Annotated in this window: 54 protein-coding genes and 2 pseudogenes (1 of these 56 cut by a window edge); 26 read left to right on the top strand and 30 right to left on the bottom strand. The window is 45.0% G+C overall.

Annotated elements, in window-relative coordinates:
• The 4 genes from B3V56_RS10085 to B3V56_RS10070 all read right to left on the bottom strand — a co-directional run.
• A protein-coding gene (locus tag B3V56_RS10085) for an NAD(P)-binding domain-containing protein (protein WP_289284231.1) crosses the window boundary here: on the bottom strand, window positions 1–614 show its 5' portion. Its footprint begins 757 nt before the window's first position; 614 of the gene's 1371 nt are visible here — the first part of the coding sequence; it begins with the start codon at window positions 612–614; its stop codon lies off the left edge, out of view.
• 166 nt (window positions 615–780) lie between these two features.
• Window positions 781–1563, bottom strand: coding sequence for a PAS domain-containing protein (locus B3V56_RS10080; protein ID WP_289284230.1), 783 nt, complete (start codon window positions 1561–1563; stop codon window positions 781–783).
• A gap of 2 nt (window positions 1564–1565) precedes the next feature.
• Complete coding sequence (locus B3V56_RS10075) at window positions 1566–2246, bottom strand: response regulator (protein ID WP_289281691.1); 681 nt, start codon at window positions 2244–2246, stop codon at window positions 1566–1568.
• Window positions 2243–3412: a sensor histidine kinase gene (locus B3V56_RS10070; protein ID WP_289281690.1), complete on the bottom strand. Its 1170-nt coding sequence runs from the start codon at window positions 3410–3412 to the stop codon at window positions 2243–2245. The genes B3V56_RS10075 and B3V56_RS10070 overlap by 4 nt, the downstream gene beginning before the upstream one ends.
• Window positions 3413–3715: 303 nt before the next feature.
• On the opposite strand from B3V56_RS10070, the gene B3V56_RS10065 reads away from it, so the two are divergent.
• The 5 genes and pseudogenes from B3V56_RS10065 (at window position 3716) to dsbG (ending at window position 8545) form a co-directional block, all read left to right on the top strand.
• The gene (locus B3V56_RS10065; protein ID WP_289284229.1) at window positions 3716–6040 is read left to right on the top strand and encodes a DUF1989 domain-containing protein; all 2325 of its coding nucleotides are present in this window, start codon (window positions 3716–3718) and stop codon (window positions 6038–6040) included.
• Window positions 6041–6078: 38 nt separating this feature from the next.
• Window positions 6079–6825, top strand: a pseudogene (locus B3V56_RS14700) (PAS domain-containing protein); the annotation flags it as partial.
• Window positions 6802–7068 (top strand): annotated as a pseudogene (locus B3V56_RS10055) (methyl-accepting chemotaxis protein); the annotation flags it as partial. The pseudogenes B3V56_RS14700 and B3V56_RS10055, both read left to right, overlap by 24 nt.
• Window positions 7069–7196: 128 nt before the next feature.
• Entirely contained in the window at window positions 7197–7613 is a 417-nt protein-coding gene (locus B3V56_RS10050) for a plastocyanin/azurin family copper-binding protein (protein WP_289281688.1), read from the top strand.
• A gap of 155 nt (window positions 7614–7768) precedes the next feature.
• Complete coding sequence (gene dsbG / locus B3V56_RS10045; protein ID WP_289284228.1) at window positions 7769–8545, top strand: thiol:disulfide interchange protein DsbG; 777 nt, start codon at window positions 7769–7771, stop codon at window positions 8543–8545.
• Window positions 8546–8590: 45 nt separating this feature from the next.
• Here the strand turns inward: dsbG and B3V56_RS10040 are convergent, their stop codons facing one another.
• A complete protein-coding gene (locus B3V56_RS10040) occupies window positions 8591–9559 on the bottom strand; it encodes a helix-turn-helix domain-containing protein (protein ID WP_289284227.1) in 969 nt (322 codons plus the stop codon).
• A gap of 179 nt (window positions 9560–9738) precedes the next feature.
• On the opposite strand from B3V56_RS10040, the gene B3V56_RS10035 reads away from it, so the two are divergent.
• The 7 genes from B3V56_RS10035 (at window position 9739) to B3V56_RS10005 (ending at window position 16422) form a co-directional block, all read left to right on the top strand.
• Complete coding sequence (locus B3V56_RS10035; RefSeq protein ID WP_289284226.1) at window positions 9739–11151, top strand: ethanolamine ammonia-lyase subunit EutB; 1413 nt, start codon at window positions 9739–9741, stop codon at window positions 11149–11151.
• The gene (eutC, locus tag B3V56_RS10030) at window positions 11141–12010 is read left to right on the top strand and encodes an ethanolamine ammonia-lyase subunit EutC (RefSeq protein ID WP_289284225.1); all 870 of its coding nucleotides are present in this window, start codon (window positions 11141–11143) and stop codon (window positions 12008–12010) included. The genes B3V56_RS10035 and eutC overlap by 11 nt, the downstream gene beginning before the upstream one ends.
• 53 nt (window positions 12011–12063) lie before the next feature.
• The gene (locus tag B3V56_RS10025; RefSeq protein WP_286303417.1) at window positions 12064–13431 is read left to right on the top strand and encodes an ammonium transporter; all 1368 of its coding nucleotides are present in this window, start codon (window positions 12064–12066) and stop codon (window positions 13429–13431) included.
• Window positions 13432–13433: 2 nt separating this feature from the next.
• The gene (locus tag B3V56_RS10020; protein ID WP_286303418.1) at window positions 13434–13601 is read left to right on the top strand and encodes a hypothetical protein; all 168 of its coding nucleotides are present in this window, start codon (window positions 13434–13436) and stop codon (window positions 13599–13601) included.
• A gap of 570 nt (window positions 13602–14171) precedes the next feature.
• Window positions 14172–14453: a DUF3649 domain-containing protein gene (locus B3V56_RS10015; protein ID WP_286303419.1), complete on the top strand. Its 282-nt coding sequence runs from the start codon at window positions 14172–14174 to the stop codon at window positions 14451–14453.
• Window positions 14450–16090, top strand: a complete 1641-nt coding sequence (locus B3V56_RS10010) for a PepSY-associated TM helix domain-containing protein (RefSeq protein ID WP_289281683.1) — start codon at window positions 14450–14452, stop codon at window positions 16088–16090. The genes B3V56_RS10015 and B3V56_RS10010 overlap by 4 nt, the downstream gene beginning before the upstream one ends.
• Complete coding sequence (locus B3V56_RS10005; protein ID WP_286303422.1) at window positions 16087–16422, top strand: DUF3325 domain-containing protein; 336 nt, start codon at window positions 16087–16089, stop codon at window positions 16420–16422. The genes B3V56_RS10010 and B3V56_RS10005 overlap by 4 nt, the downstream gene beginning before the upstream one ends.
• A gap of 38 nt (window positions 16423–16460) precedes the next feature.
• On the opposite strand, the gene argH is transcribed toward B3V56_RS10005, so the two are convergent.
• Entirely contained in the window at window positions 16461–17843 is a 1383-nt protein-coding gene (argH, locus tag B3V56_RS10000) for an argininosuccinate lyase (protein WP_289281682.1), read from the bottom strand.
• A gap of 122 nt (window positions 17844–17965) precedes the next feature.
• Between argH and hemC the strand changes: the two genes are divergently transcribed.
• The 5 genes from hemC to B3V56_RS09975 are packed head-to-tail and all read left to right on the top strand — an operon-like array spanning window position 17966 to window position 23621.
• Window positions 17966–18895, top strand: coding sequence for a hydroxymethylbilane synthase (gene hemC, locus B3V56_RS09995; protein ID WP_289284224.1), 930 nt, complete (start codon window positions 17966–17968; stop codon window positions 18893–18895).
• The gene (locus B3V56_RS09990; RefSeq protein ID WP_289281680.1) at window positions 18879–19637 is read left to right on the top strand and encodes a uroporphyrinogen-III synthase; all 759 of its coding nucleotides are present in this window, start codon (window positions 18879–18881) and stop codon (window positions 19635–19637) included. The genes hemC and B3V56_RS09990 overlap by 17 nt, the downstream gene beginning before the upstream one ends.
• A 1-nt stretch (window position 19638) precedes the next feature.
• Window positions 19639–20667 carry a uroporphyrinogen-III C-methyltransferase gene (locus B3V56_RS09985; protein ID WP_289281679.1) on the top strand — a complete coding sequence of 343 codons (1029 nt, stop codon included), beginning with the start codon at window positions 19639–19641 and terminating at the stop codon, window positions 20665–20667.
• Entirely contained in the window at window positions 20664–21860 is a 1197-nt protein-coding gene (locus B3V56_RS09980; protein ID WP_286303427.1) for a heme biosynthesis HemY N-terminal domain-containing protein, read from the top strand. The genes B3V56_RS09985 and B3V56_RS09980 overlap by 4 nt, the downstream gene beginning before the upstream one ends.
• A gap of 18 nt (window positions 21861–21878) precedes the next feature.
• Window positions 21879–23621: a monovalent cation:proton antiporter-2 (CPA2) family protein gene (locus B3V56_RS09975; RefSeq protein ID WP_289281678.1), complete on the top strand. Its 1743-nt coding sequence runs from the start codon at window positions 21879–21881 to the stop codon at window positions 23619–23621.
• A gap of 49 nt (window positions 23622–23670) precedes the next feature.
• Here the strand turns inward: B3V56_RS09975 and B3V56_RS09970 are convergent, their stop codons facing one another.
• From B3V56_RS09970 to dnaA, 11 genes are all read right to left on the bottom strand, one after another.
• Window positions 23671–24657: a GGDEF domain-containing protein gene (locus B3V56_RS09970; RefSeq protein WP_289281677.1), complete on the bottom strand. Its 987-nt coding sequence runs from the start codon at window positions 24655–24657 to the stop codon at window positions 23671–23673.
• A 129-nt stretch (window positions 24658–24786) separates the two neighbouring features.
• Complete coding sequence (locus B3V56_RS09965; protein WP_289281676.1) at window positions 24787–25206, bottom strand: DUF4174 domain-containing protein; 420 nt, start codon at window positions 25204–25206, stop codon at window positions 24787–24789.
• Between the two features lie 82 nt (window positions 25207–25288).
• Complete coding sequence (locus B3V56_RS09960) at window positions 25289–26692, bottom strand: DUF3482 domain-containing protein (RefSeq protein WP_289281675.1); 1404 nt, start codon at window positions 26690–26692, stop codon at window positions 25289–25291.
• The gene (locus B3V56_RS09955; protein ID WP_289281674.1) at window positions 26685–27980 is read right to left on the bottom strand and encodes a DUF2868 domain-containing protein; all 1296 of its coding nucleotides are present in this window, start codon (window positions 27978–27980) and stop codon (window positions 26685–26687) included. Before B3V56_RS09955 ends, B3V56_RS09960 begins: the two co-directional genes overlap by 8 nt.
• A gap of 156 nt (window positions 27981–28136) precedes the next feature.
• Window positions 28137–28802, bottom strand: a complete 666-nt coding sequence (locus tag B3V56_RS09950) for an adenosylcobinamide amidohydrolase (RefSeq protein ID WP_289281673.1) — start codon at window positions 28800–28802, stop codon at window positions 28137–28139.
• Window positions 28803–28806: 4 nt separating this feature from the next.
• Window positions 28807–29517: a VC0807 family protein gene (locus B3V56_RS09945; protein ID WP_286303435.1), complete on the bottom strand. Its 711-nt coding sequence runs from the start codon at window positions 29515–29517 to the stop codon at window positions 28807–28809.
• Window positions 29518–29618: 101 nt separating this feature from the next.
• Window positions 29619–30104 (bottom strand): DUF6653 family protein, encoded by a 486-nt coding sequence (locus B3V56_RS09940; protein WP_286303436.1) that lies wholly within the window; start codon window positions 30102–30104, stop codon window positions 29619–29621.
• Between the two features lie 40 nt (window positions 30105–30144).
• A complete protein-coding gene (locus B3V56_RS09935; RefSeq protein WP_289281672.1) occupies window positions 30145–30582 on the bottom strand; it encodes a hypothetical protein in 438 nt (145 codons plus the stop codon).
• 16 nt (window positions 30583–30598) lie between these two features.
• Window positions 30599–31135 (bottom strand): hypothetical protein, encoded by a 537-nt coding sequence (locus B3V56_RS09930; RefSeq protein WP_289281671.1) that lies wholly within the window; start codon window positions 31133–31135, stop codon window positions 30599–30601.
• A 432-nt stretch (window positions 31136–31567) separates the two neighbouring features.
• Window positions 31568–32671, bottom strand: coding sequence for a DNA polymerase III subunit beta (gene dnaN, locus B3V56_RS09925; RefSeq protein WP_289281670.1), 1104 nt, complete (start codon window positions 32669–32671; stop codon window positions 31568–31570).
• A gap of 15 nt (window positions 32672–32686) precedes the next feature.
• Window positions 32687–34054: a chromosomal replication initiator protein DnaA gene (gene dnaA, locus B3V56_RS09920; RefSeq protein ID WP_286303441.1), complete on the bottom strand. Its 1368-nt coding sequence runs from the start codon at window positions 34052–34054 to the stop codon at window positions 32687–32689.
• Between the two features lie 270 nt (window positions 34055–34324).
• On the opposite strand from dnaA, the gene rpmH reads away from it, so the two are divergent.
• Genes rpmH through mnmE form a run of 5 tightly spaced genes read left to right on the top strand, consistent with a single transcriptional unit; the run spans window position 34325 to window position 38055 of the window.
• Complete coding sequence (rpmH, locus tag B3V56_RS09915; RefSeq protein WP_286303442.1) at window positions 34325–34459, top strand: 50S ribosomal protein L34; 135 nt, start codon at window positions 34325–34327, stop codon at window positions 34457–34459.
• Between the two features lie 32 nt (window positions 34460–34491).
• A complete protein-coding gene (gene rnpA, locus B3V56_RS09910) occupies window positions 34492–34845 on the top strand; it encodes a ribonuclease P protein component (RefSeq protein WP_286303443.1) in 354 nt (117 codons plus the stop codon).
• Window positions 34830–35066 carry a membrane protein insertion efficiency factor YidD gene (gene yidD / locus B3V56_RS09905; protein ID WP_286303444.1) on the top strand — a complete coding sequence of 79 codons (237 nt, stop codon included), beginning with the start codon at window positions 34830–34832 and terminating at the stop codon, window positions 35064–35066. Before rnpA ends, yidD begins: the two co-directional genes overlap by 16 nt.
• Entirely contained in the window at window positions 35059–36702 is a 1644-nt protein-coding gene (gene yidC, locus B3V56_RS09900; RefSeq protein ID WP_289281669.1) for a membrane protein insertase YidC, read from the top strand. Before yidD ends, yidC begins: the two co-directional genes overlap by 8 nt.
• A 9-nt stretch (window positions 36703–36711) precedes the next feature.
• Complete coding sequence (gene mnmE / locus B3V56_RS09895; protein ID WP_289281668.1) at window positions 36712–38055, top strand: tRNA uridine-5-carboxymethylaminomethyl(34) synthesis GTPase MnmE; 1344 nt, start codon at window positions 36712–36714, stop codon at window positions 38053–38055.
• A gap of 5 nt (window positions 38056–38060) precedes the next feature.
• Here the strand turns inward: mnmE and B3V56_RS09890 are convergent, their stop codons facing one another.
• Complete coding sequence (locus B3V56_RS09890) at window positions 38061–38963, bottom strand: LysR family transcriptional regulator (protein WP_289281667.1); 903 nt, start codon at window positions 38961–38963, stop codon at window positions 38061–38063.
• 94 nt (window positions 38964–39057) lie between these two features.
• On the opposite strand from B3V56_RS09890, the gene B3V56_RS09885 reads away from it, so the two are divergent.
• From B3V56_RS09885 to gloA, 4 genes are all read left to right on the top strand, one after another.
• Window positions 39058–39855, top strand: a complete 798-nt coding sequence (locus tag B3V56_RS09885) for an SDR family NAD(P)-dependent oxidoreductase (protein ID WP_320165416.1) — start codon at window positions 39058–39060, stop codon at window positions 39853–39855.
• Between the two features lie 14 nt (window positions 39856–39869).
• Window positions 39870–41297, top strand: a complete 1428-nt coding sequence (locus tag B3V56_RS09880; RefSeq protein ID WP_289284223.1) for an MFS transporter — start codon at window positions 39870–39872, stop codon at window positions 41295–41297.
• A gap of 104 nt (window positions 41298–41401) precedes the next feature.
• Window positions 41402–42727, top strand: a complete 1326-nt coding sequence (locus tag B3V56_RS09875) for an alanine/glycine:cation symporter family protein (protein WP_286303449.1) — start codon at window positions 41402–41404, stop codon at window positions 42725–42727.
• A gap of 55 nt (window positions 42728–42782) precedes the next feature.
• Window positions 42783–43337: a lactoylglutathione lyase gene (gloA, locus tag B3V56_RS09870; RefSeq protein WP_286303450.1), complete on the top strand. Its 555-nt coding sequence runs from the start codon at window positions 42783–42785 to the stop codon at window positions 43335–43337.
• A 55-nt stretch (window positions 43338–43392) separates the two neighbouring features.
• Here the strand turns inward: gloA and B3V56_RS09865 are convergent, their stop codons facing one another.
• The 12 genes from B3V56_RS09865 to purH all read right to left on the bottom strand — a co-directional run.
• Window positions 43393–43572, bottom strand: a complete 180-nt coding sequence (locus B3V56_RS09865) for a PLDc N-terminal domain-containing protein (protein WP_091712983.1) — start codon at window positions 43570–43572, stop codon at window positions 43393–43395.
• 61 nt (window positions 43573–43633) lie between these two features.
• Entirely contained in the window at window positions 43634–45055 is a 1422-nt protein-coding gene (locus B3V56_RS09860) for an efflux transporter outer membrane subunit (protein ID WP_289281663.1), read from the bottom strand.
• A 2-nt stretch (window positions 45056–45057) separates the two neighbouring features.
• Window positions 45058–48192, bottom strand: coding sequence for an efflux RND transporter permease subunit (locus B3V56_RS09855; RefSeq protein ID WP_289284222.1), 3135 nt, complete (start codon window positions 48190–48192; stop codon window positions 45058–45060).
• Window positions 48193–48194: 2 nt separating this feature from the next.
• The gene (locus tag B3V56_RS09850; protein WP_289281660.1) at window positions 48195–49358 is read right to left on the bottom strand and encodes an efflux RND transporter periplasmic adaptor subunit; all 1164 of its coding nucleotides are present in this window, start codon (window positions 49356–49358) and stop codon (window positions 48195–48197) included.
• A gap of 11 nt (window positions 49359–49369) precedes the next feature.
• On the bottom strand, window positions 49370–49966 hold the full coding sequence (locus B3V56_RS09845; RefSeq protein ID WP_289281659.1) for a TetR/AcrR family transcriptional regulator: 597 nt from the start codon (window positions 49964–49966) through the stop codon (window positions 49370–49372).
• Window positions 49967–50053: 87 nt separating this feature from the next.
• A complete protein-coding gene (locus B3V56_RS09840) occupies window positions 50054–51319 on the bottom strand; it encodes a DUF2254 domain-containing protein (RefSeq protein ID WP_289281658.1) in 1266 nt (421 codons plus the stop codon).
• Window positions 51320–51437: 118 nt separating this feature from the next.
• Window positions 51438–51782, bottom strand: a complete 345-nt coding sequence (gene erpA / locus B3V56_RS09835) for an iron-sulfur cluster insertion protein ErpA (protein ID WP_289244138.1) — start codon at window positions 51780–51782, stop codon at window positions 51438–51440.
• Between the two features lie 64 nt (window positions 51783–51846).
• Window positions 51847–52290, bottom strand: a complete 444-nt coding sequence (locus tag B3V56_RS09830) for a bactofilin family protein (protein WP_286303457.1) — start codon at window positions 52288–52290, stop codon at window positions 51847–51849.
• Window positions 52291–52302: 12 nt separating this feature from the next.
• Entirely contained in the window at window positions 52303–52995 is a 693-nt protein-coding gene (locus tag B3V56_RS09825; RefSeq protein WP_289281657.1) for a DUF6776 family protein, read from the bottom strand.
• The gene (gene argC / locus B3V56_RS09820) at window positions 52995–54026 is read right to left on the bottom strand and encodes an N-acetyl-gamma-glutamyl-phosphate reductase (protein WP_286303460.1); all 1032 of its coding nucleotides are present in this window, start codon (window positions 54024–54026) and stop codon (window positions 52995–52997) included. The genes B3V56_RS09825 and argC overlap by 1 nt, the downstream gene beginning before the upstream one ends.
• A 76-nt stretch (window positions 54027–54102) precedes the next feature.
• Complete coding sequence (locus B3V56_RS09815) at window positions 54103–56736, bottom strand: class I adenylate cyclase (protein ID WP_289281656.1); 2634 nt, start codon at window positions 56734–56736, stop codon at window positions 54103–54105.
• Between the two features lie 17 nt (window positions 56737–56753).
• The coding region (gene purH, locus B3V56_RS09810; RefSeq protein WP_289284221.1) for a bifunctional phosphoribosylaminoimidazolecarboxamide formyltransferase/IMP cyclohydrolase at window positions 56754–57671 on the bottom strand (918 nt) is incomplete at its 5' end.

Below are 57671 nucleotides of genomic sequence, written 5' to 3'. Positions count from 1 at the left end.
CTGCCCACCAGTAAGACGGTTTTATCTTTAAATTCCAGTGCGTCTCGGAAGTCATGGGCATGCAGAATGCGACCACCAAATTTGTCGAATCCTTCAAACTCAGGCACATAGGGTGTGGAGAAGTGACCGGTACAACAGACTACATAATCAAACTCTTCTGAGTAAATCGTGTCAGTGCTATGGTCCTGCACAGTGACGGTAAACGTCTGAGTGCCTTCGTTGAATTCAACATGACGAACAGCGGTATTAAAACGGATATATTTTCTGACGCCGGCTTTTTCAACACGGCCTTTGATGTAGTCCCATAACACTTCACGTGGCGGGTATGAGGCAATCGGTTTGCCAAAGTGCTCGTCAAAGGTGTAATCAGCAAACTCTAAACATTCTTTCGGACCATTAGACCACAGGTAACGATACATACTGCTATGAACAGGTTCGCCATTTTCATCTAAGCCGGTGCGCCAGGTGTAATTCCACTGGCCGCCCCAATCAGCTTGTTTTTCAAAACAAAAGAGTTCAGGGATCTCAGCACCTTTTTCTTGTGCGGACTGGAATGCTCTCAGTTGTGCCATACCACTTGGGCCTGCACCAAGTATCGCAATACGAGTTGCCATAGGGGTTCTCCATTAGTGTTATTTAGTCAATCATGCTGCGAAAATCGACAGCGCTTACCGACCAAAATAGCTCGCTTTGTTAGCGGGAGAAATCCTCTTGAGTGGGTATCCCAAAAGGGTAAAAGTGGGGGTAGATTAGCTTAGAAAACATCATCTTAATCAGCTGTTAAGACTCAGTAGTTAACAGTAGAATACCCTCCACACCAAGCACCATGCCGCTTTCCGAATAAAGGCCTCGGCCTTTATCCTGCACACTGACTTCTCTGCCATCTGCCCGGGTTAAACGGTAGTGAATATCAAAGGGTGAAAATGTTTCTAATGCCTGTTGTACATCCTCCCATACACGGGTGGCATCATCTGGATGAATAATAGACCCGAGCGAGACTTGTGACTGGTTTAGCATGCTCTCAGCTGTGTAGCCGGTAATGAGCTCACAGCCCTCACTCACATATTCCATACTCCAGCTGGCATTGTTTCTGGAGCGATACAACATGGCCGGCAGACGATCGACTAGGCTTTGTAAGCTCCGGTGGCTGGCATGACGCACTTCTTCATTTCGCACTTGTGGTGTGATGTCACACAAGGTGGCTGAAAGGGGATAGAGCTGGTCTTTATTGACAGATTGAATTCGCATTTCACACCAACGTAATTCACCACTCGCACTAATTAAGCGAAACCAGACTGTTTCATGCTGGTTTGGTGTGATTTTATTGAGTAGCTGTGACCAGCTAGGGAGCTCTTCTGGATGCAGAAAATCAGAAAACAAACGGCCAAGCGTTTGTTCAACGGGAATGCCGGTGATGGTTTCCCAATACTGATTAATAAATTGCACCTGATGCTGTTTGTCGAGTAACAACACCACATCATTCAAACTATTAAACAACTGCAGTAATTGTGTTTCTTCCGCTTGTGTTTGTGGATGACGGCGGGGCCATTTCAACAAGGTCATCTTTACATTTCCTTATCCAGCAACTCGGCAGAAAGGTTGCGGTGAGCCCAGGCTGCCAGTTCAAGTCGGGAGTGCAGGTTTATTTTACGCAACAGACTTTTTACATACACTTTAACCGTGCCATCACTAATACCCAGTTCACGGGCAATAAGTTTGTTATTTAGGCCTTTAGCTATAAAAAATAGCGTTTCACGTTCACGCTCAGTGAGGTGAGACAAAATGGTACTTGAGGGTGTGTCCTCATCTTCCTTATTTTCACGCAGATGACTGGCGAGAGAGGTGATGGCGCCGGCATTCATGGCGACATTCCCATGTAGAACCGACAGTAATTGCGACAAAATCTCATCAGGCGGTGTGTCTTTTTGCAGGTAACCATTAGCACCATAACGTAAGGCTTCGAGTAATTTATCCTGTTCATTACAAGCGGTGATAATGATGATTTTTAATTTATCGTCATGCTCACGCAGTTGTTTCAATACGCCCAGGCCCGACTTGCCGGGCATCTGCATGTCCAATAGTAAGATATCCGGGTAAGTATTCTCTATATTGTCGAGTAAGGCTTCAGCATTATCGTATTCGGCAATAACGGTCATTTCTTCACTGTCGTTGAGCAGTTCAACCACGCCACGACGAAATAAGGGGTGATCATCGACAACCACCACAGTAATTGGGGTATCACTCATTCATTCGCCTCCAGATCCAGGCTGAGATCAACCCGGGTGCCGCCTTCGGGACGGTTATTAATCTCTAAGCTGGCACCGATACGATCAGCCCGTTCTTTCATAATCTGCAAACCAAAACTATCACTTCGGGCGGCCTCTGGGTTAATGCCCGTTCCGTTATCTTCAATTTGAATATGTATGAGTGAGCTGGTTTTCAGGAGGAGTACCACACGTGCATGTGTGGCATGAGAGTGACGGACGATATTACTGAGGCTTTCACGAACGATATACAGCATTTGCATCGACTGCTGCGGTGACAACATATTTAGAGGCAGACGATTGTCCAGTTCGAATACGATAGCCGATTGATGTTCAAACTCTTTTATAGAATTAATCACACCCTGTGAAAGATTCTCACTTTGCATGGTCAGACGTGAGGAGGTAATCAGTTCGCGTGTTTGATGATAAGCGCATTGTGTATAGGAGGCTAAATCTTCTGTAATCGGTTTCAGTGAACTGAACTCATCCTGCTGACAGAGTTTATCCAGTTTCAGGCTTTTTAGACGTAAGTATCCTAATACCTGTGCCAGTGAGTCATGTAGTTCAGCCGCATACATCGCACGCTCGGATTCCAGGGCCTTTTTTAATTTGCTTTCCTTGTGATACCAGGCTTGTAAGCCTTTATATAAGGTGTTTTCAATGCTGGCGGTTTTCCACTTTAATTGTTTAGTACTTGGCACCGTGTCACGAAATAAAAATAAGGACCAGACGGTCAGATTGTCGTGCTCGAATAAACGGTTGGGGGCGACAGTCAGGCCATCTACTTCCATCATGTCACTGGTATTGGGTGCCTTACCGACAGTGAATAAGTGATGTAATGACTGCATCAGTTTTGCTGGTGGCGCTTGCTCCAGACCATGATGCATAAAGGTTTCAGAAGTAGACGGGTTACTGAACAAAATCAACAGCTCTGCTTGCTGTTTATGCGGAAATAGATCCTCCATCAGGGATTGGAGTGATTTTAGTACAACGGGCAGGGTTTCACTGATATGTTCAGCGGTGGCGAGTTTAAAGGCTAAGTCATTGAAGTCTAGAGAGGGTAATTCCTTATTTTTGGTGACAGCGCGTACTGTTTCACCAAACCAAGTCTGCCCATCTATCCAGCTTTTGAGTTTGATATTGATCATCTGTATTACCTTCGCAACGTCCACACCAGAAATGGAGTGGTCTGTCTTACGTTTGTTTTGTTCTGTAACAGCAGATTTTGTGCCATTTCACTGAGTATTTGCCGGGTTATAACTAATGGGATACTCCATCAGGAGGATTGAATTATGTTTACTGAAGGTAAATATTGTTAAACCTAGAGAAATTTATTTTTTTGTCAGACAGGCAGAACAATATTGTGCACTTTTCTGGTTCAGAGCCTGTTGAGCTTGCACCAGAGATGAACAAAAATCACGCCGGCTTATCGCTGGAAGACAAGGTAAAACATGTTAGAAATGATCGAAGAAGAATGGGATGAAGAGCGGTTTCTTAATCTGCAATCGCCGATAGATAGCCAACAATTTCGAGTTGAGGGACAGCAAGCGATCCGCTTGTCGTTACATGTGGGGGATGTGCTTGAAATCAACAGTGTCGATGGTGAACAGCCCGGCGAGTTAATTGTGTTGGATAAGCAAGGACAAGTGGTGCCTCAGTTATTAGATGCCCGCTCGCCAGTCAATGCAGAACATATTCAAAGGCAGTTGCAGCAGGAAGATCTGGCTGCGAAGGCCTTAGCTCAACAGTTCAACAGCTGGCAGATTCATCCTGAGCAGTATCAGACGGTATTACGTGTTGAAGGTCATGAGTCTCCAAGCTTTGTTGCCTATGCTGACTTAACGGTCGTCATTGTCGCCGCTGGGGCCAGTATGTCTATCGAAGAACATACACCACCGACTGAATTACAGGTAGTGGTGAAATATGCGGATCCGTTGGCCGAAGTGCTACCTGAGCCACTAGCTGAGATCAAACAAGAAATACGCATTCCTCGTGCATCTGCTCGCACCTATGAAGTAAAAAAGGGCGAATGGATTCAGATTATCGATGTTTCTGGTAAGCAATGTTCTGACTTTATCGCCTTTGACAAACAGGCCTTAGAGAATGGTGAAGAGCTCGGATTGGACGCCACCGCGACGCGAACCGTTATAGGCTTGAGTAATCCTGTGCCTGGTCTGCATTCCCGTTTTCTGGGACCGGACATGATGTCGATGGTCGAAGTCGTACAAGACACCGTTGGTCGTCATGATAGTTTCCTCTTCGCCTGCACAGCCAAATATTACGAAGACAGTGGTTATTTTGGTCACATCAGTTGTACTGAAAACTTCAATAACGTACTCAAGCCATATGGCATCAAGCCTCGTGCTGGATGGCCAGCGATTAATCTATTTTTTAATACTGGTATTGAACCTTGCGGCACGGTGTTTATGGATGAGCCCTGGTCTCGTCCTGGTGATTATGTACTGATGAGGGCAGATAAAGATCTCGTTTGTGCCTCATCAGCTTGTCCTGATGATATTGATCCGGCAAATGGCTGGATTCCGACAGATATTCACGTCCGCATTTATGGGGAAGAACACTCTTTCCCTCGTTCTATTGCCCATCGAATTACTGCTGAGGAGCATCCTCGTATGACCAAAACATCTGGCTTTCATAGCCGTACATCTGCCTTAACCAAGAAATTTATTGAATATGCCGGCTATTGGGTCGCAGCTGAGTATGAAGGTTGGGGTGCCAACGCAGAATATCTGGCGTGCCGTGAACGCGTTGCCGTACTGGATTTAACCCCCCTTCGTAAAATCGATATTACTGGTCCTGATGCAGTGGCCTTTTTGCAGTATGTGCTGACACAAAATGTACGACGTATGGCGGTGGGTGAAATTGCTCACTCAGCGATTTGTCTGGAAACCGGCGGCATGATTGATGACGGTACTATTTTCCGTATGGCTGATCAGGCTTATCGCTGGTTCTGTGGTGATAGTTACACCATGGTCTGGATGGCTGAAAAAGCCAAAGAAAAAGGCTTTAAAGTCAGCATTCGTAACGCAACGGAGCAGATTCATAACCTCGCTGTACAGGGGCCAGATAGTCGCGAATTACTCAGCCAGATTATCTGGACATCAGAAAGTCAGACCTCAGTAGAAAAACTGAAGTGGTTTCACTTCACCATTGGGCGTTTAGGTGGGCCTGATGGTGTGCCCGTGATGGTGTCTAGAACCGGTTATACCGGTGAGTTAGGTTATGAAGTCTGGTGTCATCCGGATGCGGCTGAATCTTTATGGGATGCAGTGTGGCAAGCAGGGCAACCCTTTAATATCGCCCCGATGGGCTTTGATGCACTGGATATGTTACGTATTGAAGCGGGTCTGAGCATGGCGGAATATGAGTTTGGCCCAGATGTCACTCCATTTGAGGCGGGAACCGGATTCAGTGTGCCATTAAGTACAAAAGATGAGGATTTTGTCGGCCGTGAAGCATTGGCTCGGGAGAACCCAGAAAGCCGACACAAATTAGTTGGCCTGATTCTTGATGGTGGAGATCCTGCAGCTCATGGTGATTTGGTGTATCAAGGTCGATTTCCAGTAGGCATTGTGACAAGTGCCATTATGTCGCCTTTGTTAGGTAAACAAATTGCGATGATTCGTGTTGCCCCGGAGTTTGCAAAACAAGACACACGGCTGGAAGTAGGTAAGCTGGATGGTATTCAGAAACGTTTGGGAGGTCTGGTCACAAAACTGCCTTTTTATGACCCAAAACGTGCTCGGCTGCTTTCCTAGGTTCAGCCTTTATAACTGTTTATAAAAGGAAACGTTGTATGGGGTGGAAGCTGTTTAATACTGGGCGTTTACAGTATGTTTCTGAGTCAATTTTATCGGTTGTTGATAAGTCGATCGAATCGCCGTTTAAACGTTTGCCAGTGTGGATGCATAGTTATTTGCGAGCCCCGATAGATCGTATTGGCGACTATCTGTCCTCTTTGCAAAAGGCCCATCAGGCTGAAGTAGAGCAGTTGAACCATAACCACCAACAGCGTTTGATAGGACAGCGGCAAACGTTTGAGCACGAACTGGACGCGCTCCGACAACAATCAGATTCATTGAATCAAACCTTGTCTTCTTTGTATTCAGAAATGGATCATTTGCAAAGTGAAAACCGACGCTTATCAGGTGAGGTGGATAATAATAACTTAGCTAAGTCAGCGTTGACTGAGGGTGTTTGGATGTTAACGCTGGTAAATGGTGATCCTGATGATGAGAAAAGTGTCATTACTTGGTCAGAACAATTCCGAGAGTTGTTAGGCCACAAACGTCAGGAGGATTTTCCAGATGGGTGGGATAGCTGGTTAAAAGCTATTCATCCGGAAGATATGGATGCGACCCTGGAAGCGTTCACAAAACATATTAATGATAAAACGGGTAGCACGCCTTATGTTGCCGAGTATCGTTTAAAAATGGCGTCGGGTGAGTATGTCTGGTTTCGTGAGCGGGCGGCGACCATTCGTAATGAAGAGGGAGTGGCTGTGAAGTCAGCAGGAGCGATTCGCAATATCAGCCATGAGTACAGTGCTCGTGAGCTGCATACCATGGAAATGGAGCGTGCCGAAACTCGTATGACGGAAATCCTCACTGTTGCGGATGTGATCACCGAAATTACTCAGCAAACCAATTTACTGGCCTTAAATGCCGCTATTGAGGCTGCCCGTGCTGGTGAAGCCGGGCGCGGATTTGCTGTCGTGGCAGATGAGGTGCGTAAGCTGGTCTACCGTACCGAAGAGGCGAATGACAAAATACGGACAATGGCTCAGGCCGAACGTTAACTTATCCGAGTTTACATAACTTTACCCAGCTTAGCTGAACTATGTCTTACATAATCATGACGTACTTATGAGTCCTTCACTATTGGGATGTGAATTCATAATAAAAAGGAGAAAAAATGAGTACGTTAAGAAAAAGTTTAACTGTCATGACCTTGGCCACACTATTGATCAGTGGTGCGGCATTTGCAAAACAAACCACGGTGAAAGCGGAAGGCACGAAATTTGACCCACTGATTGTTAATGTAGAGCCTGGGGATACGGTGAACTGGACCAATATGGATATCCATAATGTGCACTTTATGTTTCAGCCAGATGGGGCAAAAGATTTCAAATCTGAGATTGGCCAAAATGTCTCAAGAGAATTTAGTAAAGAAGGTATTTATGTGTACCAGTGTGATCCGCATATTGGTCTAGGTATGGGGGGCGCTGTGGTTGTCGGCCATGCCACAAACTTAGATGACTTAAAAGCGGCAAAATTACACGGTGGATTAGGCCGAATTGCACATAAAGTCATGAAAGCTGAATCGAAATAGCTTATTTCCCTTCTGATTTTCTCTCTCGTAAAAAGGCGCTCGTTTGAGCGCCTTTTTGTATTTTGAGCGTTTATATTACTGGCTGAGTAAACTAATTCCTTTTTTTGCTGACTTACACTCACGTCATTAAACACTTAAACGGATTCGGAATTCTGATGAAAAAAATCTTCATTGGCCTCTTGGTCACCATTTTTCTCGCAACGATTAGCTTTTATTTTCTCAACAAACAGTCTGATACGGCCAAGCAGGAAAATGTGTTGTCATACATCGAGCAGCAGGGTGTGACCATCATCGATAAGTTTGACACCCCCTCTGAGCTGACTGGCTATGTGGGTAACTATAAAGACGAAGCAATGAGTATTTATGTCACCCCGGATAAACGCCATGCCGTTATCGGCGATTTAATCGATACAGAGGGTAAAAATCTGGGGGCAGATGCGATTAATCAACTGATAACCAAACCGAAAAATGAAAAGTTATGGCAACAACTCGAAGAAATGGACTGGGTGCAAGATGGGGATAAAAACGCGCCGCGAATTGTGTATACCTTTTCTGATCCGTTTTGTCCTTATTGCCATAAATTCCGTGACATGGCTGAACCTTTCATTGCTGAGGGTCAGGTTCAATTTCGTCACATCATTGTGGGGATTCTCCAGAAAAACAGCTTAGCGGTTGCGGCGACGATTATGGGATCTGACTCACCCGAACAGGCTTTTCAGCAACATCGCCAATCGGTTAGACAAGGCGGTATCGCTGTTGATAATGCGAAGGCTTCAAAAGGTAATGATGCGGTGATGGCAAATAATCAGCTGCTGGAGGAGATGCATACGCATGCCACGCCGACCAGTATATATCGGGATAAGGACGGTGAGATTCATGTCGTTGAAGGTATGCCAGTGCAGCAGGAGCTTAGTCAGATTTTTGAGGAGTAAGGGCTTAAGCGAGATTGAGGAAGAAGCCATCCATGGCTGGACGTGTTAGTTGTGTCGACGTGAGATGGTAATAGACGGATTTTCGCCAAATAACTCCGTGTAGTCGTGAGTAAATTGCCCGGCATGGGTAAACCCCCAGTGCTGAGCCACCATGGCGATGGTTTCATCTTCCTGCAAACCTTGTAATAGTCGTCGCCTGACAGCGTTTAATCGGGCCATTCGAATAAACTTAACCGGGCTGATATCGAGCACATCTTCAAAACTGTATTGCAGCGTTCGCCGGCTGACATGAGCCAGATCACAGAGTTCTGTAATCGTCACGTGTTTACTCGGGTTGGCATCCAGATAGGCCGTGACTTTTTCAACCACGGCGCGACGTTTACTAAAACTGGGCTTTTCGTTGCTGGGCCCATTTTTTTGAAGCACTTCAAGCATAGCCATCATAAGATTGTCCTCTTGGATGCGTCTGCTGATATCACTTTGAGCGGGTGAAATGACGTCGTTCAAAACATGTCTTAATTGATTAAGTTTGTGTGATTCCCACACTTTAAGGGGGGAATTGAGGGCATGGATATCAAGCTTGATGCCTTGTTTTTCTGCCACCAGCTGCAGACTGTCCTGATTCACCACTAACCCATAAATATCAAAGTCTTCCGGGGTGATGAGTTCAAATTGCGTATTGCCAGGGCGAATCATCAGTTGATTCTTTTCAACCTGATGGCCGTTGATTCGGCATGACTTTTCATCGGCTGCAAATCCCATCCATATGGCATTTGGCCAGACATTACATTGCTGACGAATAGCTCGACTGGTGTGTTCACGAAAGGCATGAACATGCTCAAACATCACCTCTTCAATACGCCCGTAAAACTGACCCATACTGATTTGATCGAATTGTTGTTGCCAGGCTTTTAGGTTATGAGCTTGTTCATCGGCATCATCTGCCTCCAGTACGCACCAACGCGTAGCGGTTGCGCTCTGTTTCGGTGCAAATTTTATATTTTCCTCTGTCATTTGCTCCCCTCGTTTATTTTGTTATATCCGCATTATGTGAATAAGTTGCTGAATCACAAACTAAAAAACATTTGCCAAATTTCGATAGTCACCCGGTATAAATCTCGCAAGTTCACATTAGGAAACTTTGTTTACTTAAAGGCAAAATTTATTCCAAGCATTGGGAATTAAAGCAGTTTATGACACAGACATATCGTTACCAATTAGGCACAAAGACCTATCAGTTCGTTGATTTAGCTGAACTGATGGCCAAAGCCACGCCTGCTCGTTCAGGCGATAATTTGGCCGGTGTCATGGCTGAAACGGCGGAACAACGTGCTGTGGCTCAGTTGCTATTGGCAGAAGTGCCATTAAAAAATTTCCTTAACGAAGCACTCGTGCCTTATGAAGAAGATGAAGTCACCCGACTGATTATAGATGAGCATGATGTGAATGCGTTTGAGCCCATCTCACACATGACCATCGGCGACTTTCGTAATTGGCTACTTTCGGATAAAGCCAGCAGCGACATGCTAAACCAGATACGAGCTGGAGTGACCCCAGAAATGGCGGCGGCAGTATCAAAAATTATGCGGAATCAGGATTTGATTCTGGTCGCACAAAAATGCCGTGTAGTGAGTGCATTCAGAAACACGATTGGTTTACCCAAACGATTATCAACACGTCTGCAACCGAATCATCCCACTGATGATGTGAACGGTATTGCGGCCAGTATTCTGGATGGCCTCCTTTATGGATCTGGTGATGCGGTGATTGGCATCAATCCGGCAACAGACAACGTGGCGCAAGCAACGCGTCTGATGCAATTGATGGATGAAGTGATTTCTTTATATGAGATTCCTACCCAGTCCTGCGTGTTAACGCATGTCACCAACACGATTGAGTGTATTGAAAACGGTGCGCCAGTGGATTTGGTATTCCAGTCCATTGGTGGCACGGAAAAAACCAACAGCAGTTTTGGCTTTAATTTAGCCACCCTGGCTGAAGCACAACAAGCAGCATTATCTTTGAACCGAGGCACGGTCGGACAAAACGTTATGTATTTTGAAACTGGGCAGGGCAGTGCTTTATCGGCTAATGCTCATCATGGTCTGGATCAACAAACCTGTGAAGCCAGAGCCTATGCCGTTGCCAGAAAATTTAATCCTTTACTGGTGAATACCGTGGTGGGCTTTATCGGTCCTGAATATCTGTTTGATGGTAAAGAAATTACCCGTGCAGGCTTGGAAGATCATTTCTGTGCCAAGTTATTAGGTCTGCCAATGGGCTGTGATGTTTGTTACACCAACCATGCTGAAGCTGATCAAAATGATATGGATAATCTGCTGACGCTATTGGCGACAGCAGGGTGTTCTTTCGTGATGGGCATTCCCGGTTCGGATGACATTATGCTCAATTATCAGACCACCTCATTCCATGATGCTTTGTATGCGCGTCGCGTCTTAGGTTTGGGGGCGGCACCTGAATTTGAAAAATGGCTGGAAAAAATGCAAATCATGACCGATGCCGGTCATGCCAAGTTATCAAACCAGTTACCACCAGCCTTTGCCGGCACCTTGAGAGGCTTAGCCACAGGAACGAATGATGGTTAAGGAAGATAGACTCACTCATCTCAGAGTAAAAAAAGATGACGCTATCGTCACCGATAACCCATGGCGTCGTCTGCGTGAATTCACGGCTGCCCGTATTGGCTTGGGGCGTGCTGGTGTAAGCACACCGACGCGTGAATCACTTGAATTCCAATTAGCACATGCTCAGGCCCGTGATGCGGTGCATACCGAACTGGACTTTGATGGTTTACAACAAGATCTCATGGCCTTAGCGGATAAATACCCGTTGTTAAACCGTGAAGCACCTTTAAAGCTGCATAGTCAGGCAACCGATCGCATGACGTATTTGCAGCGTCCGGATTGGGGAAGACAGCTGGACGAAGCCAGTCTTGCAGCACTTAAACCACACCAAGCTTCTGAACCTTACGATTTAGCCATTGTGATTGCTGATGGTTTATCAGCTACGGCGATTAAAGAAAACGCAGCGGTATTTATTGAGACCTTAGCTCAAGCCATGCAAGCCAGTGAACAAGCTTACTCACTCGCACCTATCGTTATGGTGGAACAAGGCCGTGTCGCCGTGGGGGACGATGTTTGTGAAGCCTTAAACGCCAAGGCCGTTTTAGTGCTGATTGGCGAACGTCCGGGATTGAGTTCGCCCGATAGCTTGGGACTGTACCTGACCTGGGGGGCCAAACGTGGCCTGAGCGATGATAAACGTAACTGTATTTCCAATATAAGAAAGGCGGGACTTTCTTATTTTGCTGCGGCTCAGAAAAGCCTTTATTTGCTGACTGAGGCCCGCAGACTCCAGTGTTCTGGCGTTGCTATCAAGGATCGCTCTACCGATAAGATTATTGATAGCAACGCCGTTCAAACCAGCTTTTTGCTGGATAAGTAAGCCAACCAACAAGGTGGATAGGTATTAATGTTAACTAATAAGAGGATAGAAAGATGGACAATGCGCCAACGCTAGAATCCTTGCAGGCAACGCTCGACGCCCAGCAAGCGGTTTTTCAAATGCATCAGTCTATGAATGTCGAAGTGTTCTACTGGTGGTGTACCGCCATTATGATCATGATTCATGCTGGTTTCTTGGCCTATGAAATGGGGGCCTCACGTAGTAAAAATGCTTTAGCAGCGGGTATTAAAAATATTCTTGCTTTAGCGGTCATTATTCCCACGTTTTATTTGTTTGGCTGGTGGATATATAACGCTTTCCCGAATGGCTTTATTCCTATTGAGGCAGCGGGTGCCTTACCTTGGGCACAAAGTATGGGACCTGATGTCACCGATATGGGAACCGGTATTTTCTGGGCAGCGTTTGCCATGTTTGGTGCCACCACCGGCTCGATTTTATCTGGTGCGGTTATCGAACGGATTCGTGTCAGTGCGTTTTTGATTCTGACTGTGTTCTTGGGTAGCGTGGTTTGGATACTGGCTGGTGCCTGGGGTTGGCATCCAGATGGTTGGTTACTGACTGACTTGGGCTATCATGATGTCGGCGCGTCTGGTGTTGTGCATGCTGTGGCTGGTTTCTTCACACTGGGTGTACTGATCAATTTAGGCCCACGTGTAGGTAAATTTATCAACGGTGTGGCACAGACTATTGCTCCACATAGCTTACCTATGACGTTAATCGGTTTGATGATGATCATCTTCGGTTTCTTCGGATTCCTGGGCGGTTGTATCATCTTTAACGGTGGTGAAACAGGTTGGACAACCATTTACGGCAACCCAACTAACTTATCAGCGTTTGCCTTTAATACATTAATGGGCTTTGCGGGTGGTGTCATTGGTTGTTACATCGCTAGTCGCGACCCATTCTGGACAATGTCTGGCGGTCTGGTGGGTATCATTTCTGTCGCAGCCGGTTTAGATCTTTATGATCCTGAATTAGCGTTCATTATTGCTGTAGTAACAGGTGTATTAGCGGTTAAATTCGCTAAATTGATCGAAAATTTCGGTATTGATGATGCGGTAGGTGCTGTTTCAGTTCATGGCTTCACGGGTGTATGGGCAGTATTCTTAGTCGGTGTGTTTGCCGACGGTATGCCTAACGTGGGTGACTTGCCTGAGATTTCATTAATGGGGCAAACAATTGGTGCCATTGTCATGGCAGCAGTGGGCTTTATTCCAGGTTACGGTATTTCATTGATTCTGAAAAAAGCCAATGCATTACGCGTACCGAAAGAAGCGGAAGAGCTGGGCTTAGATGAAGTTGAAATCATTGCCAAGCCTTACCCAGAAGTGCATGGTGTCCCTGCGGTGACATCAAGTGACGTGCCAAATAAATTGGCTAACTCAGAACCAGGAGTGTAATTATGGGAACATCAATTAGTTCATGGGAAAACGTAGGGGCTTATTTTACTTTTGCTGATAATCCACTTGCTCTAGGCCTGTTCACTGTTGGTGCTGCAGCCATCATAGTGGGTCTGATTATCTCGATAGCAAAACATGAAAATGAAGCGTTCGAGAAAATTGAAAAATAAGCCAGGCTTAAACATGACCTAGTCATGTATCAAACAATAACCCCGATCTTGTATCGGGGTTATTTTTTATAAGCAGTAACTTTTTGTGGCATTCAAAGCAGTGTGACCCGACCTCTACCACTGATACCAATGAACTAGCACCCAGACTGAATACCATAATAAAGATTTCACTTAATCACATTTTTAACAGTCAATATGGCCATTGTTTCTAGCATGGCTGATTTTGAAATTATTCTTCTCCAAATACCTTTCGATATCAAAAATAAGCGGCATTTTGATTCTATTGATCGACTATCCAACATCTGTCTGAAAATAAGAGTGAAGACTGATAATCAATAAATCTAAATGCATATAATTATTATTTGATGGTAATATCTACCTTTAAATTAATCCAGCTTTATAAAAAGTGAAAAATTGCACTTTTTATCTGCTTTAAACGACATAGATAGAGAGTACACGATTGTTCTCTTATTTTACGGTCAGTCCTCTCATGTGAGTTGAGGACAGGCGTTCATGTCTATCTGCAGCTAAAACTATAATTAGATCAGCCATTTGAGAGTTATCTCCAATATGCAATTACCTTATCCACTCAGAATTCTGTCATTGGTTCTGGCCGCCACGGTAGGCGGGTATTTACTGACGTCCGCCGTTATCATTTTTTTATCAGCTATTGTGCCAATGGAAAAACCACATGCCATCGTGGCCGTGAGCCTTTTTAGTTATGCAATTTATACAGCAGCTGTTATTTGGGTCTTTACTGTTAGAAATAGCAAGCGCGCTTGGTTAGGTATGTTGATTCCAACAGTCTTGCTCGGTGGTGCAGGGATGCTAATTTCCAAGGTGGCGTCATGAGTGAGTTAACGAAGCCAGTGAAAGAACAGGAATCGTTTCGTCAGGCGATGGGCTGGTTACATACCTGGGGTGGGTTGCTTGCCAGTTGGGCCTTATTCACGATCTTCCTTACGGGCACGATTGGTGTGTTTGATGTTGATATCACGAAATGGATGAAACCAGAGGCAGCCGTTGTATCCGATTTTGATCAAACTGCGATGACCGAACAGCAACGTGTTGATACGATAAAGAAAGGTCAGGCTTATCTTGAAAAACATGTTCCTGATAGTCATTTCTGGGGGATTGGACTGCCAACGGAAACAGAGCCAGGAATACGTCTGTTCTGGCGGGATGAGCAGAATGAATTTCAACATGCCTTACTGAGCCTGGAGAATGGTGAACTCATGCCAGCCGCTGAAAATCGCGAAACGGAAGGGGGGCATCATTTTGTGCATATGCATTATGAGTTTCATGCGGGTATGGCAGGCATCTGGCTGGTCGGCTTTTTTACCATGATCATGCTGGTGGCCTTAATTACCGGCATCATTATTCATAAACGTATTTTCAAAGATTTTTTCACCTTCAGACAAAAGAAAGGTCAGCGTAGTTGGTTAGATGGACATAATGCCTCCGCTGTTTTAACGCTGCCTTTCCAATTGATGATTGCTTACACCGGTTTGGTGGTCTTTTTATCGATTTACATGCCTGCAGGTGTATTAGCTAATTACAGCAATCCACAGGTATTCTTTTCTGAACTGCTTGATGAGCCCATGCACAGAGCAGAAACAGGCGTGAATGCAGATGTGGTGGATTTATCCATTTTGTTCCAGCGAGCAGAAGTGATGATGGGTAAACCCGGACGATTTATGAACGTAGAGCACCCGGGAGACAGTAGCGCTGTGACCAAGGTGTTTGGATGGTTTGATGAAAAAGACTATGAAGGGCAATTATTGAGGGATGAAATTGGCAGTGTTCAGTTTGATGCGACCAATGGTGATGTGATGCATCTGAACCCACCAGGTGAATACGATAAGGGCACGCCCATGGCATCACAACGTGTGATGCGTATCATGCACTTTGCCAACTTTGGTGGCTACAGCGTTCGCTGGTTATATTTCATTATGGGTATGGCGGGTGCGTTGATGATGGCAACCGGCGCCATCTTGTTTCTGGTGAAACGGCGTCAGAAATCATTGAATGAGTTTGGCTCGCAAACTGCTCGCGTTTATCGGGTAATCGAGGTACTGAATATCGCTGCTATCAGTGGTCTTGCGGTGGCTTGCATGGCTTATTTCTGGTTGAATCGTTTGATTCCGGTCGATATCGCTGATCGGGCATCCTGGGAAATAAAAGGCTTTTTTTATCTCTGGCTAGCCATGCTGTTTCATGCCGCTTGTCGACCTGGCATGAAAGCCTGGTTTGAACAATGGAGTCTCTTTACCTTACTGGCATTGTTGTTACCTGTCATGAACCTGCTGACAACCGGACATTGGCTACCATCCTACTGGCTGGCAGGAGACTTGAGCAGTGTCGGCTTTGAAGTGACCGTATTGGTGTTCGGTTTGATGAGTCTGGGGCTGGTGTTATTTTTACGCCGTAAATTAACTGCACCTGAACGCTACTCTAAGCCCGCAAAACGTTCGGAGGCGATATCATGAGTGTGGCGATGATGATGAGCGTGGCTCTGTGTTATGCCGCGATGAGTGGTTTGAGTCTGGCGATGCCAAGACATTTAATGGATGTGACTGATAGACGTTTAACTGCTACACAGATACGGGTTTTACGCTGGACAGCAAGTCTTGTGCTGATATTAGCTTATTTACCCATGTGGCAGGTGTGGGGAGCAGGAACCGGCTTTGTGATTTGGGTATCGATATTGTCTGTGACCAGCGTAGTATTGGTGTTACTGCTGTCTTATTGGCCAAAGTGGGCGGTCAGAATCGCTTTTCTGATGATGTTATCGGCCAGCGTTTTGTGGTTGATGCAGTAACGACTAGATGATCGTTACTGCATCGGTGTAACTCTTGTTTAACGTTGACTGCGTGCTTTTTTTATCGCCGCTTTAACCTGTTCTGGTGCTGTACCACCTAAGTGGTCACGAGCAGCGACAGAACCTTCTAATGTCAGCACGTCAAACACGTCTTCATCAATATTGGCAGAAAATTGCTGTAGTTCAGCCAAGGTGAGTTCAGACAGATCTTTTTTGTGTTTGATGCCATAGGCGACCGATAAACCCACCACTTCATGTGCATCACGGAATGGTGTGCCTTTACGTACCAGATAATCAGCCAGATCAGTCGCTGTGGCATAACCTCGTAATGCAGCCTGACGCATATTGTCTGCCTTCACTGTAATGACTGACATCATATCTGCATAAACTCGTAGTGAACCTAATAAGGTATCAATAGTGTCGAACAAGGGTTCTTTGTCTTCCTGATTGTCTTTGTTGTATGCCAGAGGCTGGTTTTTCATTAAGGTCAGTAAGTTAAACATATTGCCGTAAACACGGCTGGTTTTACCGCGGATTAATTCAGGCACATCCGGATTCTTTTTCTGCGGCATGATGGATGAGCCGGTACAGAACGCATCACCTAAATCAACAAAATCAAACTGCGCCGATGACCAGATAATTAACTCTTCTGAGAAACGGGATAAGTGCATCATCAGAATCGAGGCGAAGCTATTGAACTCAATGGCAAAGTCACGGTCACTGACCGCATCCAAAGAGTTTAAACAGATACGATCAAAGCCTAATAAGCTGGCGGTCATTTCACGATCAATCGGGAAAGTGGTGCCAGCAAGGGCGGCTGCACCCAAGGGCAGGCTGTTTGCTCGTTTAGCACAATCCTGCAGGCGTTCAGCATCTCTAACGAGCATTTCGTACCAGGCCATCATGTGATGACCAAAAGTCACTGGTTGTGCTGTTTGTAAATGAGTAAAACCGGGCATGATAGTCTCGGCTTCACGTTCAGCAACGTTGAGTAAGGCTTCTTGCAAACGATTAAGCTGCTGACCGATAGGCTCAATCATATCGCGTAGATAAAGGCGCACATCAGTGGCTACCTGGTCATTACGTGACCGGCCAGTGTGAAGTTTTTTACCGACCTCACCGATCAGGGCGATAAGACGAGCTTCGATATTCATGTGCACATCTTCTTGAGCGATAGACCACTCAAAGTCGCCGTTCTCAATTTCTTGTTCGATTTGTTGTAAGCCCGCAATAATTTGATCGCGTTCGTCTACTGTCAGTACCTTGACTTCAGCCAGCATGGTGGCGTGCGCAATTGAGCCACGAATATCCTGACGGAACATACGCTGATCAAATTGCACGGAAGCGGTAAATTCTTCGACAAACTTGTCGGTAGGCTGCGTCAGTCTGGCAGATGAGAGTTTTTTATTGGCTGTAGTCATATCAATCAGATTAGGCTCGTTGAAAACAGGGCGTCATTATAACGCGGATAGTCGAGAGTCAATGCGTGAAATGCTAGAATCGACTTTATTTATTAACGACAACGCTGAAGTGACCTTATTCCATGACTAAAAGAATCGTTCGTATTGCCACTCGCAACAGTCCTCTTGCCATGTGGCAGGCTGAATTTGTTAAATCACGCTTATTAGAATTACATCAGAATATTGAAGTTGAACTGATCGGTATGAAAACCCAGGGCGATATCATACTGGATACTCCCTTGGCAAAAGTGGGCGGTAAGGGGCTTTTTGTTAAAGAGCTGGAACAAGGCATGTTAGATGGACGTGCGGATATTGCTGTGCATTCTATGAAAGATGTGCCAGTTGAGTTTCCGGAAGGTTTGCATCTGCCTGTTATCTGTCAGCGTGAAGATCCGCATGATGCGTTTGTTTCCAATCATTATCAAAGTATCGATGAAATGCCTCACGGAGCCCGTTTAGGCACATCCAGCCTGCGTCGTGAATGCCAGGTGCGTACTCACCGTCCGGATCTGGAAGTACTGCCTTTACGCGGTAATGTGAATACCCGTTTACGTAAACTCGATGATGGTGAGTTTGATGCCATCATTCTGGCGATGGCGGGATTAAAACGTCTCGGTTTTGATTACCGTATTCGCAGCGCATTAACACCAGAGCAAAGTTTACCTGCGATTGGACAAGGTGCGTTGGGTATTGAAACTCGCGTGGATGATGAAGAAATGAACGCGCTTATTGCTCCATTACATTGTGATCAAACCGCCATTGTGCTGCGTGCTGAACGAGCCTTGAACAAACGTCTGTCCGGTGGCTGTCAGGTACCCATCGCCGGTTATGCGATGTTAGATGATGATAACGTTTGGCTGCGAGGCTTGGTCGGTCAGCCAGATGGGACTAACACGGTCACAGCTGAAGTTCGCGGTAAAGCAACAGATGCTGAAAAATTAGGAATTCAAGTCGCTGAAATGTTGCTGGCGAAGGGTGCCGATAAAATTCTGGCAGATGTCTACGGTGAGTAAACTGCCATTGGCGGGGCAGCAGATTCTTGTGACCCGCCCTCAACATCAGTGCCAAGCACTGGCTGAGCTGGTTGAGGCCGCTGGAGGTAAGCCACTGATTCTGCCAGTGATTGATATTGAAGCGGTTGCAAAAAAGCATTGGCAGACGATCAATATCGACCAATTTGACTGGTTGATATTTGTTAGTCGTAACGCGGTAGAGAGCTTTATTGCTGGCTGGGGACACGAACTGCCCAAGTTATGCCAATTTGCTGCGGTGGGTGAGGGGACCGCACAGGCTATGCGTGAGCATGATATACCGGTCGATTGTCAGCCTGAAATATCAAATGGAAGTGAAGGTTTGCTGCAGATGCCGTTGATGCAGGCATCACAAGTCAGAGGTAAACAGATTCTGATTGTGCGAGGTAATGGCGGCAGGGAGCATATGGCTGATACCTTAACAGCCAGAGGTGCTAATATTACTTATATTGAAGTTTATCAACGTGTTTTAGCTCAACCAACGGCAGCAAAACTCAAGCAGGCCATGATGGCAGACAAAGTGATCTGTACCAGTGTGGCAGGTGTTGATAATCTTTGTAGTATCTTCATGAATACATGGCCAGATTTGTTAGATAAACCATTGACGGTCGTCAGTGATAGGATAAAACAGCATGCCTCCTCACGAGGCTTCAAAACCATTTATGTATCAGCCGATGCCAGCGATAATGCAGTTGTTGATACTCTGATAAATATGGACGATTAACATGGCAGATAAAGACGCAAAGCAAACGATTGATAACAACGTGCAAGATGCGGAGTTACTGGAAAAAAATAAGCAGGATGCACAAGTCTATCGCTGGATTTGGGTTGCACTGGTCGTGGTGGTACTTCTCTCCGCCGCTAGCATCGCCTGGTTCTATCAACAGCTGCAGCAACAAAAAGCAGATATTCAATCTTCCCTGAACGAATTATCCAGCCAAAACGGAAACTGGCAATCAAGAGTAGAACAACACCGACAACAATTGGGACGACTCGATACGGATCAAAAGCAGTTAGCAGAAAAATTACAGCAACTGAATGATAAGCAGCAGTTATCGAATGCTGAGCTGCAAAAACGATGGGCTTTGCAGGAAGTGAAATATCTGCTCAACGTCGCCAACCAACGCGCTGTATTAGCACACGATGCGAAAGGCGCCATTCAAGCTTTGATTATGGCGGATAAACAGTTAGAAGCCCTCTCTGATTATCGACTTCATCCTCTGCGGGCTGAGATAGCAGAAGAATTATTAACATTACAATCACTCACGACCTCTGATATTTCGGGCATGGCCATTCAACTGCAAACCCTAGCAGCTCATGTCAATCAATTACGTGTTAAAAAAGGCCCTGAGGTCGATTTTTCTGCTTCTTCAGAGACGGCTGATATAGCCGTGACAGACACACCTGCGTGGAAAGAAGCGCTCTCGGATATTTGGCAGCAATTGCGATCTCTGGTGGTGATTCGTCATGAACAATCAGGTGAAGCGGCTGTTTTGGCGCCAGAGCAGCGTTACTTCCTATACCAGAACCTGCGACTACAGTTGGAAAGCGCAAGGCTGGCATTACTGAATGCGGATACGGATAGTTTTCAGCACAGTTTGAAAACAGCTATCACTTGGTTGGAACATTATTTTACGGGTGACGAACGTGATGCCATGTTGGAAACACTGAATTCACTGGCTGAACAAAACATTGATGTATCTATTCCTGATATCTCAGGCTCACTGAACTGGCTAGAGGAGTATCAGCAATGAAAATGCTGATTATCATCGCTTTAGCTTTAGCATTGGGTGTGGCGGCTATTTGGGCGGCTGATTTTGAACCGGGTTTTGTGTTACTCCAGTACGGACAATGGAGTCTCGAAACATCACTGGTCGTGTTTACCGCCATTTATGTCATTTTAGTTGTTGCAGGCTATTTAGCCTTACGAAGTCTGATTCTATTAAGACAGACGCCCAAAAGAATCAGTGCCTGGAAAACTACGCAAAGACAAAAACGTGCTAACCGTGCGCTGACACGAGGATTGATTACGCTCGAAGAAGGACGCTGGACCGAAGCTGAACGGACTTTGGTTCGCCATGCGACCCATAGCGAAACGCCTTTGCTTCACTATCTGGCTGCTGCCCGGGCAGCGCAAAAACAACAGGCACCAGAGCGCCGTGACAATTACCTCCGTTTAGCTCATGAAACCACTGAAGGCGCTGATATTGCCGTCGGTGTCGTACAGGCAGAACTGCAGTTGTCAGCAGGGCAAAAAGAGCAGGCCTTGGCGACACTTCAGCATCTGCGTGAAGTGGCTCCCAAACATCCTTATGTATTGCAGTTATTGCAGTCCTTATATCAGGACATGGAGCAATGGCAGGAAGTCCAGTCGGTTTTGCCCGATTTACGTAAACGCCATGTCCTTGAAAGAAAGGAAGTAGCGAGTTTGGATCAAGAAGCGGCAGTGGGGCAATTAGAGACGGCTTTAGTGAAACAAGACTGGCAAAGAATGTCAGAGGTTTGGGAAAAATCATCCAGTAAATCACGTCAGACAGAAGCCATGCTCGTGCCTTATGTCAATGGTTTGATTGAGCAACAGCAGGAAGAACAGGCGATTGCTCAGATTGAGCAGTACATGCGGCATAACTGGAGTGAAAAGCTGGTATACATCTATGGTGTACTTACTCAGGGGGATGTGCTGGCTCGCCTGGCGACAGCAGAAAAATGGCTGAAAGCCTATCCGGATAATGCCTGCCTGTTATTGACGGTTGGGCGTCTGGCAGCAGCCAATGAGTTATGGACTAAGGCAGAAGAATATTTACAACAGAGTATTCGTCTCGGCGCCAAGGGTGAGACATATCAGGTATTAGCTGAAGTTCAGCTGGCACAAGATAAAAAAGAGGCCGCTGCCGATACCTACAAACAAGGACTGCTGTTAATGCTAAGTCCTCGTACCACGGTTTAATTAGTAAAGGGATAATTTGTGCAAGAAGCAGGCGGCCATTATCTGGTAGAAATTCTGGCTTTATTATTGGCCACGGTAATTATTATTCCGACGTTTCATGCCATTCGTTTGGGCGCGATTTTGGGGTATTTAACGGCCGGTATGATTCTTGGTCCATGGGGGCTGGGTGTTATTACTGAGGTTGAAGATATTCGCCATCTCGCCGAGTTTGGTGTCATTTTCTTACTGTTTGTTTTAGGGATAGAACTCAAGCCAGATAAACTCTGGCAAATGCGTAAAATGGTGCTGGGGCTGGGGCTTGCTCAGGTTTTGATTACAGCAGGTACTATTTATGGCATTGCTATCTGGTTAGGTCTGGATAATCACAGTGCCATCATCATTGGTTTTGGTTTAGCCCTATCATCCACCGCATTTTGTTTAAAACTCTTGTCGGAACGTGGCGGTATTTCCACTGTTATGGGCCGAATGTCATTCTCAGTACTGTTGTTGCAAGATATCGCCGTGGTGCCTTTATTGGCTCTGGTGTCCTATCTTGCCGTAGGCAATGGTGCAGAAGTGGTCGGGCCAGATATCAATCCACTGATCGGTATTCTGGTCATTATTGCTCTGTTGTTTGCTGGACGTTACCTGCTTAATCCAGTGTTAGCGAGAATAGTCGCCAGTCAGGATCCGGAAGTTTTCATTGCTGTCGCCGTGCTTTTGGTGCTTGGCGTTGCCTGGATTATGCAAAGTGTAGGTTTCTCCATGGCGCTTGGGGCTTTCCTTGCTGGGGTGATGCTGGCTGAGTCTCAGTACAGACATCAGATAGAAGCTGATATTCTGCCTTTCCGCGGTATCTTGTTAGGTTTGTTCTTCATGACCGTGGGCATGGGGATTGATTTCAGTCTATTGTGGGAGCGACTGGGTGATATTCTGTTACTGACTTGGGGGCTGATGACCATTAAAACCGTTGTGGTTTACATCCTGGCCCGGATTGCAGGAGCACGTCACGATATTTCTTTACAAACCGGTGCTTTATTATCTCAAAGTGGTGAGTTTGGTTTTGTTTTGTTTAGCTTTGCGGCTTCATTAGGCTTATTGGAAACTACGGTCAGCGATATTCTGACGTTGGTCATTGCTTTAACGATGGTGTTAACACCATTTGTTGTTCGCTCAACAAACTTCCTATTACTGAAGTTTTACACACCAGATGCAGAGAAAAGCGAAGAAGACTATACCACTGAGTTCATCGAACATGATCAAGAGCATGTGATTCTGGCCGGTTTTGGCCGGGTTGGTGCGCGTGTAGGTACCTTATTGGGCGCTGCCGGCGTACCGTATATCGCGTTAGATATGCGTCAGCATCGGGTAAAGGATGCCAGAGCACAGGGATTTCCGGTTTTCTTTGGTGATGCCAGTAAAGTAAAAGTCTTACAGGCCGCTGGTGCCGATCGAGCCAAAATGATTGTTGTGGCCCTGGACAACCCTGCTCAGGTAGATAGATTAGTGGCTCAAGTGCGTCAGTATTATCCAGAGATGCCAATACATGCACGTGCTCGAGATAGAAAACACTGTGCAGAACTCATTACTCAGGGTGCAACCACAACAGTTTCAGAGACATTAGAAACAAGCCTGAGACTCACAGAAGAAGTGTTGTTGGGAAGTGGTGTCGAGGATACAGTCGCCACACGGGTTATTAATGAGTTTAGAGATGATTACTACTCGAATGTGGTGAAAAAAGTTACGGATAATAAAGTGGTGCTGGGTGAGCTAAAACATTAATGTTGAGTTATCCAATGTCTATTGAAAAGTAATAGACATTGGATGGTTGTTAGGCATCGGTGTTGTCGTTAACAATGACCCTGTTTCTACCGGTGTCTTTTGCGCTATACAGCATGCGATCAGCCGTTTGAAGTAAACTCGATTGTGTTTGGCCTGGTTGATATTCCGTCAGTCCAATACTACAGGTCAATGAAATATCGTGTCCTTCTTGCTGACAAAATGAATGTTGCTCAACGTCCAGCCTAATACGTTCAGCGAGGCTTTTTGCCTCATTCATGTCCGTCTCTGGAAGAATTAATAGAAACTCTTCGCCCCCATAACGTCCAAGGTGGTCACTGTGTCTGGACACGTTGGATATAATTTGAACAGCTTCCGTTAACACAACATCACCCTGTTGATGCCCATATTGATCATTGACGTATTTGAAGTGATCTAAATCAACCATTAATAGACTTAATGGACGTTTGTAGCGGGTCGCGCGATCAATTTCATCCGTCAAGCAGGACATCAAACCACCTCGATTTAACACGCCTGTTAATGCATCTGTGCGCGCTAGCTCTTCTAGTTCTTTGGTTCGTGCTTCAACTCGTTGTTCTAATAATTGATTGGCTTCAAGTAACTCTTTTTTAGCCAGTAATAATTGCTCATTTTTAACTTTAAAGTCTTTAATACTGGGAAAAGCAATGACTTTGGGAAGTAAATATACAATCATCACTGTGGTGGTTATAGAGACGATACCAGTGATGAGTTTTGCCATGCCACTGATGTAGTAATACCCATGCCAGATATTAATCAGGTTAATGAGGTGAGTGACGCCGCAGAGAAAAATAAAAGCGGCAAACATGACAAAAATCCAGTTGAAAGCAAAATCATTTCTTTTTTTGACAAGCTGGATAAGGGCGATAGGAATGAGAAAGTAGGCCATCACCGTCAGTGCATCACCCACCACATGCAGAAAAAGTAAGTCACTCTGCCATTTGTAACAATGACCGTGGGGCATAAAACTGCCATCAAATAGCTCATTGATGATATTCATACGCCCCCCAACAACAATGAAGAAGATAAACCAACACCCGTCTTCGATATGGATTATGAATCATTAATAGCATAGTGCTACCAGTGCTTACAATTATTCATATTGATAGAGTGGAAGGAATGGATATGGCTAACGGGATTGTAGCTCTTGCTGACGCATGGGCATTCTATCTATCTCGCCAAAGAGCTCATCGAGTATTAACTGGGTCTCTGTTGCCTTAATACCACCATCTTTACCGATTAATAAAACCGCACTACTATGACTTTGTAATGTTTGACGGATCTCATCAGCGGCACTATCACTGAGTTTGCCGTTAAAATTATTTATCACGTCCTTGTCGTTAACAATAAACCACACAATATCACGATCAACGATGTCAGCATCGAGTCGGTCAAGTTCATCCTGATAGTGTTGGATTGGCTGATCAGCCTCTATCAGAATAAGCCGGTTTTTCCATTTTAAGTCTGAGAGTGATTCAAGGTTTTGCATCGCTTCTGCCCAGGATAGTGGACTCAATAGCATCAATAAAACCAGTAATTGACGAGTCATGCCTCAAGCTCCATTGTTGATAAACACAGTTGTATGAGCTTACGAAAGACGCTGTTAAGAACAAGTCAATATTGACCGGATTTTATGCTTCAGACGACAAGCAGAGTACTAATACCCAGTCGCGAAGTTTGATTAACTCAGCCTCGCTGAGGCCTTTGTGTGCTTTTTGTAATAAGCGGGTGAGTTGAACTTGATCGACTTTGGGTAGATGATTTATTCGTTCAGTAAGGTTGGTTTCAGGTAGTTCTGCAATTGAACGATCGGCATGTGTGCGTCGTAAGATCATTTCCAGAAAATCAACAGCACGGCCCAGCACGACAAAAATAAACGTCAGTTCTTTCATTGGACCCGCTTTTAATGTTTCACCCGCTATGGGAATGCCATTAATTTTGAGGTTTTCTGGTGCGGCGGTAGCGAAGAGTGATGCGGCACCAGATACCAAGCCGCCGAAGAAGGCACCGGTCATCAGTGAGGTGCCACCCATGCCCACATCCACCACTGCACCGGCAGCTGCACCCGCAGAAGCCGATAAGCCCACGATCTTTTGTCTGTCTAAGCCATAAATATACCAATGACTGGTATCAAACAGGTCGGGATAATCAGCGTTGAGTTCCTGTAACTGCATCTTCATTTCAGGGTGAGCAAACAGGGCTTGAAGCTGGCGTTGCATACTGGCTTCAATATGACGCAGCGAGCTTTGATAGTCGTGTTTGAGCTTGTCCTTTAGACGTGACTTAACAAAGTCTGCAGGCACTTTGATTTCACTGATATGGCCAAGCATGCGTTGAATATGTTCTGCCACGACAAAAGCACCTTGTTGCTCTAGTGATTCGAAATACTGTTTCAGCAATTCAATGGTGTCTTCAATAGAAGGACGCCAGGGCTCATATAATTCAGCAAAGGCAGACAGGATGGTGAATTGTTTTTGGTGATCCGCTGTCATGGGGTTGAACACGCGAACAACACTAAAATATTGGCTTAACGCATCTTGCCACTCTTGCACATAAGCTTCACCACCTATCGGGTTAATCAGAGCCATACGAGGCTGCCCGGTCCATTGCAAAATGGTCATTTCTGCTTCAAATTCGGGACTGTAGGGAATAGAGCCATCCACAACATAGATAATGCCAGCACCACTCAGAATAGGCTGTAATAGCTCAACTTCATCATGGAATTTATGACTGCCTATAGCTGCCTGCTCATCTACAAAGGCTTGAATCGTGTTTCTACGCTCGGCAGCATTGGGTGCATGTTGCTGACACCAGGACAGGACTTGCCGTGGTCGTTGAAAACCCGGAGTATCAACCAGCGTGTACTGGGTCACCCCCTCTATATTCAAATCAAAGGTTTGCGACGACGTCGTGGTACCTGAAATTTCAGAGATCTTAACGGCATCCTGGCGTGTCAACGTGGCGACAATGCTTGACTTGCCTTTATTGGGATGTCCGACGACGGCAAAGACGGGATGTGACGTTGATTCAGCCATTGTCATGCCCCTCTTTTAAACTGACAGCGTGTCGTTGGGCAAAAAAGTGCCATGATTTCTGCTGCTGTTGGTAACGTGAGTCATCCGTATTGATAGGGTATAACACTAAGCTGACAGAAGAATTATGTTGCTGTAACAACTCAATACTATCGGCCAGTTCACCTGTTGGTGTCTGCATCGGATCAATCATGATCCAGACAGGCTTATCAAAATGACTGGCATCAGACATCAGCCACTTTTCATCTTTTAACCAGTCATCTGTGCCCAGATTTTTTGCTATGGGAAAAGACAAATCAGCCTGCTGCCAGCTAAGCAAGACAGTATTGGATGAGGGTAATTGCACTGACGTATTTTCGCTAGTCAGGTTCTCAGACAGAATAGGATTGCGACTCATCTGATGTTGTTGAGCAACAATAAATTGTTCTACATCACTACTATGTTGGATGTTGTGACGTAATTGCTGGATAAATTGATGACGGAGTAACAGTGCTAAGAGCAGACGAGGCAAAACTCCGTAAACCACAATAGACATCACCAAGGTCACCCACCAGTTATTGTTGGCCGTGACAGCTATATTAGCTGTCTGAACACTAAACCGTGTCTGCTGGATTAATTCAGCCGTTGGTGCCTCAAATAACCACTGCCAGGGCCAACTGATAATATTCATCATTTGAGTCATGGTGGCATTATCAGTGATGAAAGTGGATGACCAGCCAAATTGATAATCCTGAAATGTCGCCAATAGAAAAAAAGACAGTAGCGCTGAGGCAGAAAACAAAATAGCCGCTGATTGTACTTGCCAAAAAAGCCAGGGTAATAACAGATTTTTATACGGAATAAAGGGTTGCAACTGCAGTTTATTGATGAGCCAATGCATCACGGGGTGATGATGTAAATGTTGTTTAGACGGTGATAAAAAAGACAAATAAAAGCTGCTCAGGCTGAGCAGCAGTGGTAAAAATGCAAACAGAGCGAGCGGAACCCAGATATTTATGAATGTGTGTTCTCGTACATTTAATACGCCTACCATGGCTGTAAATCCAATAATCATCGCGATAACGCTGAAAAGTCGTAAAATTCCTGTAGCGGGAGTTGTCAGAGAGGCCTGTTGCTGCCAGGCATGGAGATAATCGGTAGCTGATTGCGCCGTTGTATTTTTAGAGGATGTTAATTGGATATTCTGTTGCGAGACAAATAAACGAAAATCCAGCCAGCGGAATAAGGCCCGTGTGGCACCGTCTTTAAAGAAAAAATGCTCGATAGCGTGAGTTGCATGTTTAGAGGCCATAAGAGCTAGTATACAAAATACCCTTAACTCAAGCTGAAATGAATTGCTAACGATAATGCAAATACTGCTTCCAAGCTTATCTAGACTGTAATACGTTAATAGCGACAGGTTTCAAGCAAGTATTATTCGGCTATCGACAGGCTGTAAGCCCTATTTTTAGTCGTTGATCATACTGCGAAAACAGTGACCTAAGCTGGTTGAACAGGCCTCAAGCACAGCGCGGCCGATAAGCTCACCCAGCGTAGTGTGTTTGCCACAATAATGGTGCTGAGGTTCTGCATCAGGGCAAAATACAGCATGACTATCGGTGCCTGTACCACTGGCAGAGAGACCGGAAACCGGGCTGATAATATCCGTATCGCGAATGGCCGTGACTTTACTCTCAGTCAGTAATATCAAGGCTTCTGCCAGTGCTGAATCGGACAGTGCTTGATTAATGTGTAAGCAGATATTGATGGTACCTGGCTCAGTCTTATCATCGGCTTTATCACCCACTCGTCTGACGTTACTGAGACCACTCGTTACCCAGCATTCAACCGTTAAGTCACCGCGTTTCTCAATATGCTGCCCTAACGACTTCATGGAAGCCGCTGTCATCATACCGACAGTGGGAGAGGGTAGAGCGAGTTCTTCTGCTTTATTTAATAGCGTTTGCTCTGGCGCCAGACAGGGGAGTGGAGAGTGTTTCTCCACACGCATATTAAGTAAAGCATTGGCCTTTTGCAGTCCTCCGTGTAACACCGCAGAACTGAGAACTTTGCAGGGTGTCGTGGGTAATAGAATCAGGTAGTCTGGATGCAGAACCTGTCGGACTGAGGACATACGGTTATTTATTGGCGATTTTGGGTGATATCACCTCTTCCAGTTTCAAGCCAGTAAGATCATGAATCGTGCGCCATAAATAATAAAAAATACCAATCATCATCAGCATAGAGGGAATCGCGATCACTGGATAACTGTATAAAGTCAGTAAACCGAGTTGTTCATTAAACTCTTCACTGCCAGTTGGGCTGGTGACCAGCCATTTCACCAGCAGGAAATTCATGATGGCTGAAAATAAAAAGGTACCAGCTAATAAATAGGTGGCATTGAGTAAGCGTTTTTCAAACAAGGCTGTGCTGTTGTGCTCTTCAAGACGATCTTTAATCTTGTCTACGTCCATCATCTCACGGTTGTACAACAGCGCTCTGATAAGTGGGTAACGGGTGAATGTTGAGCCAAGCACGGCAAGACCGATAATCGCAGGAATGGCTGCTTCTTTGATCGCTAACCATTTCGTATCGAGCTCAAATAAACCGATGCCACCAGTGAGTAAGACACTCACTAAACCGAGTAAGGCAATAAAGTTGAATTTACGGTATTTAATCAGCTCAAAAATACCCCAGCCAAGTGGAAAAGACAGCGCCGCGACTAATGCACCACTGGCACCTAAGTCTTCTGGACCACTCATCTTCATTAAAATAATGGATGGCAATACGATACTGACCATCAGGTCTACGAACGGACGTGGCTTATGCGTGGGGGTACTATTCATCATTGTGTTTTTGTTTGGCTCTATATAAATGAGTCAGTGATTATATAGGATGTAGATGATTGATGGGATTACCTTTTTGTTTTGTTATCAAAGTCAGCATAAGGTTATGACTGATCGTCCTGACTATCCAAATATAACCAGACCATACGATCGACAAACCAGGCTTTGAACACCATCATCCAGATATTGCTGGCCAGCAGTAGCCAAATATTTAAACTGTAAAAGCCATAAATCAGAAAGGGTAAGCCGATGACAGACAGCGTCTGTAGCACAACACAAAATCGCTGGTGATGAACAGGAATGGGGACATGTTGACGATTTAGATACAACCTTTCTCCAAAGGTCGCCATGGAGGCCCAGTTATCGGTAGAGGATGGTGGAGGGAAGAGTCGTGGGTTGAGCCAAATCCAGACAAGAGCCAAAACAACAGGTATGAACGAATAAATCCCTATCCACTCGCGTGAATAAAAAGCCAGAGAGAGTAAGGGCAAAGTTGTAAAGCGTGAATACACACTCCAGGGATTGGCATGGCGCTGCCAACTCTCCTCATCCATCGACATCAGCTTTTCAGTCCACTTGATGATATCCATTTCAATGCCTTATTTTTATAGCCAGTACTAGAGCTTAATCTCAGTTTAAATTTTCAGTTTGTTCGCTGCAAAGACTGGGTAATACTGCCATAGCCATATCAATCTGGTATGTATCTTTGTGGTGTTCTTTTAGAAAAAGTTGTTGAACACGATAGGCTTCACGTTCAATTTCTATGCGTGTTTTACAATCAAGCTCTTCGCTGTTTATTTTGCCGTTTTTATGCTGCAGAAAATGCACCATTTCATGCACTATGAAACTACGGGCTCCATCATCAGTTTTGATGTCCATACGATTATCAAAAAAAATCGTTTCCGTGTTTTTGTCGTAATAGGCCACTGCGGTACAGTAACTGGATTTACACAATGTAGTGGCGAGTGTTTGATGACTGACTGCTTTTATATCAGGCAGATAATTCGGGTCTTCGTAGCCTGTTAAGGTAAGTGCCCAGACAAATAAACTTTGAATTAAAAAATCCACATCACATCCTCCCTGACTAGATAAGCTCAAACAACTGTTTCATGGCCTGGTCATGATTCATGTCTTGTTGTCGAAGATTGCTGTAGTTTGCAGTGAGTTCGCCAAATACATACTTACCATTCACACTAGGTAAATAGTGAGAAAAATCAATCAGCAATCTATCTTGGTCGGCATCAATGCCTTTGTCTTGTAACTGTCGTGTGACTTGTACTAATCGATTGCTGACAACGCGTTTATCCTCATGAACATGTGCCAGGACCTCATCAAGTAATTTCTGGTAATACATCACATCACGTTCAGGATCATGATTGGGTTTTTGCCGATATAAAGATAGTAACCAGACTTCAGGTGGCGTGGGATCGGCAACTGACAGCATTTCTTTGGGTTTCTCCTCTGGCATCCCGGCCCGCAAATGATCTGGCACAGGTGTTACCGCTGTGAACTCGGCTTCATCTTGACCAAAATCGATTTGCGAGAACTCATCGTCACCACAACTCGCCAATGTCAGGACTGAGACGCAAGCCATGATGTAATTCATGCATTGTTTTTTCATAGTAGACCCTCCCTTGTTCAGGTTTGGCCGTTATCTGTGAAATTTTTGTAGATAAAAAATGCTGCTGTTAATGCCAACGCTGAAATGCACTTTAATCACGTCACATTGTGCGGCTAGCTCTTTATTGAGAGGACTATTTCATGACGTAATTAATGTCATACTCATGGGAGTTGTTGGGGGGTAGAACGGCTTTGTTGCGCTTTATTGGGTCAACCAGGCTTGGAGTGTAGGAATGTCTGCAGTTGGATAGCTAGGAGCTCACAAAGCATCAAACGGAGCCATCTTTAGCCTCACGCCGTTGGCCATCCGTTTGATGTGTTTGGACTTTATTGAGCACAGCCTGTATTCATACTGCTGATAGCGTTGCTGTTAATACGTACATCTATAAAAATCGCTTTAATGCCTACTAATAAAGAAATGTTTGAACATTTACTACAAGCGCATTGGCATAACGACATATTGACGCTCAAATTTTTCATCAGCAGGTGTAACTAGGGCACTGCTGGTCTCGTCAGTGAAAAGCAGTTTCACTTTGTTATCCGGAATCGCGTTCAATAAGTCCAGCAGATAGGCATTATTAAAGGCGATTTCTAATGGGGCACCTTTGTAATCGACGCTGATTTCTTCTTCTGCGGATTCTTGTTCCTGGTTAGTGACTGTGGCTTTTAATTGATCTGTCTCTAAATTGATACGCACGCTGCGATGTTTATCATTAGACAAAATAGCTGCACGAGATAAGGCTTGTTTCAATTCATCACGATCAGCTAAGACTTCTTTATCACCACCTAAAGGCAAAACGCGTTCGTAGTTCGGGAACTGGCCATCAATGAGTTTAGATGTGAAGTGAATATCCGGTAATTCCACTTTGATTTGCTGATTACTGAAGGCAACTTTAACCGTATCATCACTGTCATTAAGCAAGCGGCCAAGTTCAATAATCGCTTTACGTGGCACAATCACGCTGTTTTTCTCACTGACGGGTGTGGATGTCGTCAGGCTGCCCAGCGCCAGACGGTGACCATCGGTCGCAACAGCACGTAATGTAGTGTCATCACGCTCCAGCAGTAATCCATTCAAGTAATAACGAACATCCTGACTGGCCATGGCAAAGCTGGTTTCGTCGAGTAAGGATTTCAGTGCCGATTGTGGCAGTGAAATTTCGTCCATGTAATTGGCGCCTTCACTATCCGGAAAGTCATCACTGGACAATGTCGCTAATGAAAAGCGGCTTTTCCCTGCTTTCACCACTGCTTTACCTTCGCTGGCATTAACACTGATGGTGGCGTTACCCGGTAGGGCTCTGACAATGTCCAGCAGTTTACGGGCTGAGACGGTGGTTTTGCCTTCTTCTTCAACGGCGACCGGCAGAGTAGCAATCATTTCCAGTTCCATATCGGTGCTGGTCATGGATAGCTGGTCACCTTGAACACGTAATAAGACGTTAGACAGGATCGGAAGCGTAGCGCGTCGTTCAACAATACTGCACACCAGTTGCAGCGGTCGCACTAAAGTATCTTGGCTGACAGTAAATTGCATGATGATTCTCTCGGGTTAACTCGACAGTGTTCGTAAAAGGTTACGGTAGTCTTCAGCCACGCGGGGATCCGACTCTTTCAGTTCAGCAACTTTCCGGCACGCATGCAGGACAGTCGTATGGTCACGTCCACCAAATGATTCACCTATTTCTGGCAGGCTGTGACTGGTTAATTCTTTGGCTAAAGCCATGGCAATTTGCCTTGGGCGAGCGATAGAACGTGTGCGTTTTTTCGCCAGCAATTCAGATACGCGGACTTTGAAATACTCCGCCACTGTTTTCTGGATACTTTCTAGTGTGACCAGCTTTTGGTGCAGGGCCAACAGATCTTTCAATGCTTCCTGTGCCATATCAATTGACATGGGCTGATTGGTGAAGCGAGAAAAAGCCAGAACGCGCTGCAATGCGCCTTCCAGATCACGCACATTCGATTTTATACGTTTAGCAATGAAAAAGGCCACGTCTTCCGGCAGTGTAATCAGGTTTTGTTGCGCTTTCTTGATCAGAATCGCCACACGAGTTTCGAGTTCTGGCGGCTCGATAGCAACAGTTAAGCCCCAACCAAGACGTGATTGTAGACGTTCATCGAGGTTGTCGACTTCTTTCGGGAAACGGTCGCAGGTCAATATGATTTGGCGCTGGCCTTCTAACAAACTATTAAAGGTATAGAAGAACTCTTCCTGAGAGCGCTCTTTTTTTGCAAAGAACTGAATATCATCAATCAATAATGCATCGGCACTGCGATAGTGATTTTTAAACTGATCGATAGCGTTGTTGCGTAGGGCGGTAATCATGTCTTGAACAAAGCGTTCTGATGATAGGTAAATCACCCGTGCTTTTGGATTGTTTTGTTTGATCTTATTACCCACGGCCAGCATGAGGTGAGTTTTACCCAGACCAGTGCCACCATATAAAAAGAGAGGGTTATAACCACTTGTCCCTGGCGCTTCTGCCACATGAAGCGAGGCGGCGCGAGCAATCTGATTGGACTTACCTTCGACATAACTATCAAAAGTAAATAGTGGATTGATTGGACTCCCAAGTGCGGGTTCGGATTTAACAATTTCCGGCTTTTCTTCTTTATCGATGTTTGTTGTTGCGGCAGCAGGTACAACGCGTTTTGGGCGTTGTGGTGCCTGATCGATGGTGCCTACCTCAATGGATACCTGTTCTATAAGGCCTTGAGTTAATTGATGAACCAGCTGATTTATCTGTGTCTCAAGTTGCTCTTGTACCCAGGCTTTAACATACGGATTAGGCGCAAGTAGGCGTAAGTTCTCTTCGGTTTCGATCGCTTGCAGCGGCCTAAGCCAAGTATTCAGCTGCTGTGCCGACAAATCACCTTCGAGATGGGACAGACATTTTTCCCAAAGGGGTGATGACACATTAACTCCTTGATTTATACCGGTTTAAACAAAAAAGAGGTGCGCTGGTTAGCTACGTATGAGAAATAGTATAGCTGGTAACGCAGGACGTCTAAAGTTATCCTTAAGCCAGCTTTTTGGCAAGTAAAATAACCACAGAAATAATAAAGTCACTCTGGTTTGACTTGTTATGCCTTAAAACTTTATAATCCCGTGTCTTTTGCCTCGGCGGTTTTTGCTGCTGTTAGCACCGCAGGCAGCAAAACAATCAATATTTCTGGAGTTGGTGAAATGAAAAGAACTTTTCAGCCTAGCAATCTGAAGCGCAAACGTACTCACGGTTTCCGCGCACGTATGAAAACAGTTGGTGGTCGTCGCGTTATTAACGCACGTCGTGCAAAAGGTCGCGCAAGACTGTCAGCATAATCTTCTCTGACATCCTTCAGGGAGGGCATGACTTGGCAACATTTGGCCGAGCCATGAAAATGAATCGCCCGGGAGATTTTTCTCGGGTGTTCCGTCAAGGAAAACGCACTGGTGGTGGGGGCCTGACGGTTTTAACGGTTGAGAACTCAGTGGGGCATCCCCGACTGGGACTAGCGATAGCTAAAAAACACGTGAAATTAGCCAATCAACGCAACCGCTTAAAGCGGATTATTCGCGAATCTTTTCGACAGAATCAATCCGTCTTATCAAATATCGATATTGTTGTGCTGTCACGCCCCGGTGTGACAGAACGAGATAGCACTCAAATATGGGCAGCATTGGAGCGACATTGGTTAACAGTGGTGGCGCAATGGCAAAAATCCTAATCATCCTCGTCCGAGGTTATAGACTTTTACTGAGCCCTTTCACTGGCATGCATTGCCGTTTTCATCCAACCTGCTCACAATACATGATAGATGCAATCGAACGTCATGGTGCCATCAAAGGAACCTGGCTTGGTTTGCGTCGACTATCCCGCTGTCACCCTTGGCATGAGGGTGGACTTGATCCTGTACCTGAACTAAAAACAAAGAAACATAATGGATAATCTCAGAACCCTATTTATTTTTGGTCTGCTCATCGTGTCGTTATTGTTATGGCAGGCGTGGCAAACTGATTACGTCAGCCCACAACAAACCGTGGAAAATACAACATCGAATCAAGCAGCTGACCCAGCCGCTGTTACCAATGATGCTGAGTTACCGGATATGCCATCCGTCTCTGCAGAAGCGTTACCCGATGTGCCTGACGCTGCACAAGCAGTTGCTTCTAAACAAATGGTGAATGTGAAAACAGATGTCATGGATATCGACATCAGCACACAAGGCGGTGATATTCAAAACTTAGCTTTACTTAAATACGCTGTCAGTTCTGAACAGCCGGATACCCCGGTTCAATTTCTGAGTGATAAAAGTGATGCGTATTTCGTGGCTCAATCAGGTCTACGTTCTAATGACGATGCGCCGACACATTACGCAATCTATCGATCTGAGCAACAGAGCTATCAGTTGAAAGAGGGTCAGGACGAGCTCAGCGTACCATTGTACTGGCAAGCGGAGAATGGTTTAACAGTCATTAAAACCTATACATTTAAACGCGATAGTTATGTGGTAAACGTTGACTACAAAGTGGTCAATAACACATCAGAGGCTTTCTCAGCCTATCCTTATGCCCAATTTAACCGCAATAACGTCACTAACGGTTCTCACTTTATCTATACCTACACAGGCCCTGTATTTTCAAACACAGGTAATGAGTACGAAAAAGTAAAATTTGATGATTTAGATGACAAGCCTTTTAACCAGAAAGCGACAGATGGCTGGGCGGCAATGATTGAGCATTATTTTGTGGCGGCGATTGTGCCTGAACAAAATACGGAAGAGAAAGGTTATTACGCTCGTTCAATCAATGGTACCAACTACACTGCTGGTGTCAGAATGCCTGCAATATCTGTTGCGCCTGGTAGTGAAGCGCAGGCCGATTATGAAATGTATCTCGGGCCTAAAAAAGCGGATCGTCTTGAAGCGGTAGCCAAGAACCTACAGTTAACGGTTGATTACGGCATCTTTACCATTATTTCTGAACCATTATTTTGGGTCATGGAGTGGTTACATAAACTAACGGGTAATTGGGGCTGGTCAATTGTACTGCTGACAGTATTAATTAAGTTAGTGTTCTTCAAGTTGTCAGCAGCCAGTTATCGTTCCATGGCCGCTATGCGTAAGTTGACGCCTAAGTTGGCAACACTGAAAGAACGTTACGGCGATGATAAACAGAAATTTAATCAGGCGATGATGGATCTGTATCGTACTGAGAAAATTAACCCATTGGGTGGTTGTTTGCCGATTCTTGTGCAAATGCCAGTGTTCTTGTCTTTCTACTGGGTGCTGGTTGAAAGTATTGAGTTACGCCAAGCCGACTTTATCTTGTGGATTAATGACTTAACAGCGATGGATCCCTATTTCATCTTGCCAGTGTTGTTTGGTATTTCTATGTGGATTCAACAAAGCCTGAACCCTGCACCTCAAGATCCTGCACAAGCGATGATGATGAAGTTCTTCCCGCTGGTGTTCACGGTCTTCTTTGCGTTCTTCCCATCTGGTCTGGTGTTGTACTGGGTTGTGAATAACGTGTTGTCGATTGCACAACAGTGGTATATCACTCGTAAGATGGACGCACTCTAAGCGACGCTGATGGATACGATTGTTGCAGTAGCCACCGCGCCTGGGCGTGGTGGCGTCGGTGTCGTTAGAATCTCAGGCAAGCAAAGTGCTGAGATCGTGAGTGCAATTTGCGGCAAATTACCGACTCCTCGTTATGCGACCTTTACACACTTTCGCAGTGCCGAAAATGAAGTGATTGATGAAGGTATTGCCCTTTATTTTCCAGGTCCGGCTTCATTTACAGGTGAGGATGTAGTCGAACTGCAAGGACATGGCAGCCCACTTGTGATGGATAAACTCTGTCAGCGAGCCGTTGAGCTGGGTGCCAGAATGGCCAGACCGGGTGAATTTTCAGAGCGGGCTTTTCTGAATAATAAAATGGACTTGGCCCAGGCTGAAGCAGTCGCGGATTTAATTGAGAGCTCAACAGAGCAGGCTGCCAAAAGTGCAATGCGTTCACTGCAAGGTGATTTTTCTAATCGCATTAATGATTTTCTGCAAGAACTGACACACCTCAGAATGTACGTTGAAGCATCGATTGATTTCAGCGATGAGGAAATTGATTTCCTAGCAGAAGCGCAAGTCGACAGGCAACTTCAGGATTTATTAAAAACACTGGAAGGCATCACGGGCTCTGCCAAACAAGGCCGATTATTGCGTGAAGGTATCAGCGTCGTGCTGGCGGGTCAGCCTAACGCGGGTAAATCCAGCTTGCATAATCAATTAGCGGGTCATGATGCTGCCATTGTCACAGATGTCGCTGGCACCACCCGTGATGTACTGCGTGAGCAAATTCATCTTGGTGGCTTGCCATTACGTATCTCTGATACGGCCGGTTTGCATGATGCAACAAATGATATCGTTGAGCTTGAGGGCATTCGTCGTACCCAAAATGAACTGGCTCAGGCCGATCATATTCTATTACTGATCGATGATAGCCAAGGGCTGACTGAACAGGATAGAAAAATCCTGGCTGAGTTACCGGCGAATAAACCACTCACCATTATCCGTAATAAGATTGATAAAAGTGGTCACCTGACGCAATTGACAGAAGAAGAGGGGTATCCTACGTTGTATCTCTCGGCGAAGTCGGGCGATGGACTTGAGTTATTACAACAACATCTTTATCAAGCCGTCGGGTTTCACCCAGAAGAAGAAGGTGTCTTTATTGCCAGACGCCGCCATCTTGATGCACTGGCACGCGCCAGACAGTCTATCGTCAATGGTTATGACTGCCTCTCAGGGATGGGCGCTGGTGAGCTGTTAGCAGAAGAGTTACGTCTTGCACAAAATGCACTGGGTGAAATTACTGGTACCTTCACCACAGAAGACTTGCTGGATCATATTTTCTCCAGTTTTTGTATTGGCAAATAAGACTGTCAGAATTTGTCTTTATGCATCTGTAGCAGCTGCAAACTATTCAGTAAGAAGTCGATAAATAGTCGTATTCTGGCTGGTTGATGCTGGTTTTTCAGAGTAATGATATTAATCGGTGCGCTAATGACAGCCTGTTCTGGCAATACTTGCACTAATTTGTCTGTGCTTAAGTCCTCAGCTACATCCCAATAGGATTTCAGCACAATCCCCATGCCATTTAATGCCATAGCATGTGCTGCCTCACCATCATTACAACTTATGGCTTGCTGAATGTGTAAGGTTTGAGTGGGAAAGGCCCAGTTAATTTCAGTATGACGACTAATAATAATGCAGTGATGTTGGTAGAGTTCGTCCAAGGTCTGAGGCGTACCATTTTGAGCAAGATAGTCTGGTGACGCGCATAAAATACGATCATTATTCAACAGTCGACGTGCGACTAGTCTGGAATCTGGCAGCTCACCATAACGGATAGCTACATCAATACCTTCTGAAATCATCTCCTCAATGCTGTCACTTAACAGCAATTGGATGGTGATATTAGGATGCAGTTGTCTGAACTCAGCAATCAGTTTGACCAAATGACGTCGACCAAAACTGTTGGGAGAGGTAATGGTTAATGTGCCAGATATCTGTTCCGACTTTTGCAGAATGGCTTCTTCGGCCTGTTCTAATTCCGACACAATCCGCTGTGCATAATCAAAAAGCGTTTGCCCTTCATCACTGACTGATAATCGTCGCGTACTGCGATGAATCAGTTTTACACCCAGATACTGCTCAAGTTTACTCAGTCGCTTACTGGCGGCAGCGAGCGAAATGCCTAAGGCTTGGGCAGCGGCTGTCAGGCTACCGAGTGTGACCACTTTCTCAAATACTCTTAATCCAAGCAGATCATCAATACGTTTCATTGTTAACTAATCGGAAATAGTGAATTTACATTATATCTATTTAATCAATATTGTCGCTCACCTAAAATGGACACAAATAACTCATAAGGAGAGCATGATGAAAATCGATTTCAACGGTAAAAAAGCATTAGTCACAGCCTCAACGGCAGGCATAGGCTTTGCCATTGCATCTGGCTTAGCCGAGTCTGGAGCAGAGGTCGTTATCAATGGCCGTAGTGATGAGAGTGTAGAGAAGGCGATAGCGCGTATCAAACAACAACTGCCCGAAGCCAAACTTATTCCTGCTGCGGCTGATTTATCCACTGCGGCTGGCTGTCAACAACTTGTCAATGTCGTGCCGGAAGTCGATATTCTGGTCAATAATGCGGGTATCTTCGGTCCAGCGGACTTCTTTGAGACAGATGATGAAACCTGGGATACGTATTGGGCAACCAATGTGATGTCCGGCATGCGATTGTCACGATCCTATCTGCCAGCAATGCAGAAAAAACAATGGGGACGTGTTGTGTTTATTTCGTCAGAGTCTGCTCGCAATATTCCTGATGACATGATCCATTATGGAGTATCAAAGACGGCTCAGTTATCACTGTCTCGTGGTCTTGCCAAACGAGTAGCAGGAAGTGGCGTGACAGTGAATAGTGTGCTGCCCGGACCGACTCTTTCTGACGGCTTTAAAGCGATGATAGCTGATGAAGTAGAAAAAACAGGCCAGTCATATGAACAAGTCGGTCAATCCTTTGTTATGGAAGCCAGACCGAGTTCAGTCATACAGCGACCTGCTTCGGTAGAAGAAGTGGCCAATATGGTGGTGTATGTCTGCTCTGAGCAAGCATCGGCGACCAGTGGTGCTGCCCTCAGAGTCGATGGTGGTGTCGTAGACGATATTGTGTAACTGACAGGTATGGCATGCAGTTAGGGCCCATTCTAATCAACAGACGAATAGCGATTGCATTATTAGTGGCGTCGGCATTTTTTATGGAAACGTTAGACGCCACGATAATCGCTACCGCTTTGCCTGCGATCGCTAAGGATTTTGATATTGCAGCAGCCCATTTATCTGTGGGGGTATCGGCTTATCTTGTGGCATTAACTATTTTTATGCCGCTAAGTGGTTGGGCGGCTGATCGTTTTGGTGCCCGACGCGTATTTTCTTTTGCTGTACTGATGTTTATCACATCTTCTGTATTATGCGCATTGAGTACAGACTTATTGAGTTTTACGGCGTCGAGGATATTGCAGGGTTTTGGTGGGGCCATGATGGTGCCGGTTGGTCGCTTAGTTGTTTTGCGAGATACGCCAAAAAGCGAAATAGTCAAAGCGGTGGCGATTCTGACCTGGCCGGCCCTATTTGGTCCTGTGCTGGGCCCGTTTTTAGGAGGATGGATTGCCACACATTGGAGTTGGCAATGGATTTTTCTGATTAATATTCCGATTGGATTACTGATCTTAGTTATTACGCATTTTTTGATTCAACCCCAATCAACACCTGTTAGGCAAAAAGAACCTTTTGATGTCAGCGGTTTTTTCATGACTGGGAGTGGTTTTGGACTGTTTATGGCCGGTGTGGAATGTCTCAGTGCTGGCCGAATCGGTATGGCCTATAGCCTGAGTTTCATTACTGTTGGCATTATCTTGCTGGCTTTAGCTGTTAAGCATTTGCTGGGTAGTCAGTATCCTTTATTCAGCTTGAGCCCTCTAAAAATAAAAACGTTCAGAATAACGGCTGTGGGAGGCTCGTTTTTCCGTATTGCTGTCGCCTCAGTGCCTTTCTTATTACCTCTGATGTTTCAATTGGGTTTTGGTATGTCGCCCGTTGATGCGGGGACACTGTTGTTATGGTTATTTGTTGGTAACCTCTGCATGAAACCAGCCACCACCTGGATAATGAATACCTTTGGTTTCCGTCGAGTCTTGCTCGTCAATGGACTGATGGTGTCAGTCGGCTTCGCCGCGATGGCCATGTTTACTGTCAACACACCTCACTGGTTAATCGTATTGGTGTTATTTATCAGTGGTCTTAACCGATCTATGCATTTCACTGCACTCAATACTATTGGTTTTGCTGATGTAGGTGAGAAGCAAATGCGTGATGCCAGCACGTTGTTTTCTGTGCTGCAACAAATGAGTCGTGGTATCGGTATTGCTTTTGCTGCTCTGGTCTTAGCTTTTTCGATGTGGTTATTACATGGAACCACGCTGGTGGAAACACGGGCTGAGGATTTCCAGTTAGCTTTTTGGATCATTGCTGTGTTGGCATTAATTTCAATTGCCGATACCTTGAGTTTATCAAGAGATGCAGGTGCCTCTATTCTGAAACCTAAGACGGTTTCATGAGCTGAGTTATACCGTTGATAGATTGATTGTTCTTAAAGTTTGACAGCGGTCTGCTTCTCACATAACTTCGAAAGCATTTATCACTTCTCACAGGTTAGATATACATGGAATTTCTTTCACACTGGGTATCGGTTTTCTCAGGCTGGGTCTGGGGGCCGCCCATGCTGATATTACTGGTTGGTACTGGCTTATATTTAACCGTCATTTTAAGAGGCTTACAGTTCCGAAAATTAGGCCATGCCCTGAAGCTTGTCTTTCACAAAGAAGATAAAGCTGATGGGGATATCAGTCATTTTGCTGCCTTAACTACTGCTCTCGCCGCTACGGTGGGTATCGGCAATATTGTTGGCGTGGCGACAGCGATTTCTTTAGGTGGGCCCGGTGCCGTGTTTTGGATGTGGGTGACAGGACTTGTGGGGATGGCGACCAAATATGCCGAAGCCATGCTGGCCGTGAAATATCGTGAAGAAGGTGAAAACGGTATGCGTGGTGGGCCGATGTACTACATTTCAAAAGGTGTGGGCTTGCCATGGCTTGGCAGCTTGTTTGCGGTTTTCACCATCGGTGCTGCGTTTGGTATCGGCAATATGACCCAGGCAAATTCAGCGGCTGCTGCTGTAGAGCAAGTGTTTGGCGTGGAGACCAGCACAACCGGATTTGTGCTGATGGTGTTAACCGGTTTGGTATTAATCGGCGGAATTCGTTCAATTGGGCGCTTCACCTCAATGCTAGTACCTTTTATGATTGTGGCCTACTTGGGCGCTGCTTTTACGGTTATCGGGATCAATATTGACGAAGTGCCAGCGGCCTTTCATTTAATTTTCTGGCATGCATTTAATCCGATTGCGGCTGGCGGTGGTTTTGCCGGTGCTGCTGTCGCGGCGGCGATTCGTTATGGTGTGGCACGTGGTGTGTTTTCGAATGAATCGGGCTTGGGTTCAGCCCCCATTGCTGCGGCGGCAGCCCGGACGAATGATCCGGTGAAACAGGCATTGGTTTCTATGACTCAGACCTTTATTGATACTCTAGTGGTGTGTACTGCAACAGCGCTGGTAATCTTAACCGCCACAGCCTGGCAGGATGGGGTGAAAGCTAATATCTTAACCAGTGTCAGCTTTGCTGAAACATTAGGTATGACGGGCACGTATATCGTCGCGATAGCGACGGCTCTATTTGCCTTTTCCACTTTAATTGGCTGGAGCTATTACGGTGAAAAAGCACTGGAATATTTACTGGGTGAGAAAGCCATTATCGTCTTTCGTGTCGTGTTTGTGGCTGCAGTCATTGTTGGCGCTACCCGGGAGTTGAAGTTTGTCTGGGACTTTTCCGATTTGATGAATGGTTTAATGGCCATTCCAAACCTTATCGGGATTTTATTGCTGTCGAAAGTCGTGAAAGAAGAAAGTCAGCGTTATTTCAATACTAAGTGAGCCATTGTCATAAGAATGGTCATAAATTTATCTGTTTTACATTAAGGAGAGCACAATGAGTCGTCATTTTGACAATGCTGAAGGGGTAAGCGAGACACACGATCCCGCCACCCATGATTTTGTATTTAATCAAACCATGTTCCGCATCAAAGACCCGAAACGCACTCTGGCGTTTTACACTGAAGTGATGGGGATGACCTTAGTGAAACGATTTGATTTTCCAGAGATGAAGTTTACCTTGTACTTTATGGCGGCATTATCACCTGAACAAGTGAAAGCGATTTCAACGGATAACGATGAGCGTATCAAACAAACATTTGCCATGCCTGCCATGTTAGAGCTAACACATAACTGGGGTGATGAAGATAACGACGAGGTTAGCTATCACAATGGCAATAGTGATCCGCGTGGGTTTGGCCATATCGGTTTTGCTGTGCCAGATATTGATGCGTCATGTGAGCGATTTGAATCCTTCGGTGTGCCGTTTGTGAAGAAACCGAATGATGGCAAGATGAAAGGCATTGCCTTTATTCAAGATCCAGATGGTTACTGGATTGAGATTTTCACACCTGAACGTCAGCCAGAATTACTAAAAGATCACTTAGGCTAAGCGCATGTATTAAAAAAGGGGCATTGAGCCCCTTTTTTATTTGAAATGGTCTAGTCTAGCTTTTGGGTCCAAGTAAGAACCATATTAATAGACCTAGCACAGGGAATAACAACAGGATAAGAATCCATAAGATTTTTGCACCACCGCCAGCAGGACTATTGGCTACCTGGATAATGGCCCAGATAACAATGATTAACCAAATCAGACCTAATATGCCACCTACTTGTAAGTCCATTCTTTTCTCCTTGCTTGATGAAATATAGCTAGCTTAAATTAAGCTGCTGACGGACACAAAATTAATTCTGTGAAGGGGCGGCTGTGGGTGTCTCTTCATACAAACCACCACCCAAAGCTTTATAGAGTGTTAATTGATTACGAAGCCTCAACAGACGTGTATCAATTTGATTTAATTCACTGTTAATAGAGCTCCGTTGGGCATCCAGTACATCCAGATAGCTATCTATACCAGCGTTAAAGCGATATCGCGCTAATTCCAAACTGCGTTTGGTGGAAGCAGTGAGATCGTTTTGCGCATCCAACTGAGCATCTAGGGTGTAACGGGCTTCCATTTCGTCACGGACTTCTTTGAAGGCTTCTTGAATCACTTGTTGGTATTGGGCGATATTAATATCTTTTTGTAATTCGGCCACATTCAGGTTGGCCTGATTCACACCCCAGTCAAGTAAAGGCAGGGTGAACTGTGGTGCGATAGCCCATTGACGACTTGATGCTTCGCCTAGTTGACCAAAGCTCGTTCCCCCAAACCCAAGGGAGGTGGTGAGACTGATACGTGGGAAAAATGCTGCTCTGGCTGCACCAATATCAGCATTAGCCGATTTGATGATGGATTCAGCCTGCATCACATCAGGACGTGATAACAAGACATCAGAAGTCAGGTTGGCAGGAATATCTCGCAGTGTCTTTATTTCATACCAGTCTTTTTTCCACTCATCTTTGTCTAAAGTTTGTCCTACCAGAAGTTGTAAATTGGTGAAGTTCTGATTGGCTTGTTGCTGGTATTGGGCTTCCAGAACTCTTGCTTCATGTAACGCTGTTTCAGCTTGTCTGACATCGAGCTCAGAAGCTAATCCGCTATTAAACCGTTTTTCGATCAGTTGATAACTTTCAGCACGTGCTTCACGGGTTTCAGATGATAATTGCTGTTGAGCATCACTTGCTAACCAACTAAACCAGGCATCAGCCACTTGTGCAATCAAGGTTAATTGCATGCTGTCACGTGCGGATTTAGATGCCAGAAACTGCTGTAAAGCTGATTCTGACAGACTATCGATTCGGCCAAAGAAATCGAGCTCCCAGGCAGATATACCCAGTCCAACACTATAGGTATCCGTAATGCCACTACGACCTATGCCACTTAATGATTCTGGCGTACGCTGACGTGTCACTGAGCCTTCTGCATTGACCGTGGGTAATTTTGCGGCTTTTTGAATACGAAATTGCTCACGTAATTGTTCAACCGTGAGTGATGATACTCTGAGGTTTTGATTATTTGCCAGGGCTTTGCTGATTAACTGCTCCAGTTTTGGATCAAGATAAAAATCTCGCCAGCCAAGCTCTGCAACATTAAGCGTGCTTTCCTTTTGTTGATTGGCGATAGCAATCGTTGGCTCAGGCCTTTGATAATCAGGCATGAGTGAACAAGCCGATATCGTTAATATTGTCGAAATCGCTATCGATAATTTAAGAGGTTTCATCATAATTAGGCCCTTTTCACTTCATCATGTGATGATTTTTTAGTGAGTTTTTCTCGCAGACTAAATACCACAACAAAGAAGACAGGTATAAAGAATATCGCTAAAGCGGTAGCAGTGAAGACACCACCAAAAACACCGGTTCCTATGGCGTTCTGACTACCAGAACCTGCACCGGTGGCGATCATGAGGGGTAACACACCCAACATGAAAGCAAGTGATGTCATGATGATAGGACGCAGCCGCATTCTGACCGCTTCCATCGTGGCATCAATTAATGACATGCCGTCTTCGTACAGTGCTTTTGCAAACTCAACAATAAGAATCGCATTTTTGGATGCGAGACCAATCGTGGTTAGCAGGCCTACCTGAAAGTACACATCATTTGATAAGCCGCGCGCCATGGTGAATAGCACCGCTCCGATAATACCTAATGGTATAACCATCAGTACTGAGAACGGCACCGACCAACTCTCATAGAGGGCTGCCAGGCATAAGAACACAACCATAATAGAGATAGCATAGAGCAGCGGTGCCTGATCGCCGGATTCACGCTCCTGATAGGACTGTCCGGTCCATTCATACGCAAAGCCGGAGGGAAGCTTGGCGACTAACTCTTCCATGGCTTTCATCGCATCACCTGAACTGACACCTGGCGCGCCTTCACCTTGAATATTCACTGAAGAGACACCGTTGTAGCGCTCAAGTCTCGGTGAGCCATATATCCAACGCCCTTCAGACAGAGAACCCAGTGATACCATTTCATTATCATCATTACGAACATACCATTTTGAGACATCTTCAGGCATCATCCGATAAGGTGCATCGCCTTGTACATAGACTTTTTTGACACGACCATTATCAATAAAGTCGTTAACATAGGTAGATGCCCAAGCGGTATTAAAGGTTTGGTTAATTTGATTTAAGTCCACCCCAAATGCCGCGGCTTTGGTATGGTCCACATCAATCTTAAATTGCGGTGTATCTTCCTGACCATTCGGTCTGACACCCGTCAGACGTGGATCCTGAGCAGCCATTCCTAACAATTGATTTCTGGCATTCATCAATGCAGCATGGCCTTGGCCACCCACATCTTTTAGCTGTAAATCAAAACCACTCGCATTACCCAGTTCGGTGATAGATGGGGGAATGATGGGGAAAATCATGGCATTCTTAATGGACGCAAAATATTGAAAGGCGCGTCCAGCGACCCCTTGCACACTCAACTCCTGACCGGGACGTTCATCCCAAGGTTTCATATCGGTGAAGGCCATACCGTTATTCTGGCCACGACCAGCAAAACTGAAGCCGATGATCGAGAAAACTGAGTTCACACTGTCTTTCTCTTGATCTAGGTAATAGTCTTCAATTTTATTCATCACTTCAGCTGAGCGTTGTTTTGAGGCATTGGCTGGTAATGTCATTAAAGTAAACATCGTGCCCTGATCTTCTTCAGGTAAGAAAGAGGTCGGAAGCTTGGTGAATAAAAACGCCAATACACCTACTATCAATAAATAGATCACCATATATCTGCCAGTACGGTGAATCATGTGACCGACAGAGCTTTGGTATTTATTTGTTGCCCGGTTGAAGTTACGGTTAAACCAGCCGAAGAAACCTTTTTTATCATTATGCTCATCGTCACCCGCTCTGAGTAGTGTGGCACAGAGGGCTGGTGTCAGTGTTAATGCGACGAGTACCGATAAGGCCATGGCAGAGACGATCGCTACCGAGAACTGTCGGTAAATAACGCCGGTCGAACCACCAAAAAAGGCCATTGGTATAAATACTGCTGAGAGTACCAAGACAATACCGACTAAAGCACTTGTGATCTGATCCATCGACTTTCGGGTCGCTTCACGAGGGGATAGCCCATCCTCATGCATAACCCGCTCTACGTTTTCTACCACCACGATGGCGTCATCAACCAACAAACCAATCGCTAACACCATGGCAAACATCGTCAATGTATTGATACTGAAACCGAAGGCGAACAGCACAGCAAATGTTCCTAACAAAACAATTGGCACGGCAATAGTCGGAATCAACGTGGCCCGGATATTCTGCAAGAATAAATACATCACTAGGAACACTAAAACGATCGCTTCGATTAAGGTGTGAATAACATTTTCTATAGAGATTCTGACCGAAGGTGTCGTATCGTAGGGATAAACCACTTGTAGGCTGTTTGGAAAATAAGGCGATAATTCGTCAATACGCTCACGAATTTTTTGGGCTGTTTCCAGCGCATTTGCGCCTGAAGCTAAGTTAATACCAATACCGGCAGCGGGTTGTCTATTATATTCAGTTTCAAATTGGTAATTCTCACCACCCAATTCAATACGAGCCACATCAGACAGTTTGATACGTGATCCATCCTCATTCACACGCAAGATGATTTGGCCGAATTGTTCCGGTGTTTCCAGTTGAGTCTGCACAATAATACTGGCATTAAACTCTTGCCCTTTTACGGCAGGTGCACCGCCAAGTTCACCGGCGGCGATCTGCACATTTTGGGCACTGATTGCACTGGTTACATCAGTCGTCGTCAGTTTGTAATGTGCTAATTTATCGGGGTTAAGCCAGATGCGCATGGCATATTGTGATCCAAAGACCTGAATTTGACCCACACCATTTATACGACTCAATGGATCTTTAATATTAGCCGAAACATAGTCAGCAATATCGTATTTATCCATGCTGCCATCATCAGAATAAAAACCAAGCACCATCAAAAACGCCGCACTTGACTTAGTGACTTCAATACCCTGGTTTTGCACGGCTTGGGGCAGCAACGGCATGGCAGATTGGAGTTTGTTCTGAACCTGTACTTGGGCAATATCGGCATCGGTTCCGGGATTAAAGGTGACCGTTAAGGAGCCTGCACCTGAGGAGTCACTGGTGCCTGACATATAGAGAACGTTATCAATCCCCGTTAGGTTTTGTTCGATCACCTGAATAACGGTGTCCTCAACCGTTTTAGCGGAAGCACCAGGATAGGCAGTACTGATTTCTACTGAGGGTGGGGCGACCGTCGGATATTGGGATATCGGTAATTGAACAATGGAAATTATCCCTGCCAACATAATAATGATGGAGATTACCCAGGCAAAAACAGGGCGATCAATAAAAAATCTAGCCATGATTACGCTCCGTTACCTGCCGTTTGTAAGGTATTGTTATCAATCATCACTGGTGCATCTGGTGCGACTTTTTGCAGGCCTTCAACAATGATTTGATCGCCGGCATTGAGTCCTGACTTCACAATCCAGTTGTCATCAATAGCCCGGTCCAGTTCCAGTTGACGTAGTTCTACTTTATTTTCTTTGTTGACCACCAAAGCCGTGGCATTACCTTCACGGTCAAACGTGATGCCTTTTTGTGGTGCCAGGATGACGTTGTCCAGCTTCCCTTCTTCAATCGTGGCTTTCACGAACATGCCGGGCAAGAGCAGCTTATCTGGGTTTGGCATAATGGCCCTCAAGACCACATCACCTGTAGTTGGGTCTACATTGGCCTCGGCAAATTGTAAGGTGCCAGTTTCTGAGTAAGGACTGTCATCTTCCAGTGTCAGAGTGACTTTAGGGGCTTTCTCTTTGTTTATCTGACGGGCAATTATTCGCTTACGTAAATCCAGTAGGTGTTTCGATGGCTGTGAAATATCAATGTATATTGGGTCGAGCTGGTTGATAGTGGTCAATACAGCAGCTTGTTGTGCGGTTACCAAGGCGCCTTCTGTAAAGTTAGACTTACCTATTTGACCTGATATGGGAGCATAGACATGAGTGTAGTTCAAATTGGTCTCTGCCGTCTTTAATGTGGCTTCCTGCACTTTGATATCCGCTTCTGTTTGCTGATAAGTGGCTAAGGCATCATCGTAATCTTGCTGACTGATGGCATTATCAGCAAGCAGATTTTTGTATCTGGCTTCTTTAGACTTTGCTGTCTGGAAAGCAGCCTTGGCTCGCATTAATTGTGCTTTAGCATTGGCCACCTCAGCTTGATATAAAGCGGCATCAATTTGATATAGCTGCTGACCTTCTTTTACTTGAGCGCCTTCTTCAAAAAGACGTTTCTCGATAATCCCATTCACCTGTGGGCGGACTTCAGCTTGTCTGAAAGCTGTAGTCCGAGCAGGTAATACACTGCGTAATGTTACTTTTTGTGGTGCCAGCGTGACCACATCCACATGACTGGTTTGCTTCTGGCCTGCCTGGCCAGCTTGCTGTTGTTGGTCAGACTGACATGCTGTTAATACAAGCAATACAGACAATGTTATGACACGAAGAAAAGAAGGTGAGATTTTCATTAATAACTCCATTATTGAGTCTCAATTTTTGACGTTGATATGGCATTCCATGAAGCATCCAACATGGTATTCAGATCATCCGGGGATATTTTGATAGTGCCTCGAAGCTGTTGCCCTGCAAGGTTGACATAGGGCTCTATACCAAAGCTGCTCAGTACGTCATTGGGTAAATTTTTCAAGATGCCTTGTTTACGACCTTGTTCATATAAGTCAGAAAGTGGCTGTAATTGACGCCAGGTGTCTTGATAAAGATCATCCAGTACGTTTTCAGGCAGGTGATCGAATTGAGGCTTACACAAAGTCATGCACTTATTATTTAGAAAAAATTGCCATAGCCGTATACATAGCTCCCGATACTGTTGCTCTAGTGGCAGAGTGGTATCGTGACTCTCAAAAATAGCGTCTGCGACTGTGCTAATGATGTTGCTGTGTAAACTGACTATCAACTCATCTTTGTCTTTGAAATACAGGTACACAGTACCTGCCGCAACCCCGGCTTCTGCGGCAAGCTGCTTTATAGAAAAACCATGAAACCCTTTTGTGGCTAAAAGCTTTAGCGTTGCCGATAAAATGGCTTGATGTTTATCCTTGCATGAGGATGCACACATGAAATTTCACCTGTAATGAATGAACGTTCATTCATTTTATGGGTAAAACCCTTTTTAGTAAAGTGTCATTTTGTGATGAATCTCTATTTATGCAGATCTGACCGCGTTATGGATTTTTTGTAAACGCTCAATATCAGCATCAAGATCTAGTGCTAATAAAGCACGTTGATAGGCCAAATCAGAATGCTTTTCAACGCACTCAGCAAAACACTCAGGCGAGATTTGTTTTAAAGCGAGTAATGATTTTTGTAGGCGTAGATGAATTTCCAGCATACCAGCACCATCTCTACTGATGGGGAGGAATATATCGTCAAATAAACTATCGAGTTTGACTTCCGGCATGCGTACATAAGGGTAGGCAATATTGTCATTTGAATCGTCAAGCTTTTTATGATCACACCAGAGAGATAGTACTCTCACAGCACGACTCAATATATCGATGGCTGTTCCAGGATCATTAACAGCAGGAGACAGGGCTCTTGATGCAATCTCAGCTAATACGGTGAATCCAAAGCGGGGGTCCTGATCAAATGATCTCAAGTCATTAATGGACAGGGCTTTGATGACGGTTTCATCAATCGAATCAGACTGTTTACCATCATAATAAGCGACAGCTTCACCGGGATGAACAAAATGCCCAGGCTCGATGTATAAACAAATTTCAGTTTCATTAGACTCGGCACAACGATTTAATCCGCCTAAATCGATGTGTTCAATGTATCCCACCTTGTTAATATAAACTGCATTCTTGCCTTTCTTAGGTGGATTTTCTTTATCTAAGCGTTTTGCACCAAGACATGGATAATCAATACGCTGTTTCATGGCTTGGGTGAGAGCATCTTCTACACGATTCGTGGTTTCACTCAACCGGCCTAACAATGATAGGTGTTCAATCCAACGTAAAATAGTGACAACGATGAGGATGATAACGCCGATGGTGACGGTGAAGAGAATCAAACGTCCATTTTCACCATATACATCAGTGCTTAACGCGATAATACCGACCAAACTATATAAAAAAGAACCAATAAAGGTGGCCAGCACATTTTGTGTGGTTGAGTCCTGCCTGACTAATTGCGTTGCTCGTGGTGTCGCACTTGAACTTGCAGCAGTATAAGCAGAGACCATGACACTGAGGGAAAAGGTGGTCACGGCAAGCATGCTGGAAGCCAGAATATTGAGAATGCCACGGACGGCTTCCGAACCAATTTCAAAGGGAAGTGGACTCTCAATTAAAGACTGCACAGGAATGGCAATGAGTGCCGTTACGATGGCGAGTACAGCGAATAGTGATGCCCTCAACCATAAAGTTCTCGTTAGTTGAGTTAACAACCATCGCCATTTCGAAATCATTGTTTGTCCTTATATCAGCTTCATTTCAGCATAATGAAGCAATTACCCTTAGGCAACTCTGCAGGCAAAAAAAAAACCGATGACTGAGCATCGGTTCTTTTCAGAGCTTGATTCGTTTCTATGGTGAGAAAGATGAGCCACAGCCACAAGTTGTTGTGGCATTGGGGTTACGTATAACAAATTGAGAACCTTCAATGCCGTCAGTGTAATCAATCTCTGCGCCAACCAAGTATTGATAACTGGCTGGATCAATCAGTAAAGTGACACCGCTTTTTTCAACTTGTGTATCACCATCGCTGACATCTTCTTCGAAGGTAAAACCATATTGAAAGCCTGAGCAACCGCCGCCAGTAATGAATACACGTAATTTGAGTTGATCATTACCTTCTTCAGCAATAAGATCGCTGACTTTTGCTGCCGCTGCCTCAGTAAAGATAATTGGGCTGGGCATTTCGCTTGTCATGTCATCACTCCGATAAATGGTTAATTAATAGCCATTATCCAATTCTGACTAAATTAGTCAAGATTTAGCTTTTTTGCTCAAGATGGAATGACTCATTTTCATCAAATACTTCATGCTCAACGTTCAGTATGTCTTCTTCTTCGTCCTGAGCACGAATTAAGTGACCGTTCACTTCACTACCCATTGCCATCTCAATCATGCGGTAATAAAGGTTGCCATTGATACGCGCCTTTGGTGCAAGCTCAACATGTTCGGAGGCAAAAACATTGCCATTTATTTCGCCATTGATAATCAGATTTGGCACGCGAACCTCGCCTTCAATCTTACCTTGGTCACTGATGGTGAGTAGTGAGGAATCTTCGTTGGCGATAATAGAACCTTGAATACTGCCGTCAATGCGTAAACCACCACTGAAATGAATATCACCTTTTATGTGAGTATCACGACCAATTAATGTATCGATACGTGTGGTTGTTTTTTTCTTTTTTGGTTTATCTTTTTTAAACATGATCAACCTCGTTTATGGCAGGGACGGCGTGACTTCCCAGTTAAAAGTACGTGTAGTGAGTGTTTTTTTACCTTGTTTTAACTCAATTTTCAGGCTTTTGGGTTGTTCATTCTGTTCTATGTTCAATGTGCCTTCAAGCACTTGCACGTGTTTTAACTTTAACCCATGTGTGTTGATTAAGCGGGGGGTTGCTTTATCGTCATTGAATTGAAGCGCTACCAAGACATCACCCTTAATGGCTTTGGAAATTTTTTTCCCTTGAGTAATCACAATTCGGTAGAAATACTGGCTTGGATTATCCGGATTTGGCCTCAGGTGAAGTTCACGAATCTGAAGTTCACTACTGGCATTACCCTGGGTAATATTCTGGTAGAACAATAATTCTTTATTCAACTCGATAACTTGATTTTGTAGTTTTTCCAAGTTCGATTGAAGCTGCGAATCAGTGGCATCCTGCATAGCCTGCATTCTTGAAATGTCATTGACCTGAGCGGTGAGCAACTTATTTTGTTCGAGTAAATTCTGGTTTTCTGCGTGTAGCTGTTCGTTTTGTTCTTTCAATGCAGTGATTTGAGCATTTTGCTCATTCTGCCATTGCGTGGTCCAGTACCACAGTAATGCTGCTGATATTGCCAAAGTTATTAGCAATATCAACAAGGTACGATAAGGACGTCTATGATGAATTACATAGGGTTTATCAATCATCAGGGCATCATCGCAATAACATTAATCCCTGTTTTTTCATCAAGGCCAAACATGATATTCATATTATGGATTGCCTGGCCTGAAGCACCTTTCACCAGGTTGTCGATGACTGAAAGTACCACCACCGTATCACTATTTTGTGGCTGGTGAACGGCGATACGACACACATTACTACCTTGTACACTACGTGTTTCCGGCATTGAGCCGTGAGGCATGACATCAACGAATGGTTCATTCGCGTAACGATCTTCAAATATTTTTTGTATATCCACATCCTGTGTCGTTAGACGACCATATAACGTGGCATGAATACCTCTGACCATTGGCGCTAGATGAGGAATAAACGTCAAATCCACTTTACGCTGACAATGCTCTGACAATACCTCGCGAATTTCAGGTAAGTGACGATGGCCATTGACACCATAAGCCTTAAAGCTGCCACTGGTTTCTGCCATTAACATGGGAATGGCTGCTTTTCTGCCAGCACCACTGACACCGGTTTTGGCATCGGCAATTAAATGCATCGGGTCAATTAACCCTGCTTCCAGTAATGGTAAAAAGCCTAGTTCAGTAGCAGTAGGATAGCAGCCGGGCACAGCGACTAATTGTGCATTTCTAATCTTGTCACGATTTAACTCTGGTAAACCATAAACAGCCTGTTCAAATAACTCAGGACAAGTGTGCTTGGTGTTGTACCACTGTTCCCAAACAGCCACATCATTTAATCTGAAGTCTGCAGACAGGTCGATAACTCGGGTATGTCGTTTGATTAGTTCGGGTACCAGAGCCATTGCCACTGTATGTGGTGTAGCAAAAAACACGACATCGCATTGAGCAAGAATATCAGGATCCGGTTCTGAAAAAGCGATATCAACGTGACCACGTAAGTTAGGAAAGAGATCGCTGACCGGCATGCCCGCTTCACTTCGCGAGGTGATAACCTCAAGTGATACGTCCGGGTGATTCGCAAGTAATCTGAGTAGTTCAACACCTGTATATCCGGTGCCACCAACAATGCCGACTTTGATCATAAGTTACTCTGTCGTCCGATAATAAAGACCAACATGATAAAAGAGCCCAAGCCAAAGCGAAAGTCTGTATCACCGATTATTGATTGAAAAGTTGTTCCAGACGGCTCTTTTGTTGGATGTATATAGCCGTTGGGTACGGATGGTTATCAGTAAATTGCAGCTGATTGATATAAACAGGATAGTTCTGGTTATTTTTTCTTAAGCTTTGAATAAATTGGCGTACTTGATCAAATAATGCCTCATCGTCTGCAAGCCCTTCGAACCATTTTTTACCACACATGATAGTGCAGGCAGCATCTAAAGCTGGGCTGGCCATATTCACTTGTACCGGTAAAAATCCTTGTGATGTCGATTGTTGGGCGATGGCATTGATTTTCCAGCCTTGCTGACTGTGACTCAGCAAATAGAAGCGGATATGTTCAAATTTATTCACGGTTTTAATGTGTGAGATAAACACATTGAGGTGACTCATCAGTGTGGACTCACTGAGATGCTGAACCTGTTGTCGAATAAGGTTGGCATATTCATCTATGAGGTAATACACCACGGTATTTTGTTCAAGATAGAGAAAAATACTGACCTGTTTTGTTGACTGATACTTTAACAGGGTATTGAGAAGTTGATCCTTATCGAGATAGCTATCCAAAGCCTGAGCAGTGAAGATTGTTGTATTATCAGCAAGGTGTTGCCAAAAACTCTGTGATAACGGACGTCTGACATATTCAACTTGCTCATCGTGCCATTGAAGTTGATAGGGACGGTCAGCCAGGTTAAGCAAAAACTTACCCTGATCCGGGTGCTGTTGATAATGTCGGCAGACTTGAGTCAGTAAAGCTTCCAAGCGCTGGTTTATGGCTTTTTCAAATCCAGGTGTTGGGCACCAGCTACTGATCTTCGGTGTCTTTGCTGGCCGCCACAATAATAGACTGGTTAACAAATCAAGAATGGCTGTTTGGCCCTGATAGAAGCCACTATAGATTTGACCATGGCTGGAAATGAATAAACAATCAACACTTAATATTAAACTCTCTTTAAAAGAGCTGTAGTTGAGCGGATCATTCTGTTTGCTGGAAAGCTGAAGCCCTTGTTGCGAGAGCTTATTACTTGGTTGCTGCTCCAAGTTAGGAAAGACGAGTACCTGTTCAATGCTTTCTATTTCAGTCACCGTAGTACGAACTGTTGGAATATCTAAATCCGACATACCCTGACTGATTAGGTGCTTGCTCATTTCGATAACGGCAGAGGTCGTATACTTTTGATGTTGATCTGTCACACTCAGCCAATTGGTTTTAGCAAGCAACTGGTGATTAATAGCCCAGCTTATGACATCGATGAGTTGAGGATGCTGATATAAACCTGTTCTGGCATTGTCAGAGAGTGGCGACTGACTGAGTAACCAGTCCTGCTGCTCTTTGAACCGGTATAAAAATAACCTGTTCTCACTCGGTTCTGGACGCAAAGCTCGTGGCAACATGGGGATTTGATTGCCTGTCGGTTGAAAACGTAAACGGTATAACTGATTTAAATACGCCGTCTCATTATGGGTATCCAATTGCTCAGATTGGCAATAATGCTGCAAAGCCTGTAGCAAGGATTGAACAACAGTAGCTAAGTTTTCAAACCAGGCCTGACTATTGTTGATATTCAGGCGACGAGTATCCAGCTTTTGTAATTGTGTCGCTGGCCATTGCCACTGGCTGGTCAATTGTTTTACACATTCTCTACGCCAAGGGTGTGGAGGATGTTTGACCTCTATGGAGAGTGCTTCCTGACTTTCTATGTAAACTATTTCTCTAGCTATTTGTTTATTGGCGTCAGTAGCATAGATCTCAATCAGTGCCAATTTCAGGGCTTGGATATCAAGTGCGGTGAAAGCCTGCTCACCACGGTAAATCGTCTGTTTTAACAGGTGAGATAACGTCGGCAATGATCTGCCTGGTTCTAGCAATAGAGCAATATAGAGTAGATCAAGTGTCGCATGACCTATCAGTAGAAATTGCTGACATGCTTCGAAAGATTTTTTAAATACGGCATTTTTATCAATAGATTCAGCTGGGCCAAAATCAACGAGATTATATTGTTTAAATTTAGCCTGGGTTTTGAACTCATCAACAATGAGATGATGATCAGTCTGTTCTTCATGCGTTAACAACCACCAGTATGGTTCACAACCTGCCAGCACTATACCTTGCGTATAGAATTCTTCCTTTTGCCAGTCCGTTAGCGCAGTATCGTTGGTCAATGCTTTCTCGGTGATTAATTGCGCATTCAGTATCAATCCGTTCTCTGCACACCACTCAGTGATGGCGTCTAACTTTTTTTGCAGTTGATGTCGTTGTTCGATACTTAATAAATCAGAGCAAAGTAACCATAATTCGAACTCGGTTTTGTCTGAGTAGCTGAAGTAGTGATGAGGATGGAGAAGATAAAGACCACGCAATGGATAACGACGCAGAGCGCGTGCACGATGACTAAAGCTACGGTTCAGTTGTTGTGCTTGGCTTATCGTATCCTGAGAAGGACGGTAATCAAGTAAGCCGGCTGGCACATCATCACTAATATACCCTGGCAATAGCTTGGAGTTGATATGTAGAAATAATGGCAGTAATTGGAAAATTAACGCCTGCCGAGCAGGCGCCAATTCGATTAAGTGTTGGAAGCGCTGATAATTTAGCGATTGGAATAAACGATAAGCCTCAACGCGATCCACAAAAAGTCCACGTGTATTTAGTGTCTAAAATGACGCATGCCAGTAAATACCATGGCAATACCATGTTCATTGGCAGCGGCAATGACTTCGTCATCACGCATTGAGCCACCCGGTTGAATCACCGCTTTAATACCGGCAGCAGCGGCGGCATCAAGCCCGTCTCTAAACGGGAAGAATGCGTCAGACGCCATCACGGCACCCGGCACAGTCAGACCTGCATCTTCCGCTTTAATACCCGCAATGCGGCTGCTGACAACACGGCTCATTTGACCGGCGCCGATGCCCACTGTTTGCTGGTTTTTAACATAAACAATCGCATTTGATTTCACAAACTTAGCCACACGCCAAGCAAATAATAAGTCGGCCATTTGCTCTTCGGTTGGCGCCTGTTCTGTGACTACTTTCAGGTCAGCTTTTTGTACTAGCGCTTCATCACGATCCTGAACTAATAAACCGCCATTAACCCGTTTGTAATCCAGACCCGTTTCAGTATTGCTGACAAACTCACCACACGCTAATAAACGCACATTGGCTTTTTGCGCCACAATGGCTTGTGCTTCATCCGTGATAGATGGTGCAATGATGACCTCAACAAACTGACGGTCAATAATGGCTTTTGCTGTATCGGCATCTAATGGACGGTTAAATGCAATGATGCCACCGAATGCTGAAGTAGGATCTGTTTCGTAGGCTAAATCATAAGCTTTAAGTAAGCTATCAGATACCGCCACACCGCAAGGGTTGGCATGTTTAACAATCACACAGGCCGGTGCTTCTGGGAATGCTTTGACACATTCAAGCGCAGCATCAGTGTCGGCAATGTTGTTATATGACAGTTCTTTACCCTGCAACTGTGTGGCTGCACTGATGGTGCCTGAAGCAGGATTTGCTTCAGTGTAGAAAGCGGCATTTTGATGCGGGTTTTCACCGTAACG

The organism is Methylophaga sp. UBA2513, assembly GCF_002341285.1.
In the GTDB taxonomy this organism is placed as follows: Bacteria; Pseudomonadota; Gammaproteobacteria; order Nitrosococcales; family Methylophagaceae; genus Methylophaga; species Methylophaga marina.
This window is presented reverse-complemented; position numbering and strand designations above follow the sequence as displayed.

Coding starts and splice junctions, on each gene's coding strand:
- B3V56_RS10080 (WP_289284230.1), bottom strand. CDS start 1,563: ATGACCTTGTTGAAATGGCCCCGCCGTCATCCACAAACACAAGCGGAA.
- B3V56_RS10075 (WP_289281691.1), bottom strand. CDS start 2,246: ATGAGTGATACCCCAATTACTGTGGTGGTTGTCGATGATCACCCCTTA.
- B3V56_RS10070 (WP_289281690.1), bottom strand. CDS start 3,412: ATGATCAATATCAAACTCAAAAGCTGGATAGATGGGCAGACTTGGTTT.
- B3V56_RS10065 (WP_289284229.1), top strand. CDS start 3,716: ATGTTAGAAATGATCGAAGAAGAATGGGATGAAGAGCGGTTTCTTAAT.
- B3V56_RS10050 (WP_289281688.1), top strand. CDS start 7,197: ATGAGTACGTTAAGAAAAAGTTTAACTGTCATGACCTTGGCCACACTA.
- dsbG (WP_289284228.1), top strand. CDS start 7,769: ATGAAAAAAATCTTCATTGGCCTCTTGGTCACCATTTTTCTCGCAACG.
- B3V56_RS10040 (WP_289284227.1), bottom strand. CDS start 9,559: ATGACAGAGGAAAATATAAAATTTGCACCGAAACAGAGCGCAACCGCT.
- B3V56_RS10035 (WP_289284226.1), top strand. CDS start 9,739: ATGACACAGACATATCGTTACCAATTAGGCACAAAGACCTATCAGTTC.
- eutC (WP_289284225.1), top strand. CDS start 11,141: ATGATGGTTAAGGAAGATAGACTCACTCATCTCAGAGTAAAAAAAGAT.
- B3V56_RS10025 (WP_286303417.1), top strand. CDS start 12,064: ATGGACAATGCGCCAACGCTAGAATCCTTGCAGGCAACGCTCGACGCC.
- B3V56_RS10020 (WP_286303418.1), top strand. CDS start 13,434: ATGGGAACATCAATTAGTTCATGGGAAAACGTAGGGGCTTATTTTACT.
- B3V56_RS10015 (WP_286303419.1), top strand. CDS start 14,172: ATGCAATTACCTTATCCACTCAGAATTCTGTCATTGGTTCTGGCCGCC.
- B3V56_RS10010 (WP_289281683.1), top strand. CDS start 14,450: ATGAGTGAGTTAACGAAGCCAGTGAAAGAACAGGAATCGTTTCGTCAG.
- B3V56_RS10005 (WP_286303422.1), top strand. CDS start 16,087: ATGAGTGTGGCGATGATGATGAGCGTGGCTCTGTGTTATGCCGCGATG.
- argH (WP_289281682.1), bottom strand. CDS start 17,843: ATGACTACAGCCAATAAAAAACTCTCATCTGCCAGACTGACGCAGCCT.
- hemC (WP_289284224.1), top strand. CDS start 17,966: ATGACTAAAAGAATCGTTCGTATTGCCACTCGCAACAGTCCTCTTGCC.
- B3V56_RS09990 (WP_289281680.1), top strand. CDS start 18,879: ATGTCTACGGTGAGTAAACTGCCATTGGCGGGGCAGCAGATTCTTGTG.
- B3V56_RS09985 (WP_289281679.1), top strand. CDS start 19,639: ATGGCAGATAAAGACGCAAAGCAAACGATTGATAACAACGTGCAAGAT.
- B3V56_RS09980 (WP_286303427.1), top strand. CDS start 20,664: ATGAAAATGCTGATTATCATCGCTTTAGCTTTAGCATTGGGTGTGGCG.
- B3V56_RS09970 (WP_289281677.1), bottom strand. CDS start 24,657: ATGAATATCATCAATGAGCTATTTGATGGCAGTTTTATGCCCCACGGT.
- B3V56_RS09965 (WP_289281676.1), bottom strand. CDS start 25,206: ATGACTCGTCAATTACTGGTTTTATTGATGCTATTGAGTCCACTATCC.
- B3V56_RS09960 (WP_289281675.1), bottom strand. CDS start 26,692: ATGGCTGAATCAACGTCACATCCCGTCTTTGCCGTCGTCGGACATCCC.
- B3V56_RS09955 (WP_289281674.1), bottom strand. CDS start 27,980: ATGGCCTCTAAACATGCAACTCACGCTATCGAGCATTTTTTCTTTAAA.
- B3V56_RS09950 (WP_289281673.1), bottom strand. CDS start 28,802: ATGTCCTCAGTCCGACAGGTTCTGCATCCAGACTACCTGATTCTATTA.
- B3V56_RS09945 (WP_286303435.1), bottom strand. CDS start 29,517: ATGATGAATAGTACCCCCACGCATAAGCCACGTCCGTTCGTAGACCTG.
- B3V56_RS09940 (WP_286303436.1), bottom strand. CDS start 30,104: ATGGATATCATCAAGTGGACTGAAAAGCTGATGTCGATGGATGAGGAG.
- B3V56_RS09930 (WP_289281671.1), bottom strand. CDS start 31,135: ATGAAAAAACAATGCATGAATTACATCATGGCTTGCGTCTCAGTCCTG.
- dnaN (WP_289281670.1), bottom strand. CDS start 32,671: ATGCAATTTACTGTCAGCCAAGATACTTTAGTGCGACCGCTGCAACTG.
- rpmH (WP_286303442.1), top strand. CDS start 34,325: ATGAAAAGAACTTTTCAGCCTAGCAATCTGAAGCGCAAACGTACTCAC.
- yidD (WP_286303444.1), top strand. CDS start 34,830: ATGGCAAAAATCCTAATCATCCTCGTCCGAGGTTATAGACTTTTACTG.
- yidC (WP_289281669.1), top strand. CDS start 35,059: ATGGATAATCTCAGAACCCTATTTATTTTTGGTCTGCTCATCGTGTCG.
- mnmE (WP_289281668.1), top strand. CDS start 36,712: ATGGATACGATTGTTGCAGTAGCCACCGCGCCTGGGCGTGGTGGCGTC.
- B3V56_RS09890 (WP_289281667.1), bottom strand. CDS start 38,963: ATGAAACGTATTGATGATCTGCTTGGATTAAGAGTATTTGAGAAAGTG.
- B3V56_RS09885 (WP_320165416.1), top strand. CDS start 39,058: ATGATGAAAATCGATTTCAACGGTAAAAAAGCATTAGTCACAGCCTCA.
- B3V56_RS09880 (WP_289284223.1), top strand. CDS start 39,870: ATGCAGTTAGGGCCCATTCTAATCAACAGACGAATAGCGATTGCATTA.
- B3V56_RS09875 (WP_286303449.1), top strand. CDS start 41,402: ATGGAATTTCTTTCACACTGGGTATCGGTTTTCTCAGGCTGGGTCTGG.
- gloA (WP_286303450.1), top strand. CDS start 42,783: ATGAGTCGTCATTTTGACAATGCTGAAGGGGTAAGCGAGACACACGAT.
- B3V56_RS09865 (WP_091712983.1), bottom strand. CDS start 43,572: ATGGACTTACAAGTAGGTGGCATATTAGGTCTGATTTGGTTAATCATT.
- B3V56_RS09860 (WP_289281663.1), bottom strand. CDS start 45,055: ATGATGAAACCTCTTAAATTATCGATAGCGATTTCGACAATATTAACG.
- B3V56_RS09855 (WP_289284222.1), bottom strand. CDS start 48,192: ATGGCTAGATTTTTTATTGATCGCCCTGTTTTTGCCTGGGTAATCTCC.
- B3V56_RS09850 (WP_289281660.1), bottom strand. CDS start 49,358: ATGAAAATCTCACCTTCTTTTCTTCGTGTCATAACATTGTCTGTATTG.
- B3V56_RS09845 (WP_289281659.1), bottom strand. CDS start 49,966: ATGTGTGCATCCTCATGCAAGGATAAACATCAAGCCATTTTATCGGCA.
- B3V56_RS09840 (WP_289281658.1), bottom strand. CDS start 51,319: ATGATTTCGAAATGGCGATGGTTGTTAACTCAACTAACGAGAACTTTA.
- erpA (WP_289244138.1), bottom strand. CDS start 51,782: ATGACAAGCGAAATGCCCAGCCCAATTATCTTTACTGAGGCAGCGGCA.
- B3V56_RS09830 (WP_286303457.1), bottom strand. CDS start 52,290: ATGTTTAAAAAAGATAAACCAAAAAAGAAAAAAACAACCACACGTATC.
- B3V56_RS09825 (WP_289281657.1), bottom strand. CDS start 52,995: ATGATTGATAAACCCTATGTAATTCATCATAGACGTCCTTATCGTACC.
- argC (WP_286303460.1), bottom strand. CDS start 54,026: ATGATCAAAGTCGGCATTGTTGGTGGCACCGGATATACAGGTGTTGAA.